Raw genomic sequence first — 57421 nt, 5'->3', positions numbered from 1 at the left:
GCAAAGGAAACCACGAGCGTGGGATCCTCGGCGCGCAGGAAGTCGCGCGGAGCGCTCACGATGTCGGTCGTGGCGATGGGCTTAAAGTCGTAGAGATCAGTGTTGCCAGCGTGACGCAGGTACGGGGCGCAGGTATCGCCAACGTAGTCGGACGTACCGGCACCGGTGAAGACAACGGACAGACGGCCCTCGCCCATAGCGCGAGCCTCGGCCAGGAAGGCCTCGATGGCCTCCTTGTTCTCGCGATAGATGTTGAGCGTATCACGCCAAAGCTCGGGCTGCTGAGCAATCTCGGCCGTGGTGATCTGGGCGCCGAGCTCGGTGAGCTCCTCGACACTCTTCTCGAACATTTCTAATACCTCTCTCCAGAAGTAATCCTCTGACGTGCAATTATACACTTCGGTTGGTTATCTGGTAGTAACCAGTTAAATGCAAAGAATCATCATATGGAAACGATGCGGACACTAGTTGCTACGCTGGTGGTAAACCTTGTATTTAAACTGATCGGCACGAGCAACCGAGAGTGTATACTCCACAACCTCGTTTGACTCGTTATACGTAGTCCTGACCAAATCGAGCACAGGCGAGCCCTCGACAATTCCCAAAAGGTGGGCGTCGGTGGGACGGGCTATGCTCGCATAGAACTCCTCTTCGGCCACGCGAATCTTTTGCTGAAAGTCTTGCTCAATCACATCGTAAAGCGGCTTACGCTCCAGCAGTGGTCGCTTTAGGGACAGAAATTGACGAACTGGTAGATAGCTGCGTTCGACCATCATGGGCATATTGTCGGCAGAACGAAGGCGCTTAAGCTTAAAAATGCGATCACCGATACGCAATCCCATATGCTCGGCCAGATTCTTATCGGCCTCCATCTCGCAAAACTCGAGAATCGTGGTCTCGGGGTCGCGACCCATCGCGCGCATCTGCTCGGTAAAGCTGTAGGACTGCATAAGATTGGTTGCCTTTGCCGAACGGTCGGTCACAAAGGTACCGCGACCGTGCTGCCGAACCACCAGTCCTAAACGCTCTAGTTCCTGCAGAGCCAGGCGTACCGTAGTGCGCGAGAGACCATAGCGCTCCGAAAGTTCGCGCTCGGAAGGAATCATGTCACCGGCGCGATATTCATGGTCGATCTTTTCGGTCAGAATATCGACCAGCTGATCGTAAAGGGGCTGTTTGCGCGCTCCGATCGCCATTCTATCCTCCCTTTTGCTCGAATTCGGCTAACTACCTAGGGTGTTAAGCATTATCAGTCTGCAACACCCGAATCATCAAGAAAACAAAAGCCGCGCACTCTTTCGAGCACGCGGCTTTTAACATACACATGGCTTAAGGGGTCGGGGTGTGAGCCGCGTAGGGACACACCCCTCAAGCTAGAGCCTTACCAGATGCTCGGCCAGAGACCAAGCGGGCCAGCGCCCAGGATGCCAAGGACGAAGAGCAGGAGAATGCCCTTGGTCGGGGTCCAGCTGTGCTTAGCGAACATGTAGTAAAGCAGCAGCGTAAGCATAAGCGGGACGAGCTTCGGGACGATGGTGTTGAGGGTGTCGGCAACAGAGAAGTTGACCGGATCCTCGGTAACGGTGCCGTAGGTAACGGACTCCATGCCGTTGCCCAGATCGGTGACGCCGCACTCGACAGCGTTGCCGTCGGCATCGGAAGCGGTGAGGGCGTTGCCGTCCTCATCGGTCATGGCGATGGTACCGGCCTCAGCGGTCTCGGTATCGATGCCCTCCATACCGGTGAAGTTCTCGGCCTCCTTCTCGGAGACGATCACGGTAGTAGCGGAGAGGCCACGGGTGGTGCCGTTGGGGATCTGGAGGTTGATCTGGGTGCCACCCATGGTGACGACCAGGCAACCGACGACGAAGACGCCCATGATGGAAGCGGCACGCGTGAAGGCCTGCATGTTGGCAGTCAGAGCGTCAATAGCGCTGGTGCCAAGCTTGTAGGACCAGTTCATGAGCCAGAAGCGCAGAGCGAACTGGACGACGTTGAAGATCACCAGGAAGATGATCGGTGCAGCGGCGTTGCCGTTGATGGCCATGTTGGAGGTGATGCCGGCCGTGATAGGCACGAGCGTCAGCCAGAACAGAGCGTCACCGATACCACCGAGCGGGCCCATTGCGGCGACGCGGACGGCGCGGATCGTGGGGATGTCAACCTTGTTCTGCTCGAGCGAAAGCACGATACCCATAACAAAGGTGACGAGGAACGGGTGGGTGTTGAAGAACTCCAGGTTGTGGCTCATGGAAGCCGCGAGATCGTTCTTGTTGGTGTGGATCTTCTCCAGACCGGGGATGATGGAGTAGAGCCAGCCAGCGGCCTGCATACGCTCGTAGTTGAACGAGGCCTGCAGGAAGCAGGAGCGCCAAGCCATCTTGTTGAGGGTCTTCTGGTCGAGCTGCGGAGCAGGAGTGAGATCCTCATAGTGCTCCGGGATCACATACTCATTAGATGCCATCTTCGAAGTCACCTCCGTCAGAAACAGCTGCACCCTTCAGCTCGGTCTGCTGCTGGAAGTCCCAGAAAGCGATGCCGAAGCCGATGAGAGCGAGGATGAGCAGAGCAGGGGTTGCCAGCGAATCGTTGGCAACGGTGATGAGCGCGAGGCCAAAGCCCATGAGGAAGAAGCCCCACATATCGCGGTTCATCATAACCTTGAGCAGGACGGCAAAGCCGACGAAGCGCATCATGCCGCCTGCAGCGGACAGACCGGTCTGCAGCCAAGTCGGGATGGCAGAAGCGATGGTCTGACCGATGGTAGCGCCAGCGATGAAGAACAGGGTGACGACGACAGCGAAGATCAGGCCGAGCAGAGCCATGGCGAAGTAGTTCAGGCGCTCGATGCCCTTGGTGTCCGCGTTGTGAGCCATGTTATCGGCCGTGGACATAAGCGGGGACATAAGCGTGAAGACCAGGGTAACGCCAAGCTGGCCAAGCAGAGCGAACGGAATGGCGAGGCCGACTGCCGCGTTGGGCTCGAGGCCCGTGGCGATAGCGAGAATGGCTGCCATGATGCCGCCGATGACGGCGTTAGGCGGCTGAGCGCCTCCGATCGGCATGTTGCCGATCGTCATGAGCTGATAGGTACCACCCACGAGAAGACCGGTGTTGAGGTCGCCAAGGATAAGACCGATGACGGCGCCGGTGACGATGGGCTGATAGAGAGACTCGAGGAAGTCAAACTGGTCGATTGCCGCGATGAACGTAACAACGAAGACCAGAGCGATCTGGATGATCGAGTATTCCATCTTGCTCCTCCTTTCAAAATGTATGTACGCACTTTGGATTTCACGTACAGAATGTCAGGTTTTCATTCCTGACAACGTTGATCATGAGGATTACGAGAAGAGCTTGCTCGTGTCCTCAACAGGCGTGCTCGGAACGCGCCTGATCTCCAACTCCACCCCCAATTCCTGCAGCTCTTTAAACGCAGCGACATCCTCGTCGTTAACTGCGACGGAGGTGGCGACTTGGCGCTTTCCTTCCGACATGTGCATGTTGCCGATGTTTACCTTCTTTATAGGCACACCGCCCTTGACGAGCGTAAGCACGTCTTCCGGTGTTTCGGCCACGATGAAGATCTTCTGGCGCGGGCTCGCCTTGCCAATGACGTCGATGGTCTTCTGCAGAGAGAAGAAACGCGTAGCGACGCCGGCGGGAGCGGCCATCTTCATGAGGTTCTGGCGCATGGTGTTGGTCGCCACGTCATCGTTGGCGACGAGGATGAGGTTGGAGCCCAGAGTGGAGTTCCACTGGGTGGCAACCTGACCATGAACCAGTCGGTTATCGATGCGGGTAAGAAGAATGTTGGGTTCTGCCATGTTGATCAGCTTCCTTTCGATATTTGCTGACGACAGTTACTTGATCTCCTGAATCGCGTAACGCGAAACGTCTACGACGGCTCCGGATCGGACTTTAATCTGGACCTTTTCGCCTTCGATGCCTTTTACGGTTCCGTAGATACCGCCGGCGAAAAGAACCTCCTGACCCGGCTTGAGCTCGGTGTGCAGCTCCTTGAAGTACTTCTGCTTCTTCTTCATGTTGATTTGCGACCAGATGGTGTAAATCAAGCCCATGATGACAAGCAGGCCTAAAAGGGCGACCGAGGAGCTCAAGACGCTGGCTCCGAAATCGGCCATTAGATGCCGTCCTCGTCGCCGAAGATATCCTCTTCCTCGGCACCAGCAACAGAAGCGACCGTCTGGGCGGTGATGCCCGTCTGGCCAACGGTCACTGCCTGCTCGCCAAGCTCGGCGAGCGTGGCATTGCCGCGGAGGAACAGAAGCTCAATAACCATGGGAAGGTTGGTGCCAGTCAGAACCTCGACGTTGTCGACATCCTGGGCAATCATCATCGACTGGTTGAACGGGGTGCCGCCAAGCAGGTCGGTAAAGACGAGCACGCCATCGCACTCCTCGCGCATGGCGGTAATAGCGGCGCGGAGATCCTCACCGTAGGATGCGGCCTGGTCGCCCTCAAAAGGAACGACGGTAAAAGCAGGCTGGTCGCCGGCAACCATAGCGATAGCGCTTGCAAGGCCGGGTGCGAACTGTCCATGACCGGTAAGAATAAAGCCAACCATTCAAATTTCCCTTCCGAAGGTGTGTACGATCTGAGTCCGATGATTTTCGAAAGCCAGCGGGCAATCGCCCTTAAAGCTTCTTGGAAAGCGTTCTTTGAAGACCAGTGGTTTCTAAACTGGTAGTAACCACGTGACGTGTTGTTGTCACTATATCACCCCAGAAGAGGCCGCTTTCGTTGATTCATACGGTATAACGTTTTTGCACCGCTCGTGATATTTCGACCGTTTACCGCTCGTTAACACTTCTACCTGCGGTTTTGAAACCGTTTCGAAATGCTTTGGCAAAAAATCGGATCTTTTCCCGTGTCTAAACAACGCAGGGCGGCAAAAAATAGCGTGTAGAAAAATTGCAGGTCATTGTGAAGATATGTGAATTGGTCTTTTTGACTTAATACCAGTTAGAACCAGTTTTGAGATTATCGGTGAACGGTAGTTTTCGACCGTTCACCGGTTACTTGCAATCGTTTGCAGTTGTTTTCCCAGATGAATTAGGGAAGCCCGATGAAGCACTTGTGCAATCACGGGAAGTTTTGGCATTTGTCCTCATCCCCCGCGCGCCAAACTCCAGCATCCAAAATGAGCTAATAGCTCACGCTAATCGTTTTCAATCATTACTTACTCATATCCGTAATTATTTATCGTTTATCGTTAATTCTGATATGATACAGGTATCATCCAAAACGCCGATTGGAGGGGTTATGGTCCATCGAAACGCATCTATATCGAATGAAACCATCAGCCGCGAACAGACGATAGCCAAACTGAGGAAGCTCGCTCGCATCTGCAAATGGGCCACGATCTGCATTACCACCGCGCTCGCTCTGGGACTCCTCGCAGTCATTGCGATTGACCTTCTACTCATATTGCCTGGCCTCTCCCAAGGGTCGTGCCTCCAATCCGTAGAACTTCAAGCCGGCGAAGGGCCGTGCCTTGCTATCGTCGGTACTGATGCGCAGGCTCCACTTATGCTCGTCGCACACGATGGCCACACTGCCATAGGGAGCATTTTGATGACATGCCTCGCGCTTACCATCGCGATAAGCGTGCGCAGGCTTTTCTTCAACATTGAAAAGGAAGGCAGGCCCTTTGACCTTGAATGTAACCAGACACTTCGTCGAGTAGGACATATATTCCTTATCGGCGGCGTTGCCGTGAGGCTTCTTGGCGCCGCAATCACGGGGATGATACTCTCAGGATTTGGCGGCAGCTTTACGGATGCGTTCGCCGGCCAGTTATTCGAGCCCTCCATGCTCTTTGCAGGCCTGATTATTTGCCTGATTGCCAGCATCTTCCGCTACGGGTATATCCTGCAAAAACAAGATGACGAGTTGCTCTAGGGGGAATCCATGATTATCCTGCGGCTTGACCGCATGCTCGCCGAACGCAAGATCTCATCCAAAGAGCTTGCGGAACGTGTGGGCATCTCCCAGGTCAATATGTCACGCATTAAGACGGGCAAGGTTTCTGCCATACGTTTTTCAACTCTTGACGCGATATGCCGGGCACTCGACTGCCAACCGGGCGATGTACTGGAATATATGCCTGACGATGAAGCCGATAACCTTTTTGGACTTAAAGATGAATAGCCATAATTAAGCCGCCAATCACGCACTCAACGCAAATTGCCCGCCAGAACGACTTCCGTACTGGCGGGCAATTTGCTTTCTATCAGCTAGATGCTCGATGAGCCGTGCAACTCTTTACGCAAACAGGCCGTAGATGCTGATGTTGGCCTTGGCGTAGAGGCCGTTAGCATACTCGGTCCACTTGGAGCTGGCGCTCGAAGCCTGCGAGGAGTACTGCTGATAAGCAGTGTAGTAGGCGGTCATGGCCTGCTTGTAGGTGGCGCTATCGGCCGTAAAGGCATCATCGGCAAAGGCCTTGGCATAGGTGCTGTCGGCATCCTTCCAAGTGCCCTTTGAGCTATCCCACTCGTCGCCGGCAAGGTTGATGATGTAGTCGGCGTAGTCCTTGCTCGCGGTCTCCTCGTTGCCGTCAGCAGGCTCGGTCGGGGCGGTCGGCATGCTTGCGGAGCTATCGCCCACCTTCTTCTTGTAGAGCTTCTGCAGCGTCGCAGACTGGCGGACGATCTGCTTGGCCTGGTCCTTGGACACGCCATACTGCGTGGCCATGGTCTTGTAGTCGGAGGTGCCGATGGAATCCTCGGCGTACTGCTTCATTTCCTTGGAAGAGACGGTAATGCCCTCGTCCTCGGCAGCGTCCAGCAGAATCTGGTTGCGCACGTAGGACAGGATAACGTCGGCAGACGGAGCGGTGTAGTTGCCGTCGTCGTTCTTGACGGTGTCGAGGCTATACTGGCTCTCGATGGCCTCACGCGCGGTGATGTCGCTCTTCTTGCCGTTGTAGCTATAGCTTGCCACGGTCGAATCGAGCTGGTCCTCGGTGAGGGTCGCCGAGCCGACGCCCTTGCCGCCAAAACCACCGTTGCCGATAAAGAAGCCAATCACGGCAGCAATCACGATAGCGACCACAAAGGCGACAATCATCGTCTTCTTGTGCTTCGATGCATGGCCGTCCGCGTCGGAGTCGTCGTCCTCGTCCTGCTCCTCGGGCATGAGGTTCTCGTCGGCGGCGTCCGCGGCGATCTTTGCCTCCAGGCGAGCGTCCTCCTCCTCGGCCGTCGTACCGGCAGCAATGTGCTCGGCAGACGTACCGGCGACCAGATCGATCTTCTCCTCCTCATCACCGTCGGGGCCTTCGCCGCGCTCGATAATCTGGATGCCGTCGATCTCGTCCTTCTCGTCCTTCTTTTGAATCAGACCCATATCAGTTACTCCTTGTTAGGAAACATAGTCCGCAATAGAATACGCCCGACAGAGCGCCGGGCGTATTGATTCTTAGGTTATACGCAAACACTTAAGTACTATTTAGGCGTTTGCAGTCTGCATGCCTTAGGCCAGGTGCGCGATAACGGCATCGGCAAAGGCCTGCGTGCCCACAGCGCCCTCAACGGAGCCGGTCTGGGCACGACGAACGTCGCCGGTAACCTGCTCACCCTCGTCGAGCGTGGCAGAAACGGCGGCGCGAATGCGATTGGCCGCGTCGTTCTCGCCCAGGTGATCGAGCATCATAGCCGCAGACAGGATCTCGGCCGTGGGGTTGGCGATATCCTGGCCAGCGATATCGGGCGCGGAGCCGTGCGTTGCCTCAAAGATTGCGCAGTCGGCACCGATGTTGGAACCCGGAGCCATACCCAGGCCACCCACCAGGCCGGCGCACAGGTCGCTCACGATGTCGCCGTACAGGTTGGGCAGCACCAGGACATCGAAGTCGTTGGGGTTCTGGACCAGGCCCATGCAGGTGGCGTCGACGATCTTGTCGTTGAACTCGATATCGGGATAGTTGGCGGCCACCTCGCGCGCCACGCGCAGGAACAGGCCGTCGGTCGCCTTCATGATGTTGGCCTTGTGCACGGCCGTCACCTTTTTGCGGCCGCAGCGGCGGGCATACTCAAAGGCATACTCCACAATGCGGCGGCTCTTGGCGATGGAGATTGGCTTGATCGAGATCGCGGAATCGGCGGCGAAGGTCTTTTGGCCCGAACGCTCGACAAGCTGCGAGAGCTCCTCGACCTCGGCAGCGCCCTCATCGAACTCGATGCCGGCGTAGAGGTCCTCGGTGTTCTCGCGCACGATAACCAGGTCGACGTCGCGGAAGCGCGAGCCGTCACCCGGCTGCGACAGGCAGGGGCGCACGCAGGCATACAGGTCGAAGTGCTTGCGCAGGGCCACGTTGACGCTGCGGAAACCCGTGCCGACCGGCGTGGTGATGGGGCCCTTGATGGCAACCTTGGTCTCGGCGACCGCATCGAGCACGTGCTGGGGCAGCGGCGTGCCAAACTCGTCCATGACGCCGGCACCGGCCTCCTGGACGTTCCAATTGATCTGGACACCGGCAGCCTCGACCACGCGGCGCATGGCCTGCGTAATCTCGGGACCGATACCGTCACCGGGAATCAGGACTACATCGTGCGCCATAATCTGTTACTCCTCGTCTTCGGCGTCGTCAGATTTTTTAACGCTAGCACGCTTCTTCTTTTTGGAGAGATCCAGGCCAAAACGTTTAACAAGCATTTCGCAAATCTCGCTCGAACGGGCCTTGAGATAGCTGCCCTTACCGTTCTCGGCATCGAACTTAAGGCGCAGCGCAAGCTTCTCGGCAACCTCGGCGTCGATCTCGCCCTGGCAAAACTCGTACAGGCAACCGAGCATGTCGCGATACTCAAGGTCGCCGTGGTAGCACTGGATGGCCTCGTCCAGGATGGGCCAAGCCTCGCGCGAACGCTCGACACTCGTGGCACCCCACACGCACAGCAGGCGGAAGGCGGCATAGCGCAGCGTGGAGGAGATCTCGTCGAACAGTGCAGTCTCGGCGCCCTCAAAGGCATCGCCCAGCTGCTCGGGGCAGGTGGTAGCGAGCGCCGTCAGGGCATCGAGGGCCTCCCAGCGGGTCTGCGCCTCGGGGCGGTCGAGCGCCTCGATCAGCGCGGGCACGCAGGGCACGACGCGCTGCGGATCGCGCTCGGCAAGCAGGTGAAGCACGCGGGCGGCAAACTGGCGGATGCGGCGCGTGGGGCAGCCGAGCTCCTTGACCAGACGGTCGACGGCGTTCTCGTTCTCCTCTGCCAGCTGAAGCTGTGCCAGCTCCTCGTCGGTGAGCTGTTCGTCTTTGTTTTCTGCCATAGTTACCTCTTCTTACTATTTCTTAGCGTGCTTGCCAGCACCCTTGCTGTCATCGGTGACCGAGATGAGCTGTCGGTCGGCCGCTCCATTGCGACGCGCACGGCGGCGTTCCTCAGCGTCGCCCGCGTCGGCGGCGGCGCGATGAGCCTTGTTGACGTTAAAGACCTCGTCGTGCTTGCGCCACGGACCGACGGACTCGCCAAAGCTCATCTTAAGACCGGCGATAAAGCCGCCGAGCCAGCCGATCGGCGCAAACTGCACCAGCGGGAACAGCGAGAACACCCAGGTCAGTAGGACGACTGCCGCCGCTCCTGCAAAATTGGCAATCCAGTAGTCGCGCTTGGTGATCACGCGCTTTTCGCACGCCCACTGGCCGCACAAAAAGCCAATGTAGATCGCAAAGAGAAAGAGCACCAGCGCTAGTACCACGAACGTCCAGCTCATGGGCGCTACTCCCCGTGATGGTGGCCGCAGCAGCACTCATGGCCGTCGTCATGGCCGTGGCCGCCGCAGCACTCGTGGTCCTCGCCGTGATGGTGACCGCAACCGCACTCGTGATCGTCGCCATGCTCGCCGCAACCACAGCCCTCCTCGTGAGCACCGTGCTCCTCGGGACGATACTGCGACCAGTCCAGACCGGCGGCGATGGCGTCGGCCTCCTCCTTGTAGAGGACCGTGATGGCCTGGGTGCCCAGCTTGGCGCCACCGATGGCGTCGAGCATGTCGTAGAGCGTAAAGGCGACGTCGGCGCCGGGCAGCGCGAGCTCGCGGTCATCGGCGTAGGCGAGCGCCAGGCGCAGGTCCTTGATGAAGTGCTCGACCATAAAGCCGGGCTTGTAGTCGCCGTCGAGCGCCTTGGGCGCCAGGCTCTCCATGGCGCCGGACTTACCGGTGCCGCCCAGGATCATCTGGCGGGTCTTCTCCAGGTCAAGGCCGCTCAGCTCGGCAAATGCCATGGCGTCTGCCATGCCGACCATGCAGGCGCCCAGCGACACCTGGTTGGCGAGCTTGGCAGCCTGGCCCTTGCCGGCGCCGTCGAAGCAGCAGATGGTTGCCGCAAAGGTAGAAAGGATGTCGCGGACCGACGCGATGTCGTTCTCGGTAGCGCCCACGATAGCCGTAAGCGTGCCGGCGATAGCACCCGACTCGCCGCCGGTAACGGGGCAGTCAAACGCCATGCGACCGGAAACCTGGGCGGCCTCGGCAATGTCGCGCGCCAGCTCGGGCGAGCTCGTGGTGAGGTCGATCAGGACCGCGCCGGGCTTAGTGCACGCGAGCAGGCCGTCGCCCGCCAGGTAGAGCTCCTCGACCTCGGAGGGATAGCCCACCATGGTAAAGACGACATCGGCGTTAGCCACGGCATCGGCCGGCGTATCGGCCCAAGCGGCACCGCGCTCGATAAGCGCGGCAGCCTTGGACTTGGTGCGGTTGTTGACCGTGACGGGATAGCCAGCATCCAGGATGTGACCGGCGATGGGGGCACCCATGATTCCGGTGCCGATAAATGCGACAGAGAGCTTGTTTGCCATGAAACCTTTCCTTTTGGGTTGGGTGTTATTACTAGGTTGAATACTCGATGCCAGCGTTTGGGCAGTGAGCTGGGATCGATTACGGCCGCGTTACTTGCCTACTGACCGCGCACGCGACGGGCGATGCGGTCGGAAAGCGACGCCTTGTCGGCGCGGTTCTTACCCCAAAACGCGCAGGCCACCATGCCGGGGCCCACGTGCGAGCCGATGGTGGGACCCACGGAGCCGCGAATGATCGTAACGTCGGCGCAGCCCTCCTCCTTGCGGATGGCGGCTTCGAGCCAGTCGCCGTCCTTTTCGGCATCGGCCGTCATGATGGCGATGGGCATGGTGCGGTCGGGCACGTAGTTCTCGCGGAACGACTTGAGGATGGACTTGAGTGCCTTCTTGCGGCCGCGGTTGACGCCGATCAGCGACAGCGAGCCGGCCAGGTCGTAGGAGAGCTCGGGCTTGACATCGAGCTTTGCCGTGAGCTGCGCTGCCGCGGGCGGAATGCGGCCGCCGGCAGCCAGTGCGTCGAAGCTCTCGAGCGTAAAGTAGCCGTGGACGTAGGTCTTTGCCTCGTTTGCCCAATCGACCAGCTGCTTGGCGGTCAGTCCCGCCGAACGCTGGCGCACGGCCTCGAGCGCCAAGAGCGCGCCGGTCGCACAGGGCAGAGCGTTGTCGACCACGTACAGCTCAAAATCGGGATACTCGGCGCGCACGGCATCTGCCGCCTGGCACGCGGAGTTGTAGCTCGACGACAGCGCCGAGGTAAAGCACAGGTAGACCGTGGGCGTGCCCTCTTTGGCGCACTCGGTAAAGAACTCGATATAGCGACCGAGCGACACAGCCGAGGTGGACACGCGGGCACCGGCGCGCATGCGGTCGTAAAACTCCTTGGGCGTGATGCTCGACCAGATGTCATCCGTGCGCTCCTCGCCATCGATAATGAAGGGGAAACCCAGGATATCGACATCGAGGTTCGCGGCGACCTCGGGGCTAAAGTCGCAGCAGGTATCGACGACGATGCGGCAACGGTCCGAATGACCGGTAGATGCGGCCTTGTCCATCAAAGCGACTCCTTACGTAAAAAGGCGGCCACCCGCATGGGATGGCCGCCAACCGTTAACTCATGCAAGTTAACGTATTTTACTCGTCAAGTGTTTCGATGCGGGGCTTGATGATGCCATATCCACCATTCTTACGGTGATACACCACATTGATGAGACCGGTCGTCGCGTTCTCGAACACGTAGAAGTCGTGGCCCAGCAGATCGGTCTGCACCAGCGCCTGCTCCTCAGTCATCGGGGTGACGTCGATAACTTTCTCGCGGACGAGCAGGTCGTCCTCTTCCTCGGGCAGCAGCAGGTCGGCCAGATCCTCGACGCGCTCGACCGGCGCGACATCCGCGGCGCTGGCACCGCCCTGGCGGTTGTCCACGACCTTGGTCTTGAACTTGCGCAGCTGGCGGGTGACCTTATCGGCGGAGAGGTCGATGGCGGCGTACATATCTGCACCGTGCTCGGCAACGCGAATCACCGAACCGCGGGCACGAACCGTGACCTCGACGATTGCCGGGTTGGGGTTCGAGGGGTTCTTCTCATAGCGAAGTACAACGTCGACCGTCATGGGCTCGATATCGAAAACCTTGAGCGCCTCGCCGATCTTCTCATCCACATGCGCACGCAGAGCATCGGTTACCGTCGTCTTGCGTCCAGAAACCTTGATATCCATACGTGGCTCCAATCTGCCTCGGGGACTTACTGTACTGGCTATGTACCCATTGCCGTGCATTTAATCACGCGGATTCCCAAAGACCCGAATAACGATTGCTTGATACCGCATACCGAAGTCTCGCACTTTTCTGTGGCAAAGTGCGCTATAGGAGGGAGCTGGCGGCTTTATATTTGGTCCCAAAAATTGGCTTTGACCTGCTGGTTTTATAGGGATGAAAAAGCCGGGCTCCCCTATTGGGGAAGTCCGGCAGTGCGTGTTGAAACCGTGAAGAGGTGTCCTTTCCAACGTATAGGAGACACCACCCCTAGCAATAACTAGCTATTGAGTTTGTTAATGTCGTCGTCGGTGATGGTGGCTTCCTGGCTGGACGATTTGTCCTCGGAGGATGCGGTCTCATTGTTGGAATCGGAGGACTCGCTGCCGGAGGACGTGGTCTCACTGGACTCAGAGTCGCCCGGCTGCACGTTAGCGCCCGAAACCGTCTTAGTGGTGAGGTCGTAGGGCATCGTGCCATACCATACGCAGTGGACTGCCTCGAGCGTACCGTCGACCGTGATGCCGTCGAGGGCATCGCTCACGGCACGGCACAGTTCGTCATTGGACGAGAGGCCCGCAACACCAAGCGTCGAGGGCGCCTCGAGCGCACCGACATAGGAGACCTCGCTCATCAGGCGTGCAAGGTAGCCGCCGGCCGTGGAGTCGCAGACCACATAGTCGACCTCGCCGGACTCGAGCGCCTCAAAGCACTCGTTGATGTTGGAGTAGGTCTTTTGGTTGGCGGTGATGCTCTGCTTGGCGAGTGCCTCCTGCGAGGCCGAGGACATCTGAACGCCCAGGGTGGACGTGTTAAGGGTATCGGTGGAAACGCTTAGCGACCCACCATCGCTGGTTTTACCGAACACAGAAGCGGCATCGTACAGGCAGGTGCCGAGCGAGCTAACGTCCCCGTCCGTGGAGTTGATCTCGCCGATAAAGATATCGGCCTTTTTGTCGCCGAGCGCGGAACCTGCCGAGGATGCATCGACAAAGGCGACCTTAAGGCCCATGCGGCTTGCGAGGGCGCGGGCGGCGTCAACCGCATACCCCGTGAGCTCGCCGTCGGCGTCCTGCATTGCCTGCGGCGCATCGGAAGTATCGAGGGCGACCGTCAGGGTTCCGGGAGTGACCAGGGCATCGTCCGACACCGCCGGCGTGACCGTCTCGTACTCGATCTGGTCAATCGTGGGAGTCGCGAACGTAGACAGAGGGTTGAACGCGCATCCGCTCAGGCCCAAAACGGCAATGACCGCTGCGGTCCCAGCACCTAACCGAGCCGCGTGCATCAAGCTGCCCCTCACCATGTCCACTACCCTGCCTTCTGTGTCGTATACAATCCGTGCGTTGCGCGGAATATCAGGTTGTTCCCACCAGCTGACCTGGTATTTGACCCCACACTTGCGCACCGGGGTGTTTGCTCGGGAGGCCGCAGCCACCTTCACGACTGACCCGCTCGCCCGCGAGGCGGTATTGCCCCAAAGAAAGTAGAACGGACGGTGCGGCTTACATCTAGGACGCGCCATGATCGCGCCGCGCGCACGCGGTCGCTTACGTGGATCCCTTTGACCGCGTCTGTCTTGGACTAGGACGGGCATTTCGTCCGTCCGCAACCACAGCCTGGTAGGAACGTAGCGCATTATAGCTAAGTTCAAGCTAAAGTTTAAGGTTAAGGGCGTCATTCGCATCGCGAGTACAGATTTCGCAGGTCGGAGCGGGCTATTCGTGCCCCTATGAAGCCCGGAGCTCCCCTACGGGGAGCTCCGGGGCGCCCTTCTTAGGGTGCCCCGGCCAAAATATGGCAAATATGAGTACTGCCACCAATTTAGTAACAGGCACTTTTGGCCTCTCGGACAGATTTTGCGCTCAGTGTCGCCAACCTGATGCTTAGTTATTCTACATTTGTTTATTATCTTCTTACTTTACGCCGCCTCCGAGTCCTAAATTCCTTGATTTTGCTGTTACTGATTTAGTGACAGTACTCATATTTGCCATATTATGGCCAGGGCATATGATTAACCCTCTATTTTCGACGCGAATTAGACCGGCTTAAGCCCAAAACACGCCCGCAGCGTGTTAAGCAACGCCTCTTGCTTCTTCCTGCGGGCATCGACACGATTCCGGTACCGCTTTCGCATACGCTGGTGCATGCGCCATGCGAGTGCTTCCATCGCTTCCATGTCACAGAGCATTTCGTTGTTGACCGTCGCGACCTCGATTCCCATAGTAATCAAGCCCGTGTTGCGCTTTTCATCATGGATACGTCCCCTCCGAGAGGAATGGCCCAGCTCACCGTTGTATTCCAGGTCAAACCGGGCTGCTTCCTGGTACGCATCGCAAACTGCATGCGGCATCCCCGAGATTGCCTGCGCACGGTCATCGAACTCAATCTTATAGTCGGTCTTAAAAGGTCCGCAGGCAAACCCGCCATAGGAAAACGGAAGTGAAAACAGGGCGAGCATGATGCACTCCATGGGTGAGCGCAGGTTTTCCGAAAGATAGGGACACAGACGCTGCAGCTGCTTGGCTGCGTTCCCCTTGCATACCGCGAGGTAATCTGCCAGACGATTGGGCGTCAGCACCGGCTCGACTTCAAAGTAGCCCACATCTGCTGGCTGGTCCTTGTCCTTTGCAAGTTTATTCGTAACAGGCGAGGTGTAGGGAGGCAGATACTTCCCGCGGTCACTCAGCGAAATCTTAGAGCAAAGCTCCTGAGCCAGGGCAAATGCCTGGATGCAGCCGACCTCGCGCGCAACGGCAACACAAAGGGCCTCGGGAGATAGACTGTACACCCCCGGTTCCACCTCTAGAATCGAGCCGGCGGGCAACCCGGAGCATACGGACCAGCTCACGCCAAGAATGCGGCGGCGCTGCGCTGCAGACCCTACCAGCAAGCACAAATCCTCTTGCACCTCGCTGCTTGCGGCCCCAATCCGCACCAAGTCGGGAAGATAGATGTCCTCGGTCGAGGGCGACGACGTGCGCAGCACACGGCGCTCTTCATCGGGATCGAGGTCCCTCCAGCTGATATAACCCATTTGTCGGCGCTCGGCGCGCATCATGCGTAGCGCCGAGGCGCCTGTTAGGATTACGGAAGCCGCTAGCTGCTCTTTTGTCGGTTTGTTGCACCGCCTGATTGTTACCGCCACATGAATCACCCCTACCAAACGCGTGCGATAGCAAGGCCATCGACTGCCGCAGCGCCGGCGCGCTTGAGTTCCGCCGAAGCCGCTGCCATCGTCGCACCCGTGGTGATAACGTCGTCGATAAGCAGCAAGCGGCGGCCGTGCACGTCCTCAACCGTCTCGTACATGCCTTGGGCACGCTCGCGGCGCTCCTCACGACCGAGTTCGCGCTGGTCGCCATGCCCGTACTTGACGAGAGCATCGAGCAAGGGAACACCCGACAGCTCGCAAAATGGGCGCGCAATGGCCTCCATATGATCAAAACCACGCCGCCGAAACGCTGCCGCCGTCGCAGGCACAAACACCACCGCATCCGCACCGGACAGCACACCTCCGTAGCGATCGGGCGCTACGACCTGGGCATGCAGGGCGGTGTCGTAGACCAGCTCCGCCAGATACGGAGCCAGACGTCGCTCGCCCGCATCCTTGTACGCTTTAATGATGCGCGGCAGCGGATGCGCATAGACGGTGCACGCCAGGCAGCGGTCGAGCGCCTCCGCCATTGCCGAGGACGTGCCCTCGACTGAACACTCAGTGCATAGCAAATCCCCAAACGGGGCGCCGCATCGGGTGCAGCTATGACGTGGGTCGATGAGCGTGAGCGTGGCCAGGCAGTCTTGGCAAATAAGCGCACCGGCGCGCTCGCAGCCAGCACATCGTGTTGGCGACAATGCCTCGAGCGCCTCGCGTGCCGCCCACTCGGCAAACGGTAGCAATTCGTCCGCAAACGGTAGGGCACCGGCACCCTGCAGACGGCTCAATATGTTCAGATGGCTCTTCAAGACACAACCCTCCCTACGTTCGGTCGCAGGGAGGGTTGTTGATTCGGCGCTATGATACCCCGATGCGCTCGGGGCAAGGCGGGCTAAATCCGCTCGCGGGCGTTATTCGCCGGCGGGCGGTTGTGGTGCGGACGAAGACGGGGTCGAGCCCTCGCCACCATCCTGGCGCGGCTTGCGGGAACGGCGACGACGACGGCGCTTTTGACCCTGGTCGGCCGAGCCCTCGCCACCGCGATCCTCGCGCGGCTCGCGCTCGTCGCGAGCGGCGCCACGCGAAGCCTTGGCAGCCGCTCCCCCGCCATCTCCGGGACGACGGCGCGTGACCTTGACCTCGCCATCCGAGACCTGATCGGCCACGGAGGGCACTGAGGGCTTCTGTTGCGCGCCCGAGGAATGGCGACGGCGCGGACGCGGCGCGCGCTCCTCCTCGCCACGTGATTTGCCGCCCTTGTCGGCAGACGCGTCGGAGGCCGAGGCGCCCTTGGAAGCGGCACCGGCCTCGCGAGCAGCTGCGGCGCGGAAGGCGTCCTCGCGCTCCTCGCTCGACAGATGACGGCGGCGGCGACGTGTGGGGTTCATGCCGCCGCCGCGATTCTGCTGCTGGGGCTGCTGAACCTCGCGCTCGCGAGAGGCGTTCTTGCCCGCGGCTGCAACCTCGGTAGCATCGCCCGAGCCCGCGCGCTTGCGACGGCGACGGCCATCGGCCGCCCCCTCGGCCTCGGGTGTCTCGGCCTTACCGCGGCCCTTTCCGCGGCCACGGCCCTCGCCCTGACCCTGACCGGCGCGAGCATCGGATTCGGCATCGCGACGACGGCGCTTGGGCATCGACGTGCCGGCCAGACGGTCGGCACTCGACAGGCCATCGCCCACATCGACGCCGTTTTCGCGATCGAGCTCCATGAGCGCCAGACGCATCTCGGGCGACTCGATGCGCTCGAGCACATCGCGCGTCACACAATCGGGGCGGCAATTGCAGCCCTGCTCGGCAGCCTTCTTCTTGCAGCCCTCCGAGCAGGTCATATCGGCCAGGTTGACCTTAAAGACTTTGCCGTTCTCCAGGCGCAGCACCAGCTGCTCACGCGGCGTGTCATACTCCTGGATACGCGCCTTGCCAAGCGGCGTATCGATGAGCGTTTTCTTTTTGGGCGCACGGCTCTTAAAGTCCTTGTACGCCTCGAACTCATAGCGCAGACAGCACATCAGGCGGCCGCACACGCCGCTGATCTTGGACGAGTTGAGCGGTAGGTCCTGCTCTTTTGCCATGCGGATCGAGACGGGCTCGAGCTGTCCGCCAAAGCGCGTGCAACAGAGCTCCTGTCCGCACTGGGCGTAGCCACCCACCAGGCGGGTCTCGTCACGCACGCCGATCTGGCGCATATCGACGCGAATGTGCAGCGTCGAGGACAGGTCCTTGACGAGCTGGCGAAAATCGACGCGCTCCTCGGCTGCAAAGTAGAACACGGCCTTCTCGCCGCCAAACAGGTACTCGACGCCCACCGGCTTCATCTCGAGGTCGAGCTCCTTGACCAGGCGGCGGAAGTCGACCATGGCCTCGTCGCCCTGGATGGCCAGGTCGTCGGCAAGCTGCAGGTCGATGTCGCTCGCCACACGAAGCACGGGCTTGAGCGGCTGGCCAATCTCGTCTTGCGGCACCTCAAAGGGATCGGCCGTGACCAGGCCGATCTCGGTTCCGCGCTCGGTGGAGCAAATGGCATAATCGGCCTCGAGGATATCCAAATCCTGCGGATCGAACCACAGGTCGCGCGAGGCGTAGGTAAACTTAACGGGTACGACTAACGGCATTTCAGTGCCTTCCTGATATCGAACAGCATGACCTCGATGGCCAGCTGGGGAGTAACGTTTCTGGCGATGTTGCGCTCGGCGGTCGCGACTGCCTCGAGCGCCCGGGTGGCACCCGCAACATTGGTCGCGGCGGCAAGCCGCCCGATCGTGTCGCGCACGTCCTCGTTCACAACGTCTGCCGCCTCGTCCTGAAGCGTCAGCAGCACGTCGCGCATGAGCGTCCGCGCGCTCGCCAGCGCTTCCATAATACCCGAACGCTCGCGCGCGTTGAGTTCGCGCTTGTTGCGGTCCTCAAGCTGCTTCAATGCTCCACGCGACAGGTAGTCGGCGTTTTGCTCGAGCACCTTTTCCTGTGTGGACTTGACCTCGGCGAGCGGCGCCTTAACGGCGACGATGAGTGACTTGGCGCGGCTGAGCACGTCGGCCTCGTCGGCGGCGATAAGCGAATCGATGGCGCGAACCATCTGACGGCGGGCGTCCTGGCGCTCGGCGCTCTTGAGGAACTCGATGCCACGCGTGGGACTCCCCGCCACGGCGACGGCCATGCGACAACGCGCAATATCCTGACCGGTGGCGCGGCTCACGGCCTGCGCGGCGACGGCGGGCGACACCAGCCGAAACGGCACGCACTGGCAGCGGCTCACGATGGTGGGCAACATCACGTCTGCCGAGGTGCCCAGCAAGATAAACATAACGCCCTCGGGCGGCTCCTCGAGTGTTTTGAGCAGTGCGTTGGCGGTGTTGGCGCGCAGTTGCTCGGCACGGTCGATGATGTAGACCTTGGCCTTGGCACGGATGGGCGCCAGAGGCACGTCATCGAGCAGCTCGCGGGTCTGGGCGATGAGGTAGCCCGTGGCGCTCTCGGGCGTGTAATAGTGCACGTCGGGGTGCGTATGGCGAGCAACGCGCACACAACTGTCGCATGAGCCGCAGCCATCCTGCTCGCACAGGAAGGCTTGGGCGAGCGCCCACGCGGCGTCGAGCTTGCCCGCGCCGGGCGCGCCCAAAAACAGGTAGGCGTGCGATGCGCGACCGCTGGCAACGGCATTGGTCAAAAAGTCGCGCACGCGCTCTTGGGTGTCAAGCTTGGCCAGCAGGCTTGCCTGAGCGGGGGCCATGTTACTCGGCCTCCTTAGCAAGCGCGCCGACGACGGCGTCTTGCGGAATGTCGAGACCGTACGCGCGAATCTGCTCGACCGTCTTCTCGAAAACTTCCTCGATGGTCGCGGTAGCGTCGATGAGCTTTACGCGGGCGGGTTCCTCGGCAGCAATGGCACTAAAGCCCTGGTAGACACGCTCCTGGAATGCCATGCCTTTGGCCTCCATGCGATCTGCCGCGCCACGGGCTGCCATGCGCAGCGCCGCCTGCTCGGGCGTGATGTGATAGACGAGCGTGAGCGCCGGGTGCGTTCCCGCAACGGCCAGGTTGTTGGCATCGCGCACCATCTGGCGATCAAGGCCGTCGGCAAATGCCTGATAGCAGGTTGTGGAATCGTAGAAGCGGTCACACAGGACCACCTTGCCGGCCGCGAGGGCGGGAGCTATGACCTCGTGCACCAACTGAGCGCGTGCCGCCTCGTAGAGCAACAACTCGCAGGTGTCGCCCATCGCTGTATTGGCGGGGTCGAGCAGCAGAGCACGGATCTTTTCGCTGATGGCGGTACCGCCCGGCTCGCGCAGGCTCACAACCTGGTAGCCAGCGAGTTCAAGCGCGCGGGCAAGCAGACGCGCCTGCGTGGACTTGCCGGCGCCATCGACGCCCTCGAGCGTGATAAAGCTATGTTGAGCGGGCTCAAAAGCCATGGGCGCAGCCCCTTCCTACAAGGCGCGTAAATGCAGATATATCAACCAAGCCATGATACCCCAGTGCTCGGTGCGTCCCCAATGGCTAAAGGTGCCTTTCCAAAGTTGCGGTGAAATAGGGACTGATTGAAGCTCTGAGACCGCCAAACAGTCCCTATTTCACCGCAACTTATGAAGGGGAATTTGGGGTGCTGGGTATAATCGTCGTATTGCATTGAAATGTGGCGAAAGGAGTGGCAATGTCTCGGTATTGCGCCTCGTGCGGCAAGCTTCTTGCAGATAATGCCAAGTTCTGCACCTCGTGCGGTGCACCCGTTGAGCAAACAACCGCGAGCGATAGCCAGCCCGCTTTTGAGCAGACCGGCTCCCTTGATACGCCGCAAGCCAAGGCGGACGACCCCCTCGCCTATCGCCCCGACCCCGCCGCAAGCCCCGCGGCCGTCGAGACCACGCAGCGCATACCCGTCGCGAGCGGCTCGCCCCAACAGCAGCCGGCTCCCGCATACGCGCCCGCTTCGCCACAGACCCCCGCTCCCAAAAAGAGCGGCACCGGGCCGCTTATCGCCGTTATTGTTGTGCTGGTGGCGATCATCATCGCCCTGGTCGTTTTCTTTGTGATCAAGCCTTTCGACAACGCCGCCACGCAGACGACTGCCGAGGTAGCTAAGCTGCACCATGACGTCGACGACGATGACCTAAAGCCTCTCGGCGATCCCAACAGCCTGTACGACGATGACGACGATGACGACGAGGATGGCAGCGAAGCAACGCTCTCCGAGCAGAACCTCTACCGCCGACTGAGCGAATACTACGACTTGCTCGAAGACCTCGACAACTACGTCCGTGGCTGCGCGCAGAACTTCAACGGCAGCTATCTGGAAGAGGATCGAACCACCCGTCAAAATCTCGCCGACGTCGCCGAGCGCACGGAGGACACCATCGAGCAGTATTACGACATCGTCGAGGACCTAGACGTCCCGACGAGCTCCAAGAACTACAGCTCCTGGAAGGACATCATCGCCCTGTACGACGACCTGGATCACCGCATTGACGCAATCTGTGATGCCTGGGAGATCAGCCTGAAATACGCCAAGCCTGCGGACCACAAGAACGAGATCGTGGCGCCGCTGTCACGCGACAACGTGGCGGGCACCAATGACAATAAGTACCGCCTAGATTTTGAGAAGCGCTATCCCGGCGCCAAGCCTGTCGAGGTGAAGTAATCCCAACAACTGATCAAATCTTGCGGTGAAATAGGGATTAATTAGGCCTTTTGCCAGCAAAAACAGTCCCTATTTCACCGCAACTTAGAAGTGGGGCCGGGCGCGCATTTGCATTTGCGCGCCCGGCCCCGCCGCGTCTATATGTGCTCGGTTACTTGTCGGCGGCCTTCTTGGTGGTCGTCTTTTTTGCGGTCGTCTTCTTGGCGGCAGTGGCTTTCTTAGCCGTGGTCTTCTTTGTCGCCGTGGTCTTCTTTGCCGTGCTCGCCTTGGTTGTGGTCTTGCGGCCGCGGGCGGGCTTCTTCTCCTTGGTCGGGCAGTCCATGTTCACGCAGATGCGCCACGGGCCGCGCGCGGTGTTGACCACCACGATGGGAGCGCCGCACTCGGGGCAGGTCTCACCCGTCGCCTCGAGCTTGCCGCGCGCCGGCAGCGGATAGCTCACGCCGCAGTCATCGTAGTTGGTGCAGCGGATAAAGCGCTTGCCGCTCTTTTCGCTCTTGTGCGCGATCAGGTCGCCATGGCGTCCTGCCTCGGCGCACACCTTGCACTCGCCCACCTTAAGGTCGGGCTCGTAGTTGGTGGGGCACGTCGGGTTCACGCAGATCTCGAAAGCCTTCTGACGGAACGGCTGACACTTAATGCGCGGCGCGCCGCACTCGGGGCACACGGCTGCCTCGCCCTCGAGCGGGCTCACCTTGACGCCGCTCGGCACCGGATAGGTCACATCGCAGTCGGGCCAGCCCATGCAGCCAATGAAGCTGCCACGGGTCTTGGCGCTCGTCTTCATAACCAAGTCCTTGCCGCACTTGGGGCAAGCGCCCACGCGCGCATCGGCCGTGACGGCGTCGCTGATGGCGTCGCCCAGCTCCTGCGTGTGCTTGAGCAGCTCGTCGAGCACGCCAGTCAGCAGCGCGCGCGAGTGCGTCACGACATGTTCTTCGGTGTCCTCGCCGCGCTCGACGCGGGTCATGTCGCCGTCGAGCTCACTGGTCATATCGGGGCTCGTGATGCGCGGGGCAAACTGTGACAGCGCATCGATGATGGCAATGCCCAGCTGGCTCGGCTCAACGGGATCGTTTTTGAGATAACGCACGGCGTACAGGCGCTCGATGATGCTCGCGCGCGTGGACTTGGTGCCCAGGCCGCGCTTTTCCATCTCCTGCACGAGCTTGCCCTGGCTATAGCGCGCGGGCGGCTCGGTCTGCTTGGCCTCGAGCTTAATGTCGAACACGTCGACCGTATCGCCCTGCTCCAGCGGCGGCATCTGCTCATCGCGCTTAAGGCCGTACGGATAGGCCTCGCGAAAGCCAGGGGTCACGAGCACGTCGCCCGAGGCCACGAACGGCTCGCCGTTGACGTCGAGCTCGAGCTTGGTGTTCTCGATGGTCGCGGGACCCATAAGCGTTGCCAGGAAGCGACGGGCGATGAGGTCGTAGAGCTTGCGCTGGCCGCCGTCGAGCGTGGATGGGTCGCCCTCGCCCGTGGGATAGATAGGCGGGTGGTCGGTGGTCTCGACCTTGCCGCGCGTGGGCTTCATAGGACCGGCAAGCACCTTTTTGCACACGGGCGCCAGCGCCGGGTTGATCTTTGCCAGGTCGCTCACCACGGCGCCCAGATCGAGCGTCGCAGGGTACACGGTATTGTCGACACGCGGGTAGCTGATGAGACCGGCCATGTAGAGGGACTCGGCGATGCGCATCGTACGCGCAGGCGAGATGCCCTCGGCCGCGGCGGCAGCCTGCAGCGAGGTGGTCGCAAACGGCGTGGGCGGCTGCTGCTTGCGCGAGCGTTTGGTCACCGCGGCGACGGTTGCCGTCGTAACGCCGTCGACATGGCCGTACGCCGTCTCGGCAGCATCCTTGTCGGTAAAACGCGCCGTCTTGTGCGCGATCTTAAAGCGGTCGTCCTCGGCAGCGCCCTGCGCGGCACCCATGCCGCGAATCTGCCAATAGTCCTCGGGCACAAACGCCATGCGCTCGCGCTCGCGCTCGACCACCAGGGCGAGCGTCGGCGTCTGCACGCGGCCGGCGGAGCGCACGTTACCAAAGCCGCCAAACTTGGCGAGCGTCAGGTAACGCGTGAGCACCGCGCCCCAAATGAGGTCGATGTGTTGGCGACTCTCGCCGGCGTCGGCCAGATTCTGGTCGAGCGAGACGAGATTATCGAAGGCGTGCGTAATCTCGGCCTTGGTAAACGAAGAGTATTGGGCGCGGGCAACCGGCAAGTCCGGCGCAACCTCGCGCACCTTGTTGAGAGCGTCCGAGCCGATCAGCTCGCCCTCGCGGTCGAAGTCCGTGGCAATAATGACGCTGTCGGACTTTTTAGCGAGGTTCTTGAGCGAGCGAATGAGCTCCTTCTCGGCCGGCAGCTTAATGACGGGCGCCCAGGTGAGGTAAGGCAGGCTCTCGAGCTTCCAACCCTTGATGGAGATGCCATCGGCAAGGAACGGCTTACGCTTGGTGTCATAGGGCGGACGCGCCAGGCCATCGGGCATATCGGCCGGCAACATCTCACCGTCCTCGGTCACCGAATACCAACCTAGCTTTTTATCGAACAGCACGCTGTCGCAAAAATCGGGCGCAAGGATGTGACCGGCAAGGCCGATGGTCACGCACTCCTCGCCCTTCCACTCAAAACGGTAGATGGCGGTGTTGTACACCTTGTCCTTTTTAGGCTTACCCGTGGACAGCCGCTCGGCGATCTGACGCGCGGCGTCGTTTTTCTCGGCGATGATGAGCTTCAAAAGAGGCTCCTATCTCATGTCTCTGCGGCTACGCCCGCCCGTATGGCGGCCGACTTACGCCCTTGCTTGCTCAATCTGCCCGATGAGCCAATCGCACCAGGCATCCATGCCCTCGCCCTTGCGCGCGCTCACGGCAAACCGCGGCGCCTGCGGATTGAGGTCATCGAGTGTCTTAGTATACCTATCCATGTCAAAATCGAAAGCCGGAGCCACGTCGACCTTGTTGAGCAGCTGTGCGCCGGCGTGTTGGAAGATGCCCGGGTACTTGATGGGTTTGTCGTCGCCCTCGGGCACCGAGAGGATCATGATGGACAGGTTCTCGCCCAGGTCAAAGTCGACCGGGCAGACCAGGTTACCCACGTTTTCGATAAAGATGACGTCAATGTTTTCCAGACCTACAGCCTGGTCGAAGGCGTCAACGGCCTCCATGATCATGTTGCCCTCGAGGTGGCACAGGCCGCCCGTGTTGATCTGGATGGCGGGCATACCGGCTTCCTTCATGGTAATGGCGTCGACGTCCGAGGCGATATCGCCCTCGATGACGGCGCAGCGCAAGCCGGCCTTATCTCGCAGGCGCTCGTTGGTGCCCAAAATCGTGGTGGTCTTGCCCGAACCGGGGCTCGACAGCACATTGATCACATAGGTGCCCGTCTCTTTAAATCGCTGACGCAGCTGATCTGCCAGGCGCTCGTTGCGCGACAGAATCGGCGACGCGATATCAATCGTTTTCTCGGCCATATTCGGCACTCCTTACTTCTGCCCCTTTATACCCCGTCCCCAGATGGCTGATGGGCTAATCGTCGGGGGTCTCGATTTCGATACTTGCGATGTCGAGCTCGCGGCCGTGCAGCAGGCGCACATTGGCGCCGCCACATTGGGGGCAGCGGCAATGGAAACGGTCGTGCTCAAAGACCTCACCACAGTCCAGACACTCGCTTTGTGGATGGACCTCCTCCACGGCAAGCTCGCAGCCGCGCGTGAGCGGGTCCTCGTCGCGAAATGTCTCCCACGCAAAGTCGAGCGCCTCGCGCACAACTTCGGTCATATCCCCGATACGCAGCGTTACCAAAACGGCGCGCGAGGCCCCCGCCCCACGCGCCGCGCGAATCACTGTATCGAGTATGCCGTTGACAATGCCAACCTCGTGCATACCGATTTACTCCTCGTCGTCCTCATCGTCCGAGAACAGGTCCAGACGGCTCACAAACAAGCCCTCCTTGCCCTCGCGCGCGGTAATGACCACGCGAGCGATGGCGAGCGAAATCTCGTAGAGCGAGAGCAGGGCGCCATACATGAGGCCCAGCGTAACGGGCGAGCCGTCGGGCGTAATCACAGCCGAGCCCGCAAGCAGGCCAACGTATACGTAACGCCAGGCACTGCGGAAGGCCGCATAGGACACAATATGGAAGACGGACAAGTAGAAGATGATGAGCGGCAGCTCAAACGCCACACCAAAGCCGATCATAAAGAGCAGCTCCATGTTGATGTAGTCCTCCAAATTGGGCAGCGCCGTGGCGACGGCCGAGGTCTCGCCGATGAGCCACTCAAAGCCCGCAGGAATGATGATGAAGTAGCAGAAGATGGCGCCCAGGAAGAACAGCACCGTCGAGGCGAGCACCGTGGGCACGACCCACTTGCGCTCGTTGGGGCGAAGCGCCGGCAGGAAAAACGCCAGAATCTGCCAGATGATCATGGGCGTGCACATGACCACGGCCATCTTGATGGCCAGTGAGAAGCGCAGGCCAAAGCCGCCGAGCGTGGTGGTGATGTAGAACTTACCGTCCGGCACAAAGGAGCGGATGGGATCTTTCAGGATGTCGAGCACCACAGGCGTGGCGAAATACAGCACGATAGCGGCTGCAAAGACTGACACGACCACGATGGTCAGGCGGCGACGGAGCTCTCCCAGGTGATCGAAGAGCGGCATACGCGCAGGTCCGATAGGCATTACTCATCGCCTCCCTTCGGGGCAGCGGCGTCGTCCTCGGCCTCGAGCTCGCGAGCGAGCTGGTCGACGACGGCTTTGCGCTTGCGGGGACGACGAGCATAGAGGTCGGCCGTCGTGGGCTCTGCCGGCTCGGGCTCGGGCTCCGGCTCTGCAGCAGGCTCGGGCTCGACGACAAGCTCGGCGGCAGCGGCAGGCTCGGCACCCTCGGCCTCCTCAGCAGCACCCTCGCCCTCGGCGGCAGCCTCGCTCGCGGCCTTCTCGGCAGCAAGGCGGGCACGGCGCTCGGCAAAGGTCTCCTTCTTGGCGGGCGCTGCCGTCTCGGCGGCATCCTTGTCCGCATCGGAATCGTCATCGACGGCAGTCTTCTTGGGCTTGACCGGTGCCGAAGCGGCCTCACTTACCGGATCGATAATCTCAGACTGAACAACGGCCGTCATCTTTTCCTGCGTCTCGCGGAACTGACGGATGGCACGGCCGATCGTGCGGCCCATCTGTGGGAGCTTATCCGGGCCAAACAGCAAAAAGCCGAAGACCACGATGATCGCGAGCTCACCCTCTCCAATACCAAACACACATACCTCCAAGGCTCGATGTGAGTCGAGCCCGCACCGCGCCATTCGGCCGGAACTCGTCTATTCATTCGGTCAAGTATAGCGCCCGGACGCCAAAACGTCCGAGCGCATCACAAACATATGCCAAACGGCACGCCCTTTTGAGGGCAAAGGTTATGCAGCGGTGATCGAAATCTCCTGGTCGACACCCAACAGCTGAACCACGCGCATCACCGGGGGCTGCACATTGGTGCAGCTAAAGCGCTTGTCGTGGTCGGCCGCGTGGTGCGCGGCGCCCACGAGCACACCAATGCCCGTCGAATCGATGTAGCTCACCTGGGCAAAATCGAGCTCAACGGCCTCAGTGGGCTGCTCGAGCGCCAGGTCGATGGCATTGCGCAGGCTATCGGCGTTAGAGATATCGATCTCGCCGGTTACCTTAATGGTGTAGAGCTCTGGCGTGGGGTTGGTGGAAATACCCAAATCCATGTATACGCTCCTTTACGTATCGAAAGTGCGGATAGTACGGGAAGCCGCGCGTTAGGCGCGCTCGGCACGCGCAAGCTCGGCAGCGACAAGCTTGACGGCCAGCACCAGCACATCGAGCGCGGCCTCCAGGTCCTCGACCGTGGGATAGCTCGGCGCGATGCGGATGTTGGTGTCGCGCGGGTCCTTGCCATAAGGCCAGGTGGCACCAGCCGGCGTGAGCTTGACGCCCAGGTCGGCGCAGAGCGCGGCGACCTTCTGGGCTGAACCCTCGGGACCATCGAAGCTTACAAAGTAGCCGCCGCGGGGGTGCGTCCAGGTGGCGCAGCCCGTGTCGCCCAAGCCCTCGGTGAGCTTGCGCTCGACAGCCTCAAAGCGCGGGCGCAAGAACTCGGCATGCTTTTTCATGTGGTCCTTGACCGCCTCGATGGTGGGAAGGAAGCGCACGTGACGCAGCTGGTTGAGCTTGTCGGCACTGATGAGGCCGGCCTTCAGGCGCTTGGAGAACTCCGCGATAACCGCGGGGCTCGCACCGATAAAGCCGATACCGGCACCCGGGAAGGTGATCTTGGACGTCGAGGCGAATGCCACCACGCGGTCCTCGGTGCCCGCCGCGCGGGCAAGATCAAAGATGTTGGCGAGCTCGTCGGTCTCGTCGTACAGGTCGTGCACGCAGTAGGCGTTGTCCCAGAAGATGCGGAAATCGGGCGCGGCCGTGTGCATCTCGACCAGGCGGCGCACGGTGTCCTCGCTAAAGGTGATACCCGTGGGGTTGGAATACTTGGGCACGCACCAGATGCCCTTGATGGAATCGTCGGCGGCAACGAGGCGCTCGATCTCGTCCATATCGGGGCCGTTGTCGGTCATCGCGACGGGAACGTTCTCGATACCCAAGTCGGCGGTAATGCCAAAGTGGCGATCGTAGCCGGGAACCGGGCACAGGAACTTGACCTTCTTGCCGTCGTGCGCTGCCTCGTAAGCCTCCCAAGGATCGCTACCACACGAGCCGCAACGCCAGAACATACCGGCGATATCGTGCTCGATCAGCAAGCTCGACGAACCCAGCACGAGCGTCTGCTCGGCGGGGCAACCCAGGAACTCCCCCGCCAGCTTGCGTGCCGAGGGAATGCCCTCAAAGCAACCGTAGTTGGAGCAGTCGACATTGCCGTCGTGCAGATCGGCATCGGCATTGAGGATATCGAGCATGGGTCGAGAGATGTCCACCTGGGAGGGCGACGGCTTGCCGCGGGCCATGTCGAGCGCCAGGCCTTTGGCCTTGACCTCGGCGACCTCGGCCTTGAGCGCCTCGATGGCGGCATCGAGTTCGGTGGTTTCCATCTTCTGGTAGATCGTCTGCATGGGATGCGACCTTTCGCGAAGCGGTACGTTGCAGTTCGTCTAAGTATAGACCGCCACCGTCACAACGTTATGAAGCCGTGATAGATTAAGTCCATCGCAATGAATTACGAATCGCCGCGCATGCCGGCGTGGGGCGCCCAAGGAGGCACTATGGAGTACGGATCGTTCCAGGCCGAGGAATTCGGCGACCTTCAGCGCCTGGTCGACGGACTGTTTTACGACCGCCACGCCATCGACCGCCTGGATCTGATCGTACAGGCCGAAATCTTGGACCTGGCGCCCGATCTCATGGAAATCGTGAACCTGCTACCGCCCGGCTATTACGACCGCCAGTCACTTTGCGACCAGCTCAACTCCGCCTTGGCCGCCCACGGCTGGGGCGCCATCTACGGCACCGTGGAATAAGCCTCGAGGCCGGCGATTTGGCCCGTTTCCCGACCTTGGCGAGGCTTGTTTTAGGGCTTGTGGCCAAAAAAGGGCGAATATGAGTACTGTTACCCTTTTAGTAGCAGCGATTCTTGGTCGAAATCGGCAAAACTCGACTTGAAACTCCCCAATCACCGTCAGCTAGCGCCAAATTGGAAGTCGATGGTCACTCATTAACGTACAGTTCTTATAACTTTGTTCATTATTTTCCGCACCTAAAATGAAACGCCGTTTGTGACAGTACTCACAAACGGCGTTTTTTGACCACTGGCGTGTCTGGCAGGCGGCAAGCACCACCCGAATCCGCATTTTGAACGCGCCCGAATCGGTTCTGGAGCCGGTTTTCGCGCTCTTACTCGTCCTTGGGCGCGGGATGCTTGCAGATCACACTCATGTAGATCATGCCAAGTACGGCCGCAGTGACAGAGCCGGCGAGAATAGCGGCCTTGGCGGCCAGAACCTCAAACTGGGCCGTCGGGAAGGCAAGGCCGCTGATGAGGATCGACATGGTAAAGCCGATGCCACCCAGAATGCCCACACCGGCAATCATGTGCCAGTTGACATTGCGCGGTAGCTCGCAGGCCCTAAGCTTAACCAGGGCAAACGTCATGCCAAAGATGCCGATCGGCTTGCCCAGCAGCATGCCAAAGTACACGCCGAGCGTCACCGGGTCGGTGAGCAGCGTGCTCATGTCCACACCCACTAGGCGAACCTGTGCGTTCACGAACGCAAAGATCGGCAGAATCACAAAGTTGACCGGCGTGGAGATCAGACGCTCCATGCGGATGAGCGGCGGGGTCACGCGGTGCATGACGCGCTCGACCTTGGTGGTCGAGACGGTAAAGTCATGCTGGCCCAGGATGTGTGCCTCGTCATCGTAGCGATCATCGAGCAGCGGCAGGCACTCGCCCAACCAATCGGTGAGGCTATCGAGCTTGACGCCGCACTTGGCCGGGATGGTAAAGGCCAAGATGACGCCGGCGAGCGTAGCGTGCACGCCGCTCTTGAACATGCAGAACCACAGCAGCAGGCCCAGCACCGAGTACGGGGCAAGGCGGTAATGCTGCGTCTTGTTGAGCCACACGAGCGCGCAGGTCACAAGCGCGGCGGCGCCCAACCAAAACGGATTGGGGCTCTGACCGTAGAAGATGGCGATGGCGGCGATGGAAATGAGGTCGTCGGCGATGGCGAGCGTCGAGAAGAACACGCGCACGCCGTTGGGCACGCGATTGCCCAAAAGCGACAGCACGCCCAGCGCAAAGGCAATATCGGTTGCCATGGGAATGGCCCAGCCGTTGTGCGCGCCGGCATGGTTAAAGATCAGATAGATGCAGGCGGGAACGACGACGCCGCCCACGGCCGCCAGCATGGGAAGCATGGCCTGACGCGGGTTCTTGAGCTCGCCAACTGTCATCTCGTACTTAAGCTCAATGCCCACCAGCAAAAAGAAAATTGCCATGAGGAAGTCGTTGACGAAAAGCTCAACGGTGAGACCGGCCGTAAGGTTGCCCAGGCCCACATACAGTGGGGTCTCCAAAAAGTGATGGATGGCCTCGTAGACATCGGTATTGGCGCAGATAACGGCGGCGATGGCAGCGAGGACCATGACGGCGGCGGAAATCGTGCCGTTCTCGGCGATGCGCTCCCAGATGTCGTGGCGCTCAAAACGCTTGCGCTCACGAACGTTGAACAGCTGCTCAGTTGCTGCCATGGGCGGCTCCTTTCACGGGAAAGCTCCCGTCTTAAAAAAGCACGGCCCGCCCAAGTGGCGGCGCCGCGCTCTAACGTATTACGCTTGCATCTAGCCTACCCTGCACGACAAGCACGCAGGCATGGCCGAAAAGCGGAACCACAGGTTGAACATTATTTGTTCAACGGCACGGGCACGCCTGTCCAAGAGACGACGCGGCACCGTGCACAAAAAACGACCGGAGCGCGGGGCGTCCGCGATCCGGTCGTAGCGTTTGGCCAACTAAACCTAGCAGGCGGCCATGATGGGGGCAGCGACCTGCTTCTTACGGGAGAGGACGCCCGGCATCCAGACGCCGTCGTGCTCGTCGGCAATGCCCAGGCCCTTCTGAGCAGCCTCGGTCTCGCCCTCGAGCAGGACCTGCGAGCCCTCCTCCATGATGTCAGTGATGCACAGGACGATGCCGTCGGCACCCTTCTCGGCGGCGTAGGCGCGCATGGCCTCGCGAATCTCGTCGATCATGCCGAGTGCGCGGGTCTTGTCGACAGTCTCGTACTGGCCGATGAGCAGCTTCTTGCCAGCAGGCTCGAACATCTTGATGTCGTTGCCGACCATCTCGGCTGCGGTGAAGGAGCCAGACGGACGGGTGAGGAAGACCTCCATGCCAAACTTGACCGGATCGACGCCCACCTGCTCGCCGAGCTTGGCGGCAACGGCGCGGTCGACATCGGTGGTGGTGGGGCTCTTGAGCATGAGCGTGTCGGTCATCATGGCCGAGAGCAGCAGCTTGGCCTGAACGTCGGAAAGCTCAACGCCGAGCACGCCGGCGAGCTTGGTGACGATGGTGCAGCTGGAGCCCCAGGGCAGGCAGATGTAGTGCAGCGGGCCGGCGGTCTCGAAGTCGCCGATGCGGTGATGATCGACAACGCCAAAGACCGTGGCGTCCTTAAGGCCGGCGACGGACTGGGCGGACTCGTTGTGGTCGGTGAGGACGACGAGCTGGCCGGCCTCGACGGACTCGATCACGCGGGGCTCGACGATGCCGGCGTCGGCGAGCAGCTTGGCGGACTCGGCCGGAAGCTGACCAAGGGCGCAGGCCTCGTAGGTGTTGCCGGCATACTCAACCTGGTTGAGCAGCTGGGACAGGACGACGGCGCTCATGATGGCGTCGTTATCGGGGTTCTGGTGACCAAAGACAAGAACGTTTGCCATGGATATCCTCCACTTGATATGTGTACTTGGACGTAGCTATGGTAGCACGCCGATGCCGAGCCTTCGCAGACGGAAGGGCTACGGCATATTTTGGGGCAGGCACTGGGCCAAGGTTGTCCCTTTTGCACCATATTGGTGCAAAGTAACCTGTCCCCCTTGCACCAGCTATTTGCCGGCGGCGCGCAGGGCTACGTAGGCGGCACCGATGATGCCGGCGTCGTTGCCGAGCGAAGCGACCTTAATGGGCGTCTCGCGCGAGGCGGAAAGCGCGTAGCGCTGGAAGTACTCGCGAGCCTTGTCGAGGTAGACATCGGCCGAGGCGGATGCGCCGCCGCCGATAAGAAACATCTCGGGATCGACCACATTGGCAATAAGCGCCAGTGCGCGACCGAGATAGTCGGCCATGGTATCGGCCGCGGCCAGCGCAAGCTTGTCGCCCTCGCGGCAGGCTTGGAACACGTCCTTGGAATCGGAGGGACCGGTGAGCTCGATGGGCTCGACGCCCGCCTTCTTGCACTCGGCAAGGTAGTTGCTCACCACGCCGGTGGCGCTGGAATACTGCTCCAGGTGGCCATGGCCGCCGCAGCCGCAAGTGCGCTCCTCAGCCGGATTCAGGCACATGTGGCCAATCTCGCCGCCAGCACCCACAACGCCCGACACCACGTCGCCGTTGACGATAACGCCGCCGCCCACGCCGGTACCGATGGTGACCATCACCACGTTCTGCACGCCCTTGGCAGAGCCTAGCCAGGCCTCGCCCATGGCGGCGGCGTTGGCATCGTTCTCGTACTTAACGACCGCGTCGGGACAGTGCTTTTGAATGGCGATCCTCAGCTCGGGCAGGTTAATGGCAATGTTGGCCTTGACCTTGGCATCGCCCGACGCCGGGATGGGGCACGGAACGGCCAGGCCAATGCCTGCCACAAAGGCACGCGGAATCTGAGCCTTGGCGACCACCTGATCGATAGCCTCGGTCACCGCGGCAAAGCCCGCGGCGTCAATGATGGGAGGCGTGGGCACGCTGGCCTTGGCAAGCAGGTTGCCGTCTTCGTCGAACAGACCCTCCTTAACCGAAGTGCCGCCGACGTCGATGCCGATGTAGTACTGCTTAGGTTCCATGGGAGCCCACCTTTCTCGTTTAAACATTGCCTGTATGGTACCGCTCCCAAGGCAAAAACCTACCAAAAAGGGACAGGTTTGTTTTGGCAGGTTTTATCTGGGGTAACGCAATTGGCCGCTCAACAGACCGCGCAAGACCATCCCCAAAAATAAAGGCGCCGGGAGGCGGAGACTCCCGGCGCCTGTCAAAGGGACTATGTTGTCTGTTGGAGCGCGCGGTCCATCGCGGCGATAACGCCGACTAGGCCTTAAGTGCCCGCAGCTGCTTGTGGATCTCGATGAGCTCCGTCGCCATGACGCGCATGGTCTCGGTACCGGCCATCTGGTCCTCGGCATGCAGCAGAATCAACGGGGCCTCGCCGTTACGCTCGCCGTTGGCCTCTTTCTTCAGAAGCCCCATGTGAACATCGTGGCCACCGTTATAGGCCTCGTCGCCCTGCTTGATAAGCTCCTCGGCGGCGTCAAAATCGCCCTCCTTGGCCTTTTGCACGGCATTGATGTACATGCTCTTGGCGGTACCGACGTAGCTGATGATCTCGAAACAGGTCATCTGCAACTCGTTCATATCCTCCATGCGGAGCACCTAGCCCATCACGCTGACGCAGTGGTCGATGATGCCGGCGGCGTTCATGCGGCCGTAGTCGACCATGTTGATGACCTCGACCGGAAAACGACCGGCGGCCTCCTTCTCAAAGTCACCCTTGGTGTAGCCGATCTGCGGGCCAAGCAGCAACATGTCGCACTCGTCCAGGTGATCGTGGGCCTCGTTCATGGGACGAGCCTCGACCTCGATATCCAGACCACGGTTTGCAACCTCGGCCTGCATCTTCTGGACCAACAGGCTCGTGGACATACCGGCATTGCAGCAGAGCATGATCTTCTTCATGGTTTCCTCCTTATAACTGCGCGGCGCGCAGACGACAACTGGTTTTATTCCTTGCGGCTATTGTGCCCACTCCCCTGTATCTTTACGCAAGGGAGAGAGCCGCGGGCACCGGCACCGCGTACCGGCGCCCGCAAAGGTGAAAGGGACGAACGTTAGGCGTTCTACTCGGCGAGAGCCTCCTGCTTGGCGATTGCCTTCTCGGAAATCTTCATAAAGGGCAGGTAGACGGCCATGCCAATGACAATCTCGAGAGCCTGCCACACACCGGCGCGCCAGTCAAAGCCCGTAGCGAGCAGAGCATTGATGACGGGAGGCATAGTCCAGGGCACCTGGGCGATGCAGGGGCTGATGATGCCTGCGCAGGTAAGGCCATAGGTGACGCCGATGAACAGATCGGGAAGGAGGACAAACGGGATCATGAGCGGCAGGTTGTACACGATGGGGTAACCGTAGATAACCGGCTCGTTGATGTTGAACAGACCAGGCAGGATAGCCATCTTGGAAACGGTCTCGGAAGCCTTGTTCTTGGAGAACAGGAGCGTGTCGAGCAGGAGCATGAGAGTGCAGCCCGAGCCGCCGATGAGGGCGAAGCTGTTAACGATCTGCATGTTCATGTAGTGATCGGGCTGGATGGTGCCACCGGCGGCAAAGGTAGCCATGTTGTCGACGATGAGCATGGTCAGGATCGGTTCGACGGTAGCGCCAGAGATGGTGGACTGGTGAATACCGACGCAGAACAGCAGGTTGGCAAGGGTGTAGATGAGGATAACAGCCCACGGACCGGCGTTCATGATGCTCTTGAGCGGGCTGGAGATGCACGTGGAGATGATGGTGCACAGATCGGTGCCAGCGCACACGGCGAGCAGGGCCGCGGCAAGAGCGAAGATCGCGAGGTTGAGCAGCATCGGGATCATGACGTTGAAGGAGTTGGAGACCGCGGGGGGCACGCCCTCGCCCAGCTTAACCTTAAGCTTCTCGACGCCAGAAATCTTGATGAAGAGCGAGACGGAAAGCAGGGCGATGATAATAGCCGAGAACAGACCGTTGGTGCCGGTGTTGGCAGTCGAAAGGGCGCCCGTGACCTCGGCGGAGGTGATCTTGTCGGTGAGCAGCGGGCTCGTGGCGGCAAGCGTGGCGGTGACCTGCTGCGGCATCATGATGACGAAAGCAGAGATAGCGACGACCACGCAAGCGAGCGGGTTATCGAAACGCTTGTTCTTAGCGAGGCTGTAGCCAATCAATCCGGCCAAGATAATGGCAGAGACGTTGAGGGTGCCCAGCGTAATTGCCGAACCCCAGGTCTGAAGGTTGGCAAGGCCCGCCGCATCGAGCGGGAACAGGGGGAACACGACGTTGTTAATAAGAACCGCGATACCCGCAAGGATATAGAGCGGCGTGATGGTCGCGAAGGCGTCACGCAGGGAACGCAGGTGAACCTGGTTTCCCACCTTCGCAGAGACCTCGGCAAACTTGTCGAGGAAGCTCTTTCCGTTGTCACTGGCCATGATTGCTCCTAACTTTCAAATCCGGCCTTTTCCTATGCGCACGGTGGTCTGTCGCCCTCTGCCACCAGATGTGCCATGTGTTGCGCGCGGCGGCGCGCGGTCTGGGCGTTCGCCCGGTCGCTAATCAACCACGTGGGTCGTGGCAACCTGTTTGAGCCAGGCTGCCGACTTCTTAAGGCGGCGCTTATAGCCATCCATCAGATCGACCTCGACAAAGCCGTAACGGTTCTTAAAGGCATTGGCCCAAGACCAGTTATCGATGACGGCCCAGTAGTGATAGCCCCGGCATTTGGCGCCCTCGGCGATTGCCTTGGCAACCCACTCCAGGTGCTGGCGTACAAAGTCGACGCGGTAGTCATCCTGGATGGTTCCTTCGGCGTCACGGTTCTTGTATTCGTCCATGATGCCGATGCCGTTCTCGGAAACGAACCACTCAAGATCGGGGTAGTTCTTAGCGCAGTCCATGCCAAAGTCGTAGAGGCCCTGCGGATAGATCTCCCAGCCGCGGCTCTCGTTCATAACGGCGTCGGGCCATACGTACTCGTCGGCAAAGTGCGGCAGGCCGTACTGGTCGACCTTGCTCGCCGGTGCCTGAACACGCGTGGGGTGGTAGTAGTTGCAGCCGAGCCAGTCGACAACACCCTGCTTGAGAATCTCTTGGTCGCCGGCACGGAACGGGAGCTTAACGCCGCCCTCGGCCAGGCTGTCGAGCACGTCGGCAGGAAGCTCGCCCTTGGTAATAAGGTCGAGCCACCAGCGATTGTTAATGCCGCTGGTCATACGCACGGCCTCGAGGTCTGCCTCGCTGGGGTTCTCCTTGGTGTAGACCGGAGTGAAGCAGTTAATCATGCCGATCTTAGCATCGCTGCGAACGGCGCCCTCGTCATAGGCACGGCGGTAGTTGGCCACAGCCAGCGAATGCGCCAGCGAAATGTGATACTGCACGGTGCGGGCGCGGCTAAAGTCGTGGAGTTGCGGGAACCACACGCCCTCCTGATAGCGCTGCTCGGGCTCGACGATGGGCTCGTTAAAGGTGAACCAGTACTTGATCTCCTGGCCAAACTCGTGGAAGGCGACGTCGGCGTAATGCGCGTAAGCCTCGACGACCTCACGGCTCTCCCAGCCGCCACGGTTAAAGAGGTAGGTGGGCATGTCAAAGTGGTACAGGTTGACGAACGGCTCCAGGCCGGCCTCGCGAGAAGCGCGGAACAGCTCGTGATACCACGCAGCGCCCTCCTCATTTAGGTTGCCGTCGGCATCGAGCAGACGGCTCCACTGGATGGAAGTGCGAAAGGTATTCAGGCCCAAGTCCTTCAAAATGCGAAAGTCTTCCTGGTACTTGGCCATAAAGTCATTGCCGGCATAAGAGCCAACGCAGTTGTAGAACGAACCCAGATCCTGGATGGACCAGGTGTCCCACAGGTTCTCGAGCTTGCCGCCCTGGTTCCACTGACCCTCAGTCTGCGGGCCGGACATAGCAGCGCCAAAGAAGAAGTCGTTGGGCAGCTGATACTGCGTCATCAAAGTCCTCGCTTTCGTGTTCTAGAGCTTCCGGTTGGAGACGGGTTTGCTTTGGCAGGTTATCCGGCGCGGGCGCGCACCGGTCATACCGATATCCAACCTGCCAAAACAAAACCGTCCCCAAACAGCACAAGCAAACGCCAATGCATCTCGCTTGTTGTCTATAACTATAGCGCTCTAATTTATTGTGTAAAGCGTCTTTTTAACTTTTCTTTATCGAACTTCTTTCATGAAAGCCATATGGATGCTTTTTAAGTAGGTATACTTTCTTAATATTCAACGCAAATATGAAGGGAGGATTGCATGATTCCCAAATACGAGGCGATAGCTGCAGATATCCGTCGAAGCATCGAGGACGGCGCCCTTAAGCCGGGCGATAAGTTACCCACCGTCGTAGAGTTTTGCGAGCTCTATAGCGTTTCTAAGATCACCGTCAAACGTGCGATTGAGCAGATTACCGAGGAGGGCTTGATCACCAGTCGGCGAGGATCGGGCACCTACGTCAAGGACACAGCGGGGCTTCCCGGCCAGGTGTTTTTCCAAGGCAAGAACGACCGCGCCCAAGGCTTTTCGTACGAGCATCGCGGGGAGAAAGTGACCTCGGTGGTCTACGATTTCTCGATCGTCAATCCGCCGGCAGAGGTTGCGACCCAGCTGGGAATGGCCGAGGATGACTTCGCCTATCACATCGTGCGCGTGCGCCAGGTCGACGAGAAGCCCATCGTCATCGAGTACACCTATATGCCGCTCGAACTGATCCCGGGCCTTAAAAAGAAGGACCTGTACGGATCGGTCTACGGCTTTATCCGCGAGCAATGCGGGCTGAAGATTTCGAGCTTCCATCGCACCATCCGCGCCGTCGCGGCAACTGAGGAAGAGGCTGAGCGCCTGGATACCAAACCCGGCTCTCCCTTGCTCGAACTCAACCAGATTGGCTTCTTGGATAGCGGCACCGCGTTTGAATATTCTATCTCGCACAACGTAGGCGACCGCTTTGAGCTGCACAACGTAACGCTGGCCTAGCTTTGTTATCCGGTGGGTGCTCGTTTTGAGTCGTCTTACGCGGCGCCCGCACAACCTTATGGGAGTATGCACATGTCCGATTTGATTAAACTCACGCCGATCTTCCACGAGAAGATCTGGGGCGGCCGCCAGCTGGAGACCGTGTTTGGCTACGACATTCCCGAGGGCCCCATCGGTGAGTGCTGGGCCATCTCGGCACACCCCAACGGCGACTGCCAGATCGCTGAGGGTCCGTACGCCGGTCACACGCTGTTATGGCTGTGGGCCGAGCACCGCGAGCTCTTTGGCAATTGCGAGGGCAAGGAGTTCCCGCTGCTCATTAAGATTCTGGACGCCAAGGACGACCTTTCGATCCAGATTCATCCCAACGACGAGTACGCTGCCGAGCACGAGAACGGTAGCCTGGGCAAAACCGAGTGTTGGTATGTGCTGGACTGCGAGCCCGACGCCACGATCATCGTCGGCCAGCGTGCCAAGGACCGCGCCGAGGCCGCACAAATGATCGAGGAAGGACGTTGGGACGACATGCTCAACGTGTTGCCGATTCACAAGGGCGACTTTTTCCAGATTGATTCCGGTACCGTTCACGCCATCAAGGCCGGCACGCTCATTTTGGAAACGCAGCAGTCGTGCGACGTGACGTATCGCCTGTACGATTACGACCGCCCCGGCACCGACGGCAAACTGCGTCCCCTGCACATTGAGCAGAGCCTCGACTGCATAAACTTTGATGCTCAGGCTCCGACCGACGGCACGGTGACCGCGCCCGAGGTGGATGGCGTGACCGAGCTCGTGTCTTGCCCCTGCTACACCGTCGATCGCGTGCGCGTCGACGGCAGCAAGACCCTCGACCAGCGCTGGCCCTTCATGTGCCTGTCGGTCATCGACGGCGAAGGCACCGTCTGCGGCGACCCCGTCCACAAGGGAAGCCACCTGCTGGCCCCGAGCACCGTGGACCAGATCGAGCTCGAGGGCAAGATGGAACTGATCGTCTCGCATCTGTAGATCGCACCAACAACCCAAACGCAACAAGGGGCTCTCCCGTCCATGTACGGGAGAGCCCCTACTCACATTTATTTACCTATCAGCCCACCCGGCTCTCCAGATCAAAAAGCGGACGAGCAAAGCGACGTTCGCAAGCTGCAGACCAAAACGCCACAAGGAAGAGGGCGCGCCGGGGGCTTTGGTCGATCGCGAGTTCCGCACGAGCCGGAGAGCACTTAATGTGCTCTCCGTGCGAGCAGGACTGTCCGAGCAGGCGACCAAAGCCCCCGGCGCGCCCGGTCAACCTCGAAGTTAGGCATTCAGCTTGACGATTGGCGCAAAGCCCTTCATAAGCTTTTTGGTCTGGCCGGTCTTTTCGAATTGAACCTCGATCATGTCTCCGGCGACCGAGATCACGGTGCCCGTGCCAAAGGTCTTATGACTCACGGTATCGCCCGCGGCAAAGTCCTGCGATGCGCTGGCGCGATCGACCTTGCGCTCCACCGTCGGGGATACCTTGGATGACGGCTTTTTGGCTCGCGGCGCGCCCGAGCCAAAGGTCGAGGCAACACGGCCGGCGTCGGGCGAAACCCCACGATGGCGCTCGGTGCCATAAGTGCTGCCGCCAAAGAAGTCATCGAAGCTCGATCCGCTGCGCGATCCAGAGCCGCCGGTCGAGCGCGTATGCGAGCCAAACACCTTGCCGCCATACATGTCCGAGCCCATACCCGAGCCAAACGTGCCGTGACGGTCGCCGCGCTTCTCCCAGCCCGTGCCCTCAAAACCGGCAGAACCGATACCGCTAAACTCGATGTCCTCAAACGGAATCTCGTTGAGGAAGCGCGAGCGCGGATTGGCAGAGGTCGAGCCGTAGGTGCGACGCGTGGCCGCATAGGTCAGGAACAGGCGCTTGCGAGCACGCGTGATGGCGACGTAGGCCAAGCGGCGCTCCTCCTCGAGCTTACCCGGATCGTCACTACCGCCAAAATCGTGCACGTGCGGGAAGATACCCTCCTCCATGCCGGCCACGAACACCGCCGGGAACTCCAGGCCCTTGGCGGAGTGGATGGTCATCATGGTAATGGCATGCGTCTCGCCGGCCAGGGAATCCAAGTCGGAGCGCAGAGCCAGCCACTCCATGAGTGCCGGCAGCGCCTTGCAGGTGAGCGGGCCGTAGGTGCGCTCGATCTCGTCGGCATGCACGGCACCCGCCGGCATCTCCGTCGGCGCGGCATACGCGTTGCCCGCGATGGCGGCGGCCAGAGCATCCTGCGGAGACAGCGCCGGAGCGGCCAAGCTATCGAGCGGATTAGAGCCCGCGGCGTCACGGGCGCCGACGAGCGCCTCAAACGAGGATGCCGAGGCGGACGGCCCCGGTTCGGGCGCGGGCGCGCTCACCACAACGGGCTCGGGCTCAACGTCGGCGGGCACATCGGCAACACCAGCAGCGCGCAGCTCTTCCAAGCTCTCGAGCGTGCCTTCGATATCCTCGTGCGTCTCCTCAAATTCGGCAGCGACGCCCAGGAATTCCTGGATGTTCTCGGCGCGACTCTCGGACTCCATGGTGCCCTCGGCGCGGAAAGCCTGCAGCAGGCCCGTCTTATCGACAATCATCTCGACGACGTCCTTGAGCTCGCCGTCCATGCGGCGACCCTCGCGCACCAGCGACACAAAGCTCGACAGGCCATTGCGCACCTTGGCGCTAAACATGCCGGTTTCGGCGCACGCGATCTCGCAAGCCTGGAAGAACGAGCAACGGTTGTCGCGCGCCAGCTGCTCAATCTTTTGGATCGAGGTGGAGCCGATGCCGCGGCGCGGCGTGTTGATGACGCGCTTGACGCTCATCTCGTCTGCCGGGTTCACGATCATCTTGAGGTAGGCCATGACGTCGCGGATCTCGGCACGGTCGAAGAATCGCGTGCCGCCCACAATCTTGTAGGGCACGCCCGCGCGCAGGAACATATCTTCGAGGATACGCGACTGGGCGTTGGTGCGGTAGAACACGGCGATATCGTCGTAACTCGTGCCCTTGGAGTGCAGCTTTTCGATCTCGCCGGCAATCCAGCGGCCCTCGTCGCGCTCGTCGCTTGCCTGGAAGGCCTGGATCTTCTCGCCGTCGCCCTCGGCCGTAAACAGGCGCTTGTCCTTGCGCTGCGAGTTGTGACGCACCACGGCGTTGGCGGCGCTCAGGATATGGCCCGTGGAGCGGTAGTTCTGCTCCAGCTTAACGGTCTTGCAGTTTTTAAAGTCCTTCTCAAAGTCCAGGATGTTGGTGATGTCGGCGCCGCGCCAGCTATAAATGGACTGGTCATCGTCGCCTACGACCATGAGGTTTTGGTACTTGGCGGCCAGCAGGTTGGCGATCTCGTACTGGACGTGGTTGGTGTCCTGATACTCGTCGACGCTAATGTAGCGGAAACGCTCTTGGTACTTATCGAGCACCTCGGGGCGGGTGCGCAGCAGCTCGAGCGTGCGCACGAGCAGGTCGTCGAAGTCCATCGCGTTGGCGGCGCGCAGGCGGCGTTCCAGCTCCAGGTAGACCTGCGCGGCCTTTTTGTCGTTGGGGCTGTCGGCGGATTTGAGCATGTCCTCGGGGCCGATCATGGCGTTTTTGGCCGAACTGATCTTGCTGCGGATCATATTGATGGGGAATTGCTTTTGCTCGATACCGAGCGCCTGCATAATATCGCGCACCATGCGCTTGGAATCGTCGTCATCGTAGATGGTGAACTGACCGGTGTAGCCCAGCAGGTCAGCGTCCTCGCGCAGCATGCGCACGCACATAGCATGGAAGGTGCACACCCACATGCCGCGGGTACCGCTGGGGATGAGTGCCGCCAGACGCTCGCGCATCTCGGCCGCGGCCTTGTTGGTAAACGTGATGGCAAGGATCTGCCAGGGCTTAACGCCCAGGTCGCCGAGCATATGTGCGATGCGGAAGGTCAGGACGCGGGTCTTACCCGAGCCAGCAGCGGCAAGGACCAGCAGCGGACCCTCGGTGGTCAGGACGGCCTCGCGCTGGGCGGGATTAAGGCTGTCGATGTCGACGAGCGGCTTGGCGAGTTTGGGTGCCGGCGCGGGAGCGTCGTAAATGTCGAGCGGGACGAGCTCGGGCTCCGGCGCAGCGGGGGCGGTGTATGCATCGAGCGGCACGGGTTCCGGCGCGGGCGGCACGGGTACCGCGGCGTTCTTTTCCCAGGGCAAGGGCTGGGTCATGGGCGACTCCTCATCTGACGGACGGCGCGCCTGCGGGCAGCGCCATAGTTTGAGCCGTACCAGTATACCGAGCCGCGCGGACACCGACGCAAATCACACCACGACTCCGTGCGCCGCCGTCAGGCCCGCCCCAGCGGATTTGGCGCAATGGGGTCAGGTTAGTCTGCACCAATCTATTGACAATCACGAAACCGCCGATGTCATGGCAGCAGCAGCGAGCGACGGTCAGGGCGAACAAATTGGCATGAAAAGGGGCGGCATAGACCTTTTGGTCATGCCGCCCTCTTTGAATGACAAGTTGTCGTTCTGGCCGCCGCGCAGCGTCAACCAAGTTACAGGCCGAGCATAGGCTCCAGGACGAAGAAGTACGCGAGCACCACGATACCCAGAATGATGCGGTAGACGCCGAAGCACTTGAAGTCGTGACGGCGGACGAAGCCCATGAGCCACTTAATGGCGATGAGCGAAACCACAAAGGCCACAACGCAGCCCACGCCCAGGATGGCGATCTCGTTGGCGCCAAAGGTACCGCCCTTGATGAAGTACTTGACCAGCTTGAGCGCACTCGCGCCAAACATGACGGGAATGGCCAGGAAGAACGTAAACTTGGACGCCACCGAACGCGTGCAGCCCAAAAGCAGGCCGCCGATGATGGTAGAACCAGAGCGCGACGTGCCCGGAATCAGCGAGAGCACCTGGAAGCATCCGATGCCCAGTGCGGTCTTCCAACTTAGGTCCTCGAGCGTGGTGATGGAACCAAAGTCCAGATCCTCGTCATCGTCCTCGTCCTCGGCAACATCTGCCGCGGGCGCCGCAAAGTGTGCACCGGCGGGACGTCCACCCGACACCACAGCACGCGAACCAAACGAACCGGCAACGGCCATTTCCTCGCGCTTGCTCGCGCGCCAGTTCTCGATCACGATGAACAGCACGCCGTACACAATGAGCGCCAGCGCCACGACGGGAGCATTGTAGAAATGCTCCTCCATCCAGTCGTTGAGCGGCAGGCCGATCGCCGCGGCGGGAATACAGCCGAGAACGATCTTGCCCCACAGCACCCAGGTGTCGCGACGGCCCTCCTTGCCCTTGCTGGGCGAGAACGGATTGAGCTCATGGAAGAACAGCACACAGACGGCCAGAATGGCGCCGAGCTGGATCACGACCAGGAACATATTCCAGAACGTCTCGCTCACGTTCATCTTGACGAACTCGTCCACCAAGATCATGTGACCGGTCGACGAAACGGGCAGCCATTCGGTGATGCCCTCGACCAGGCCCATGAAGGCAGATTTTAGAAGCTCGATAATATCCAAAGGGACCCCCTCGTTAGACACCCGCCGATATTGTTCTGCGGACGGTGCGGGCGATGTCCCATTATCAACCGTTGGCGGCGCGCCTGCGCCTACCCTTACCAAAAAACTCGCCCGTTCACAGAATTGCGAGCGGTCAAACCCAAATCCTTGGGTATAACTGCAACAAGATAAAGTGTCCGGCGGCCAACGCGCCCGCGCCCGCCCGATGCACGAGCCCCGCGCCCGTGCGATAGACCAAGGAGGAAACCATGAACGAGGGCTACACCAAGGTATTTGTTTCACTCGACGGTACTGAGCAGCAGGATTTTGTGCTCGCACGCGCCATCAAGGTCGCCGCGAACAACGGCGCCAAGCTAATCATCGGCCACGTCATCGATTCCACGGCGCTCGAGAGCGCCGGTTCCTATCCGGTCGATCTGGTCAACGGCCTAGAGGAGGCATTTAAGAACTCCATCGCCAAGCAGCTCGAAGAGGCCAAGGCCAATCCCGACATTCCCGAGGTCGAGGTCATGATTCGCGCCGGCCGCATTCGCGAGACGCTCAAGGACGAGATGCTCGACGTGGTTAAGCCCGACCTGGTGCTCTGCGGCGCCCGTGGCCTGTCCTCGATCAAGTACGCGCTCCTGGGTTCAATTTCGACGTTCCTGCTGCGCAACACGGACTGCGACATTCTGGTCGTGAAGTAGGTTCCTTCCCGCCGGCGCAAGGCCTGCGGGGTTATCACGCCGACGTCCTCGCCGCTTCGCGGCTGCGGGATGTCGGCTTAGATAGCCCCTCCCGGCCTTGCGCCTTCGTCACCGTACTTCAGCGAGTTGGCTGATAAAAGATGGCGTGCCGCCCCGTTTGGGGCGGCACGTTTTGTTTGGGGCGGCACGTTTTTGTTTGGGCGGGCGTCTGCCGTGTGCGTTACTCAAAGTATTGGAACTTGTTCGTTGAAAAAGCGAATGTTACGACGAAGCCTTCGCCGGGCTCGGATGCTGCGGTGACGTCGATGCCCATCTTGGAGCACAGGCGCGCCACCAGATAGAGACCGATGCCCGTTGCGCGCTTGGTGGTGCGGCCGTTGTCGCCGGTAAAGCCCTTCTCGAACACGCGCGGCAGGTCTGCCGCACACACGCCGCAGCCGTTGTCCGCGACGGTAAGCTCGATGCGCTCGCTTGCCAGACCCTCGTCCAGCAACGCACCCGAAAACACGATCTTTGCGCCGTCCTCACGCGCATATTTAATGCTGTTCTGAATGAGCTGGCCCAGAATAAACTCGAGCCACTTCTCGTCGGTAAAGACCTCGAAGTCGAGGTTCTCGCACACCGGGGCCACATGCGCCGCAATGAGCTCGCGCGCGTTGGCTTTAATCGCGCCCGTCACCAAGGTTTTGAGATCCCAGCGGCGAATCAGGTAGTCGCGCTCCACGACTTCCGAGCGCGCGTAGTACAGCGCCTGGTCGATATAGCGCTCCACGCGGGCAAGTTCGCGTGCCAGGTCGTCCACGCGCGACAGGTCGTCTTCGCTGCTGTCCAGGTTTTCCAAAATCAGGTGAGCCGCCGCCAGGGGCAGCTTGGCCTCGTGGACCCAGCTCTCGATATAGTCGCGATAGTCATCGGTCTGACGCCTGCCTTCGGCAACCTCGTCGCAGGCGGCTTTGCCCACCCGGCGCAAGACCTCGTATTCGAGCTCGCCCTCGGCATAGGTCGGGCATTGCACCATCTCCTGCACCCATGCGGGACTCTCGAGCTCCTCGGCCGCACGCTCCAGCTGGCGCAGAAAACGACGACGGCGCGCGTATTCGATCACGATGCCGAGCATACCAAAGATATAGGACACGCCGACCGCCACGACCACGATAGAAACGGGTGCGCCGGCGACCGTCAGCACAAAGCAGCTCAGCAGCACGCCGCACGTCCACACGGCGACGGGAAGCAGCGCGTCTTTAAAGAACTTGGCAAACGACATAGCCGGCCCCTAGACCGAATAGCCCTGGCCGCGGTGCGTGGTCAAATACCCCTTGATGCCGATTTTTTCGAGCGTGGTGCGCAGGCGGTTGATGTTAACGGTGAGCGTATTGTCGTCCACGAAGGCGTCGGAGTCCCACAGGTCCTGCATGATGGCCGAACGCGAAACGATCTTGCCCGCGCGGCTCAGAAGCAGCGAGAGGATACGCAGCTCGTTTTTGGTGAGCTCGGTACTGGTGCCGGTTAGCGTGTTGGTGACCATGGAGCGTGCAAGGTCGAGCTCCAGTCCCTTGTGTACGAGCGTGCTGCGCTCGCCCGCCGCCGCGGTGCGACGCAGCAAGGCATTGATGCGCGCCACGAGCACACGGGCGCTATAGGGCTTGGGAACAAAGTCGTCCGCACCGAGCGTCATGGCCATGACCTCGTCGATCTCGGTCGTGCGCGACGTGAGGACGATGATGGGAACCTCGGATTCGCGGCGAACCTCATGGCAGATATGCTGGCCGTCCTTGACGGGAAGCGTCAGGTCGAGCAGCACCAGGTCGGGCGCGGCGGCGAGAATATCGCGCGAAACATGCTCGAACGATTCGCAGGCCTCGACCTCAAAACCGGCACGGGCAAGGATGTCGGCAAGCTCGCGACGAATGGGCTCGTCGTCCTCAACGATATAGATCAGCGCCATGTGTCCTCCCATTTCGCGTAACTTGCACCTTCCACACCATTATGCCCACGGCGTCGCAACGATACGACCCCGTGGGCACCTAATATGACAAAAGTGTTCGATAGCCTTAAGAGAAAATAGGGGCCGACCGGTCCTAAACCGATCGGCCCCATCACTTCGACCTCGAGCCTCTACTCGAGCGTACGCATGTATGCAGAGATGGCATCCAGGCCCTTCTGCAGGTCGTCGGTGTTATCGGAGTATGCATAGCCGATGCGCATGCTCTTGGGCTCCTCGAAGCAATCGCCCGGGGTGACGAGCGCGCCGGACTTCTTAATCATGTCGATGCAGAACGTCCTGGAGTCGATGTCGTAGTCGTAATACACGAGCGCAGTGGTACCCGCCTCGGGCTTGACGAACGACAGGTGCGGCTCGCTCTCGACCCACTTCTCCAGAACAGCAAGGTTCTGACGGACGATGCGACGGCTGCGCTCAAGGATCACGGAAGCGTTGCCCAGAATCAGCTCCGCCACCGACTCGCTGAATATGCCGGCGGAAATCAGGTTGTAGTCGCGATGCGAGAGCAGCGCGCGACGGAGCTCCGGGCTCTTGGTGACCGCCCAGCCCAGACGCAGGCCGGCGAACGACCAGACCTTGGACATGGATGCGGTGACGACGGCCTTGTCGTACAGGTCGATCACGGACTCGGAGTACTCATCCGTCTGAGTAAGCAGACGATAGACCTCGTCGCAGAGCACCCACGCGTCGTGTTTGCGTGCAACCTCGACAATCGCCTTGAGCGTATCGGTGTCGAGCAGGGCGCCCGTGGGGTTGTCCGGGTTATTGATGCAGATGAGCTTGGTATCGTCGGTCACCAGGGTATCGAGCGCGTCGACGTCGACGTGATAGCCGTTCTTGCGGTCGAGCTGAAGGATATCGACCTTTGCACCGCACATCTCGGGAATCGAGTAAAGCTGCTGGTAGGTAGGCTTGACGGAGACTACGTGATCGCCCGGTTCGACGAGCGTGGAAATAACCAGGGAGTTGGCACCAGTCGCGCCGTGCGTGGGCACGATATGCCCGGGTTCGACCGTCTTATAGAGACGCGCGACCCCCTCGAGGAAGCCGGGCTGTCCCTCGATGTCTCCGTAGGTGAATCGGCGCGAGCACAGGTTATCGAGCCACGCCTTCTTGTCGGTATTCGTAAGCTCGAACAGCTGGTCGAGCGTGAGGGAGTAGACGCACGTCTCTGCAACGTTGTGGGTGCACTTGGTCTCCCACTCGTTCATCCACTGCTCGACGGCGAAATCCTTGATCTGCACTGTCGTTTCCTTTCCTTGACTTTCTTACAGTTCCACCACGGTGCCCAGCCCCGCCTCGACGGCGCGGTCGTAGGCGATTTTCGATGCCGAAAGGTCCTGAACGGCGATGCCCGACGTATCGAACACCGTCACTTGCTCGTCATCCGAACGCCCCGTAGCCGTGCCAGCGATGACTTCGCCGAGCTCCGCTCTGATGTCCTCGGGCGTGATGGTACCCTCGGCAACCGGAATCTCCAGCTCACCGGACGCGACCGATTGCTCGCGGTCGTCGACGTAAACAGCGGCACGGGTGACAAGCGCCGAGGCGAGCTCCTGCTTGCCGGGCATGTCGGCACCGACGCAGGAGACATGCGTACCGGGGCGCACCCATGCATCGGGGATGATGGGCTTGGTCGCCGGCGTGATCGTCACGATGATGTCGGCCTCCGCCGCGGCACCCTGGCCGTCGGCCGTCGCCTCGATGGAATAGGTGGATGCCTCGCGAGCATGCTCGCAGGCGCCCAAGATATGGGCGACCTCGTCTCGCATGCGCTCGACGCGAGCCTCGGGCGCGGCATCGGAAACCGGCTCCCACACCTTGACCTCGCTCACTTTGGGACAGGCGGCGAGCACGCCCGCCACCATATAGGTGCTCATATGGCCGGCACCCGCAACAAGCAGTTTGGACGCATCCGCCCGAGCCAGCCACTTGGCACCGAGCGCAGCGGCGGCACCGGTGCGAAGTCCAGTGACGGCGGAGGCATTGAGCAGCGCCAACGGCTCTCCCGTCGCGTTGTCGCACAGCAGCGTGGTGCCAAAGATCTCGGGCAGCCCCTTTTTGGGATTCTGAGAGAACCAAGCAGTGAGCTTGAGACCGAAGAGGCCGCTTCCCGCCAACTCACCCGAGCGGATATCCATATCGGCCACGCCGGGTTCGAACTGCTCATATACCATCGGCCACGCAACACCCTTGCCCGTTGCCTTCTGGCGATATGCCTCCTCCACGGCAGCGATTGCATCCTCGATCGTCAGTACCTTGGAAACTTCCTCGGCCGAAAGCACCACCATCTGCCCCATCATCGCTCCTCTCAGCGAAAGCTTTACGTTGCTTCACTGTACGGTTTAGTAACGATGCCGCCAAGGATCATTTCTTGTTGGAATCTACAACGATTCTCAATCTGATTTTTCGTTCTATCAGCAGATATTTGAACTATTTCTCGCATCAAAGGCATACGGATGTGCGATTATCCTATTTATACCTGTACTTATTGTAGTAATTTACAAGGTGATGTTGATGCTATACACCATCTCGGACTTCTCGCGGGAATATGAGGGGTCGGTCCGCCTAATCGCTGGCAGCGATGGCGTCTCGTGTGCCGTCTCTGGCGTCGGGATCCTCGATTATGAACTCATGCCCGGCCTCAAGAACAAGTACCAGCGCGCCAACTTCAGCTCAGACGAAATCGTCCTCAGCACCTTCCTCTATGCGAAGGACGACCCATACCTCATCACTGAAGCCGTGAAATACCTCGTCGCCAAGGGAACGAGCGGTCTCATCATCAAAAACGTCCTGCACATCCCGATTCCCGACCAAGCCATCCGCTACGCCAACGCGCGGCACTACCCGGTCTTTCTCACGACCGACGACTCACTGTTCTTTGACAGCGTCATCTATGAGGTCAAACGGCATATCGAGCAGCTCGCGTCCATCGACTTCGCACAGCGCGAGATCGATGCCCTGAGGACAGACGTATCGCCCGAGTCCATCTGCCGACGCATTCGAGGCCTCAACCCGTCATTTCTGGACGAAGCGGTCGCCCTGTTCGCATCGTTTGCAGAGCCCCTCGACCCGCGTACGTTTTTGCAAATCGAACGTCTCTGTGCAAAATCGACCCTCGCCGGATGCCACAACATGCTGGCACCCTATGACGGAGGTTTATTATTCGTAGCGACAAGCGACTCGGAGCAGACGCTCGATGTGGAGCGAATCGTGCAGGCACTCACGGAGCTCATCGAGGCTAGCGGCATCGATGGCGGAGCGGAGGGGCTCGGCATCAGCGATATTCTGTTTGGAGACGAGGCGGTGGCGCAGGCGATCTCGCAGGCGATTTACGCACAGCGCCTATCTTGTCAACGAGCCGAGGGTCCCGTGCGCTATACGCAGCTCGGCATCCTGAGAACCGTGATGCCTTTTGTGGAAACCACGGAGATGCGATCGTTCTCGGAGGCGATCCTCTCGCCGATACGCGAGCACGACAGTGAGCATGGCAGCGAGCTGGAATCCACGCTCGCCGCATTCATTGAGAACGACCGACGTATCGAGCGAACCGCCAAGCAAACTAGCCAGCACCCGAACACGATTCGATATCGCCTCGATAAGGTGACAGCTCTCACCGGACTGAGCTACAAATGCGCCCCGGAGATGGAGCAGCTGTCGCTCGCCTACGCCATCGAACGCGCTCGCTCGCTTCAGTAAGCCCACCCCGCCTTGAGGTTAGGAGCGGCGGGCGCGGAGCTTTTCGTAGCCTTCGGCGAAGAAGGCGACCGTAGCGGCGTCGGCCTCGGCGGCGTCCGTCTCGGTTGCGGGGACCACACCGTGCTCGTCGCTCACCAGGAACAAGGCGCCCTTGAGCTGTGCGGGAATATCTACGCGCGCGACCGGAATGCCCTTGGTCTGGGCCAGCTGCTCAATGAGCGTCGCCGTGCCGCACAGGCACTCGTCCGCTGGCGCCACAAAGGCAAGCTCGCCGTTATCGACGGCGGCGAGCAGCTCGGGCGCCACGCCGGTCTCGTCGGCCTCGGAGCGGGCCTCGGCGGAGCGGGCACGCAGCGCCTTGGCCGACGTATCGGCGAGCGGCTCGTACTCCCCCACCGTCATGGCGGCGTTGCCGTTAACGTCGATCACCAGCATGAGCACGCCGTCGCGTGCGGTGTAATCGCCCTCGGCAAGCGACCACTCAACGTGCTGCTTGGCCCAGCTGAGCATGTTATGGGTAAGCGGCTCGCCCTGCACCAAGCGCTCGGACAGTGCGCGAATGTGGCGGTTGAGCATGGGCACCTTTTTATTGGACATGCGCCAACGGCAGACAAGCGCGGGCTTGTCGAGCGTAAACTTCTCGACCGCCTCCTGATTGGCGCAAAAGTCCTCGTACGCACGCTGATCCTCGGCATTGCCAAACAGCTCGGCATCATCAATCTGGGGCATGGTTGTACCTTTCGTGTTAGTCATTCCGTCCTCTTATACCAAAAAGACGGCCCTCCAAACGGAGCGACCGTCTTTTGCAGAGATTATTTTGTCCCAGGGCGGAACTTAGTGGCGGAAATGCCTGACGCCGGTAAAGACCATCGCAATACCATGCTCGTTGCAAGCCTGAATGCTCTCGTCGTCGCGCTTGGAGCCGCCGGGCTGGATGATGCAGGTCACGCCGTGTGCAGCAAGCACGTCGACATTGTCGCGGAACGGGAAGAACGCGTCGCTTGCACAGGCAAAGCCGCCCTTCTCCACGCCCTCGCGCTCGCAGAAGTCCTCGGCGCGCTCGCAGGCAAGCAGCGCAGAGTCAACGCGGTTAGGCTGACCCGGACCCATGCCAATGCCGGCCTTGCCCTTGGAAACCAGGATGGCGTTGGACTTAACGCCCTTGCAGACCTTCCAGGCAAACTCGAGCTCGGCCATCTCGGCGTCGGTGGGCTTGCGGTCGGTGGGGAACGTAAAGGTCGCGGGATCATCGGTCACGTGGTCGACTTCCTGCACCAGCATGCCGCCGTCGATGGAGCGCAGCTCCACCTGGGCGCCGTGGTCCACGCCGCCGGTGGCCAGCACGCGCAGGTTGGGGCGCTTGGCCATGCGCTCGAGCGCCTCGGCAGTGTAGCTCGGGGCGATGATGACCTCGACGAACTGCTTGTTCTGATCGGCAAAGTGTTCGACCAGCTCATAGGGAACCTCGCGGTTGCAGGCGATGATGCCGCCAAAGGCACTCTTGGGATCGCAGGCAAAAGCTCGGTCGTAGGCAGCCGTGATGTCCTCGGCAACGGCGGAACCGCAGGGGTTCTGGTGCTTGAGGATCACGCAGGCCGGCTCGTCGAACTCGCGGACCAGGTTCCAAGCGGCATCGGCATCCAGATAGTTGTTGTAGCTGAGCGGCTTGCCCTGGATCTGCTCGGAGCCAACGAGCGGGAACTGCGAGCTCGCGGTGTTCTCGCAGCCCTCGGCAAAGCGGTAGACCGTAGCCTTCTGCTGAGGATTCTCGCCATAGCGCAGGTCGTCGACCTTCTCCAACGAGATCTCGAGCTTGGCAGAGGTATCCGCCACGTCGCTTGCCTGGGCGGCAAGCCAACGGGAGATAGCCGTGTCGTAGGCGGCGGTGGTCTGGTAGACCTTCACCTGCAGGCGACGACGGGTGGAAAGCGTGGTGCAGCCACCGGTCTCGTGCATCTCGGCCAGGACGGCATCATAGTCGGCAGGGTCGGAAATGACGGTAACGCTTGTGGCGTTCTTGGCGGCAGAGCGCAGCATGGAGGGGCCACCGATGTCGATGTGCTCGATGGCATCCGCGAAGGTGACCTCGGGGTTGGCGACGGTCTTCTCGAACTCGTACAGGTTGACGACGACCAGGTCGATCAGCTTAATGCCGTGCTGAGCGGCCTCCTGCATGTGCTGCTCGGAATCGCGGCGGGCCAGCAGCGCGCCGTGAACCTTGGGATGCAGGGTCTTAACGCGGCCGTCCATCATCTCGGGATAGCCCGTGAACTCCTCGATGGGGGTTACGGGAACGCCCGCGTCCTCGATGGCACGAGCCGTGCCGCCCGTAGAGATGATCTCGACGCCAAAGTCGTCAACCAGCGTCCGTGCGAAATCGACGACGCCCGTCTTATCGGTAACCGAGATCAACGCGCGTGCGATCTTCACATCAGATCCCATGCAGTCCTCCTGTCTGGTACGCCGCCGTGCTCTGTGAGTCGGTGATACGTCGATCTGCAGCGCTCGCGCAGCGGCATTGAAAATACTGATTCAATGTAGCGCATCGAGCGCATCGATGCACCCCGCAACGGGCGCATGTGCAGAAAAAGTTTGCGAGCGGAGGGGATGGGCACGGCGCTGGGCACGGTGAGTTCATGGAACACAGGGGCACCATAATTTGATGCCAATGGCGTGGTAGAACTGTGCTCGATATGCATCCGCAAAAGAAAGAGGCACCATGGTCTCGCGGGTTCTCTACCGACCGTTTGATACCGAAGACTTCGACGCCATCGCGCTGATTCTGCAGCAGCTTTGGCATAATAATTCGGATAACGATGAGTACAACCGCCTCGAGGCCGCGTGCGACCTCGCCTATTGCCTTTCGTCATCGACGTTTTCGCAGGTTGCGGTGATTGACGGCGAGGCGCGCGGCATTGCGCTTGCACGCGCAGGACAGAACTCCGGCGTCACTATCAACGAGCATTGGATGGATACCGAACGCGCGCTGCTATCGCAGATGCGTGAGCTGGAGTCTGATGCCTACGCCGAGTATCTCTCGTTTGTGCGCGCAACCATCCGAACCAACAACCGCCTGCTCGAGAGCAGCCCGTTGCCGCACGACAACGAGGTCACGCTGCTTGCCGTGGATCACGATGTCCATGGCCTGGGCGTTGGCACGGTTCTGCTCGATGCCGCGGTCTCGCACCTGTCCTCGCTTGGAGCGACGAGGGCGCACCTGTACACCGACTCCAACTGCTCGTGGAAGTTCTACGAGCTGCACGGCTTTAAGCGCACGGCCACGCACCGCGCCAACCGCGAAGAGCGCCGCCACGACATGCCGCGCGAAAGCTTCCTCTACGAACTCGATCTAACAGCCTAAATCTGGCAGTTAGGGACGCTCCTTTTATGCCGGCACCCCGGGACACTCCTTGGCAGCAACCACACCTAGTCATTGGGGACGTTCTTAAATGACTAGTCGCTGGGGACAGTCTTGATCAAAACGGCCGCCGAAGCCCTCGTTGGCATCGCCCTATAGGGGGTCTGCAAATAGCTGTGGTCAAAAAACATCAAAAATGAGTACTGTTACCTTTTTAGTAGCAGCGCAATTCGGCTTTTTCGGGTCTCTTAGGCGTCTCGGCGCGTCGGATGAACTAACGTATCTCCCCAAATGTACAATAAAATGGACTCCTAACGAGAAATAATATCGTTAGGAGTCCATTATTTAGTACAAACAAATGTGACAACCTAGGCAACAGTACTCATATTTGGCATTTTTTGCCCACTGCCCCTTGCGCGAAGGTCCGCAGCGGAAAGTATGGCCCGTTTCGATGCACAAAAATGGGATGAATCTTCCCTGGCAACCGCCCAGAAAGATCCACCCCAAAGCAAGCGCTCGCTAGAACGTTCCGCCGCCGCCTCCGCCGACGCCGCCGCCACCGCCACCAGAGAAGCCGCCGCCGCTGCCGCCGCTCGAGCTATCGGAGCTCGAAGCCAGCTCGCGGATGGTCTCGTGGTACACATCATTGAACGAATCGAGCGGAGACTCGTTGCCGTAGTGATGGTAATACCACCAGTAGCAGGGGTAATTATCGTAGAAATCGTCGCTGTTGCGCAGGTCCGCAGGCACGGCCTCGGCCAGCTGTCGCAACACTTCTTTCGAAACGCCCAGGGCAACGCCCATCACCAGCAGCTTGTTCCACAAGATCAGGTCGCTGGGGATGGCCTCCTTCAAGCGCGTAAAGTCCTCGAGCCAATGCTTGAGCGCCTTGCAGCGAGCCGCCACCTCGGCGCCCTCCGGCGTAAAGCGGCGGAACGTAAGGCCCACGCCGATACCCACCAGCACAATCGGCACCGAGATAACCGCGGCGGTAATGTTCGCCTGCGCGCCATCGGTAAAGAAGATGGATCCCACGGGAACAAAGGCAATCAGGATACCAAGAACCAGGCAAAACACCATTGCAACAATGCCGTCCGAGGCAACGTACTCGCTATCGGCCAGCTTGCCCTTAACGGTGTTCTGATAGTCCTCGAGCTTGTCGCCCACGGGTGTAGCGTGCTGCTTGACGTAGTGCTGCAGCTCGTCGAACGTGCGCGAGCGATCGCCGTTCTCGTCAGGCTTAGCACCGGCAAAGAAGACCTTGAGCACCATGTGGTCAATGCCCTTGGCCGACTTCCAGCCCGCATCGCTCACCGTCACGCGATACGTCTGCTCTTCTTTTTCACGCCCCAACAGACCCTTCTTGGCCTTGGTCACGGTCGCCTGCTCCAGCTTGATCACACGGTCGTCAGTGAGCTTCATGAGCGTGGCGATATATGCCTGATCGGGCACCTCGTTCCAGCTCATAAGGGCCGAAAGCACGGCGGGATGGTCGGCCGAGGGCACATCGCGGAAATATTCGTCCTGGAAAAGCGGCTTGGGCTTGCGCTTGCGCAGCTTGAGCATAACGATTGTGCCGGTAAAGGCCACCGCCGCAACAACACTTAGCACGGCAAGTGCATTGGCAATCATGCGAGCGTGAGCGCGGCGGGCGTTAGCTTCGTCGGCCCATTCCTTCTCTTCGCTCAGGATCGTTGACATGCGCTCTTCGCCCGAGGCGGCAAGCTGCGGCACCCAGTCGCTGGGGAAGGCGATGCGTGCCTCGGCGAATTCGCCCTGATGCACGCAGGGAATGGTATAGGTGACCATGGGCTCGTCCTCATCGAGCGACACGTCGCCCGTCAGCGGACCGTGGCCCCATGCGCGGAAGTTATCGCCTTTGACGGCCGCCGTCCCGGCAGCGGCATTTGCGAAGCGCACTTCCATCTCGACATCGTCGGAATCCGCAGACCAACCGTCGCCCACGAACTTCCAGTAGAGCTCGGCGGTATCGGCCCAGTTCATAACCGCACCGGTCATGGTGTAGCTCACGTAATAGATCGCGCTGTCGCCGCTCTCGTGGGGGCTGAACACCTTAATCCTTACGCCGTCACCGGCCTGCTCGACCGTGTAGACGCCAGAATCGCCCTTGTTCGCGCTATCGACTTTGTTAAACGCGGTGTCCTCTTCCTCGACACTCAGCACGTCAACGCCCGCCGTGCCGCCCTGCTGGTTGGTGCCCGTATTGATCTCCCAAAACACGCCGTTGATGTCGTCGTCGAAATCAAACTGGCGTCCCTCGACAACGGTCAGCGATCCATCGGCCTCGACCGTGGCACTGATGTAGGTTTGGGTCATGGAATACCCGTCGGCACGTGCAACGGCGGGCAACAGCAGCAGCGCGCACGCGACGAGCGCGCAAATGGAAGCAAATCGCGCAAACGGGCAGCGCTGCCGACAGGTCTTGGCAACGGGGGCGTTCATAGGCACATCCTTTGTCTGTGATACCAGTAGCGTCATTGTCCCACGTTTGCGGGTTCATGTGACGAACATCTAGGTCAGCGGAGTATCAAACGGGACGAAAGTCACGCCCGCGGCCGGCACCTGGGGACGTTCCTTATCTGCCGGCAATCTGGGACACTCCTTGGCATAGCCCGCTCCGGCAATAGATACCACTTCATAGCTCCGTCACAGGTGTAGCGGCTTTGTGTGGGCGCGGCGTGAGCCGATTAAGCCGGCGAGCGAGGGGCATAAAGCAGTTGAGCGAAAACGGTTTGCCCCTTTGCCGTTCGCTTGAGGATCATGTCCCCCTTTTCCGCGGAAACCCCGGCAGTTGCGAAGAGCTGCCGGGGTTTCTGTCGTTTGAGGGGTTGAAGGGGCTGAGCTTGGGACGGTAATCGAGGTGTTGAGTCGGTGCCCGCCGCACACAACACGCAGCCTCGGCAACTCGCGAGCATCGACGACGCCCCCCACCTCACCCCGCGCTATACTCGTCCGCATGGATATCAAAACACGCAACATAGCAACGCCCGCCGCGGACGCGCCAGCGACGCCACCCGCCTCCGCCCCCGCGCCCGTCGTGGGCCGTTTCGCCCCGTCGCCCTCGGGCCGCATGCACCTGGGCAACGTGTTCAGCTGCCTGTGCTCGTGGCTTTCGGCCCGCAGCCAGGGCGGCAGCATCGTGCTGCGCATCGAGGACCTGGACGATCGCTGCAAGCGCCCGGAACTTGCCGCTCAACTGATTGACGATCTGACCTGGCTAGGGCTCGAGTGGGACGAAGGCCCCTACTACCAGCACGATCGCCTGGATCTGTACGAGGACGCCCTGCGCCAGCTACAAGACGCCGGCCTCACCTATCCCTGTTTTTGCACGCGTGCCGAACTCCACGCCGCGAGCGCGCCGCACGCCAGCGACGGCACGCCCATCTACCGCGGCGCCTGCCGAAACCTTTCTGCCGAGGAGGTTGCCCGCCGCAGCGCCCTGCGCGCTCCGGCCACGCGCCTGCGCGTGCCCGCCGTCGACGACCTCGCCGGCGACGTGATCGAATTCGTGGACCGCACGTACGGAGCCCAATGCGAGGCACTCGCCACCGAGTGCGGCGACTTTTTGGTCCGCCGCAGCGACGGCGTGTTTGCCTATCAGCTAGCCGTGGTGGTCGACGACGCCGCCATGGGCGTCACCGAGATCGTACGCGGATGCGACCTGCTTGGTTCCACGCCGCGCCAGATCTATCTGCAACATCTGCTGGGACTGCCCACACCGCGCTACGCGCACATTCCGCTGCTCATGTCGCCGGACGGCCGCCGCCTTTCCAAGCGCGATCGCGATCTGGACCTGGGCGAGCTCCGCACCCGCTTTGGCACACCCGAGGCACTGTTGGGATGGCTCGCCGGGCAAACAGGCATCGCGCCGGACACCACGCCGCGTACCGCCGAGCAACTGGTCGAGCACTTTAGCTGGAACGTCATCCGTGCGCACCGGGAAAACATCACCATAACGGCCGAGTAACCAAACGCCTTGCCGCTACGCAACATCCCAGGGCTGGAGCTCGTCGCCCAGGCGAACGATGCAGTCGTAGAGCACGGTGTGACGCTCGGCCGGGTTGGCGTCGCGATGAAAATGCCCGTAGTACCAGCGCTTGTAATCCAAGCGGTCTTCCAGCTCATCGAAAAATGCCGTGAGCCGATCGACGTCGGGACAATTCCAACCGGGTGCCGGATAGAGCGTGGGCGAAAGCATGCGCGTAGAGCAGGTGTGGGTGATTACGTAGTCGACCTTCCAACCCACGCTGCCGAGCTTTGCCCGCGCCTCCTCAAAGTTGCGCTCGTCCGGAAGCTCCTGCGGCC

The 57421-nt window shown here is 60.5% G+C and carries 54 protein-coding genes and 1 pseudogene (1 of these 55 cut by a window edge); 11 read left to right on the top strand and 44 right to left on the bottom strand.

Going from position 1 to position 57421, the window contains the following annotated elements; genetic code table 11:
• From AAAX34_RS05700 to AAAX34_RS05670, 7 genes are all read right to left on the bottom strand, one after another.
• Positions 1-350, bottom strand: the start of a protein-coding gene (locus AAAX34_RS05700; RefSeq protein ID WP_316365479.1) for an SIS domain-containing protein. Its footprint begins 817 nt before the window's first position; the window shows 350 of its 1167 coding nt (coding positions 1-350); its start codon is at positions 348-350; its stop codon lies off the left edge, out of view.
• Positions 351-464: 114 nt separating this feature from the next.
• The gene (locus AAAX34_RS05695) at positions 465-1196 is read right to left on the bottom strand and encodes a GntR family transcriptional regulator (protein WP_117806791.1); all 732 of its coding nucleotides are present in this window, start codon (positions 1194-1196) and stop codon (positions 465-467) included.
• Between the two features lie 185 nt (positions 1197-1381).
• Positions 1382-2464 (bottom strand): PTS system mannose/fructose/sorbose family transporter subunit IID, encoded by a 1083-nt coding sequence (locus AAAX34_RS05690; protein ID WP_022094609.1) that lies wholly within the window; start codon positions 2462-2464, stop codon positions 1382-1384.
• Positions 2454-3254, bottom strand: a complete 801-nt coding sequence (locus AAAX34_RS05685) for a PTS sugar transporter subunit IIC (protein ID WP_022094610.1) — start codon at positions 3252-3254, stop codon at positions 2454-2456. The genes AAAX34_RS05690 and AAAX34_RS05685 overlap by 11 nt, the downstream gene beginning before the upstream one ends.
• A 90-nt stretch (positions 3255-3344) precedes the next feature.
• The gene (gene agaV, locus AAAX34_RS05680; RefSeq protein ID WP_117716286.1) at positions 3345-3827 is read right to left on the bottom strand and encodes a PTS N-acetylgalactosamine transporter subunit IIB; all 483 of its coding nucleotides are present in this window, start codon (positions 3825-3827) and stop codon (positions 3345-3347) included.
• Between the two features lie 36 nt (positions 3828-3863).
• Positions 3864-4145, bottom strand: coding sequence for a preprotein translocase subunit YajC (yajC, locus tag AAAX34_RS05675; protein ID WP_117583566.1), 282 nt, complete (start codon positions 4143-4145; stop codon positions 3864-3866).
• Positions 4145-4588: a PTS fructose transporter subunit IIA gene (locus AAAX34_RS05670; protein ID WP_195535136.1), complete on the bottom strand. Its 444-nt coding sequence runs from the start codon at positions 4586-4588 to the stop codon at positions 4145-4147. The genes yajC and AAAX34_RS05670 overlap by 1 nt, the downstream gene beginning before the upstream one ends.
• A gap of 422 nt (positions 4589-5010) precedes the next feature.
• On the opposite strand from AAAX34_RS05670, the gene AAAX34_RS05665 reads away from it, so the two are divergent.
• On the top strand, positions 5011-5925 hold the full coding sequence (locus tag AAAX34_RS05665) for a hypothetical protein (RefSeq protein WP_349110374.1): 915 nt from the start codon (positions 5011-5013) through the stop codon (positions 5923-5925).
• 33 nt (positions 5926-5958) lie between these two features.
• Complete coding sequence (locus AAAX34_RS05660) at positions 5959-6174, top strand: helix-turn-helix transcriptional regulator (protein WP_349110407.1); 216 nt, start codon at positions 5959-5961, stop codon at positions 6172-6174.
• Positions 6175-6288: 114 nt separating this feature from the next.
• Here AAAX34_RS05660 and AAAX34_RS05655 read toward each other — a convergent pair whose 3' ends face one another.
• From AAAX34_RS05655 to tmk, 13 genes are all read right to left on the bottom strand, one after another.
• Positions 6289-7374: a hypothetical protein gene (locus tag AAAX34_RS05655; RefSeq protein ID WP_349110373.1), complete on the bottom strand. Its 1086-nt coding sequence runs from the start codon at positions 7372-7374 to the stop codon at positions 6289-6291.
• 126 nt (positions 7375-7500) lie between these two features.
• Positions 7501-8586 carry an isocitrate/isopropylmalate family dehydrogenase gene (locus tag AAAX34_RS05650; RefSeq protein ID WP_195192147.1) on the bottom strand — a complete coding sequence of 362 codons (1086 nt, stop codon included), beginning with the start codon at positions 8584-8586 and terminating at the stop codon, positions 7501-7503.
• A gap of 6 nt (positions 8587-8592) precedes the next feature.
• Positions 8593-9291: a hypothetical protein gene (locus AAAX34_RS05645; RefSeq protein ID WP_117820896.1), complete on the bottom strand. Its 699-nt coding sequence runs from the start codon at positions 9289-9291 to the stop codon at positions 8593-8595.
• Positions 9292-9306: 15 nt separating this feature from the next.
• Complete coding sequence (locus AAAX34_RS05640) at positions 9307-9735, bottom strand: hypothetical protein (RefSeq protein WP_055310425.1); 429 nt, start codon at positions 9733-9735, stop codon at positions 9307-9309.
• A 5-nt stretch (positions 9736-9740) separates the two neighbouring features.
• On the bottom strand, positions 9741-10820 hold the full coding sequence (locus AAAX34_RS05635) for an NAD(P)-binding domain-containing protein (RefSeq protein ID WP_349110372.1): 1080 nt from the start codon (positions 10818-10820) through the stop codon (positions 9741-9743).
• Between the two features lie 98 nt (positions 10821-10918).
• Positions 10919-11872, bottom strand: coding sequence for a DegV family protein (locus tag AAAX34_RS05630; protein WP_349110371.1), 954 nt, complete (start codon positions 11870-11872; stop codon positions 10919-10921).
• A gap of 79 nt (positions 11873-11951) precedes the next feature.
• Positions 11952-12536 (bottom strand): ribosome-associated translation inhibitor RaiA, encoded by a 585-nt coding sequence (gene raiA, locus AAAX34_RS05625; RefSeq protein WP_035137685.1) that lies wholly within the window; start codon positions 12534-12536, stop codon positions 11952-11954.
• Between the two features lie 317 nt (positions 12537-12853).
• Positions 12854-13879, bottom strand: coding sequence for a transporter substrate-binding domain-containing protein (locus tag AAAX34_RS05620; protein ID WP_349110406.1), 1026 nt, complete (start codon positions 13877-13879; stop codon positions 12854-12856).
• Between the two features lie 732 nt (positions 13880-14611).
• Positions 14612-15610, bottom strand: coding sequence for a hypothetical protein (locus AAAX34_RS05615; RefSeq protein WP_349110370.1), 999 nt, complete (start codon positions 15608-15610; stop codon positions 14612-14614).
• A 122-nt stretch (positions 15611-15732) separates the two neighbouring features.
• Entirely contained in the window at positions 15733-16539 is an 807-nt protein-coding gene (locus AAAX34_RS05610; RefSeq protein ID WP_349110369.1) for a double zinc ribbon domain-containing protein, read from the bottom strand.
• A 102-nt stretch (positions 16540-16641) separates the two neighbouring features.
• Entirely contained in the window at positions 16642-18342 is a 1701-nt protein-coding gene (gene ricT / locus AAAX34_RS05605) for a regulatory iron-sulfur-containing complex subunit RicT (RefSeq protein WP_349110368.1), read from the bottom strand.
• Positions 18333-19460 (bottom strand): DNA polymerase III subunit, encoded by a 1128-nt coding sequence (locus AAAX34_RS05600; protein ID WP_342996079.1) that lies wholly within the window; start codon positions 19458-19460, stop codon positions 18333-18335. Before AAAX34_RS05600 ends, ricT begins: the two co-directional genes overlap by 10 nt.
• 1 nt (position 19461) lies before the next feature.
• Positions 19462-20145 (bottom strand): dTMP kinase, encoded by a 684-nt coding sequence (gene tmk, locus AAAX34_RS05595; RefSeq protein WP_349110366.1) that lies wholly within the window; start codon positions 20143-20145, stop codon positions 19462-19464.
• 239 nt (positions 20146-20384) lie between these two features.
• On the opposite strand from tmk, the gene AAAX34_RS05590 reads away from it, so the two are divergent.
• A complete protein-coding gene (locus tag AAAX34_RS05590; protein WP_349110365.1) occupies positions 20385-21368 on the top strand; it encodes a zinc ribbon domain-containing protein in 984 nt (327 codons plus the stop codon).
• A 151-nt stretch (positions 21369-21519) separates the two neighbouring features.
• On the opposite strand, the gene AAAX34_RS05585 is transcribed toward AAAX34_RS05590, so the two are convergent.
• The 7 genes from AAAX34_RS05585 to AAAX34_RS05555 all read right to left on the bottom strand — a co-directional run bounded on the left by AAAX34_RS05585 (position 21520) and on the right by AAAX34_RS05555 (position 28455).
• The gene (locus AAAX34_RS05585; RefSeq protein ID WP_349110364.1) at positions 21520-24111 is read right to left on the bottom strand and encodes a DNA topoisomerase I; all 2592 of its coding nucleotides are present in this window, start codon (positions 24109-24111) and stop codon (positions 21520-21522) included.
• Positions 24112-24165: 54 nt separating this feature from the next.
• The gene (gene hypB / locus AAAX34_RS05580; RefSeq protein WP_035137692.1) at positions 24166-24849 is read right to left on the bottom strand and encodes a hydrogenase nickel incorporation protein HypB; all 684 of its coding nucleotides are present in this window, start codon (positions 24847-24849) and stop codon (positions 24166-24168) included.
• Between the two features lie 55 nt (positions 24850-24904).
• Complete coding sequence (hypA, locus tag AAAX34_RS05575; RefSeq protein ID WP_117565013.1) at positions 24905-25261, bottom strand: hydrogenase maturation nickel metallochaperone HypA; 357 nt, start codon at positions 25259-25261, stop codon at positions 24905-24907.
• 6 nt (positions 25262-25267) lie between these two features.
• Positions 25268-26059 (bottom strand): twin-arginine translocase subunit TatC, encoded by a 792-nt coding sequence (gene tatC / locus AAAX34_RS05570; protein ID WP_349110363.1) that lies wholly within the window; start codon positions 26057-26059, stop codon positions 25268-25270.
• Positions 26059-26631: a twin-arginine translocase TatA/TatE family subunit gene (locus tag AAAX34_RS05565; protein ID WP_349110362.1), complete on the bottom strand. Its 573-nt coding sequence runs from the start codon at positions 26629-26631 to the stop codon at positions 26059-26061. The genes tatC and AAAX34_RS05565 overlap by 1 nt, the downstream gene beginning before the upstream one ends.
• Positions 26632-26784: 153 nt before the next feature.
• On the bottom strand, positions 26785-27099 hold the full coding sequence (locus tag AAAX34_RS05560; RefSeq protein WP_320677937.1) for an STAS domain-containing protein: 315 nt from the start codon (positions 27097-27099) through the stop codon (positions 26785-26787).
• A 51-nt stretch (positions 27100-27150) separates the two neighbouring features.
• On the bottom strand, positions 27151-28455 hold the full coding sequence (locus AAAX34_RS05555) for an aminotransferase class I/II-fold pyridoxal phosphate-dependent enzyme (RefSeq protein ID WP_349110360.1): 1305 nt from the start codon (positions 28453-28455) through the stop codon (positions 27151-27153).
• Between the two features lie 150 nt (positions 28456-28605).
• Here AAAX34_RS05555 and AAAX34_RS05550 point away from each other — a divergent pair, with 150 nt between their 5' ends.
• Positions 28606-28860, top strand: a complete 255-nt coding sequence (locus AAAX34_RS05550; RefSeq protein ID WP_055285533.1) for a hypothetical protein — start codon at positions 28606-28608, stop codon at positions 28858-28860.
• Positions 28861-29233: 373 nt separating this feature from the next.
• Here AAAX34_RS05550 and nhaA read toward each other — a convergent pair whose 3' ends face one another.
• The 7 genes from nhaA to AAAX34_RS05515 all read right to left on the bottom strand — a co-directional run bounded on the left by nhaA (position 29234) and on the right by AAAX34_RS05515 (position 36814).
• Complete coding sequence (gene nhaA / locus AAAX34_RS05545; RefSeq protein WP_349110359.1) at positions 29234-30592, bottom strand: Na+/H+ antiporter NhaA; 1359 nt, start codon at positions 30590-30592, stop codon at positions 29234-29236.
• 267 nt (positions 30593-30859) lie between these two features.
• Entirely contained in the window at positions 30860-31783 is a 924-nt protein-coding gene (locus AAAX34_RS05540; protein ID WP_349110358.1) for a manganese-dependent inorganic pyrophosphatase, read from the bottom strand.
• Between the two features lie 165 nt (positions 31784-31948).
• The gene (locus AAAX34_RS05535) at positions 31949-32902 is read right to left on the bottom strand and encodes an ROK family protein (RefSeq protein ID WP_349110357.1); all 954 of its coding nucleotides are present in this window, start codon (positions 32900-32902) and stop codon (positions 31949-31951) included.
• 241 nt (positions 32903-33143) lie between these two features.
• Entirely contained in the window at positions 33144-33476 is a 333-nt protein-coding gene (locus AAAX34_RS05530; RefSeq protein WP_349110355.1) for a PTS lactose/cellobiose transporter subunit IIA, read from the bottom strand.
• A gap of 9 nt (positions 33477-33485) precedes the next feature.
• Positions 33486-33788, bottom strand: a complete 303-nt coding sequence (locus AAAX34_RS05525; RefSeq protein ID WP_035137700.1) for a PTS sugar transporter subunit IIB — start codon at positions 33786-33788, stop codon at positions 33486-33488.
• Positions 33789-33949: 161 nt separating this feature from the next.
• On the bottom strand, positions 33950-35293 hold the full coding sequence (locus AAAX34_RS05520) for a PTS transporter subunit EIIC (RefSeq protein ID WP_349110354.1): 1344 nt from the start codon (positions 35291-35293) through the stop codon (positions 33950-33952).
• Positions 35294-35413: 120 nt separating this feature from the next.
• On the bottom strand, positions 35414-36814 hold the full coding sequence (locus AAAX34_RS05515; RefSeq protein WP_349110353.1) for a glycoside hydrolase family 1 protein: 1401 nt from the start codon (positions 36812-36814) through the stop codon (positions 35414-35416).
• 303 nt (positions 36815-37117) lie between these two features.
• Between AAAX34_RS05515 and AAAX34_RS05510 the strand changes: the two genes are divergently transcribed.
• Positions 37118-37837 carry a GntR family transcriptional regulator gene (locus tag AAAX34_RS05510; protein ID WP_118934139.1) on the top strand — a complete coding sequence of 240 codons (720 nt, stop codon included), beginning with the start codon at positions 37118-37120 and terminating at the stop codon, positions 37835-37837.
• A gap of 66 nt (positions 37838-37903) precedes the next feature.
• Positions 37904-38842 (top strand): type I phosphomannose isomerase catalytic subunit, encoded by a 939-nt coding sequence (locus AAAX34_RS05505; protein ID WP_349110352.1) that lies wholly within the window; start codon positions 37904-37906, stop codon positions 38840-38842.
• Positions 38843-39133: 291 nt separating this feature from the next.
• Here the strand turns inward: AAAX34_RS05505 and AAAX34_RS05500 are convergent, their stop codons facing one another.
• A complete protein-coding gene (locus AAAX34_RS05500; RefSeq protein ID WP_349110351.1) occupies positions 39134-42037 on the bottom strand; it encodes a UvrD-helicase domain-containing protein in 2904 nt (967 codons plus the stop codon).
• A gap of 202 nt (positions 42038-42239) precedes the next feature.
• Here AAAX34_RS05500 and AAAX34_RS05495 point away from each other — a divergent pair, with 202 nt between their 5' ends.
• Entirely contained in the window at positions 42240-42386 is a 147-nt protein-coding gene (locus tag AAAX34_RS05495; RefSeq protein WP_349110350.1) for a hypothetical protein, read from the top strand.
• Here AAAX34_RS05495 and AAAX34_RS05490 read toward each other — a convergent pair.
• The gene (locus AAAX34_RS05490) at positions 42370-43350 is read right to left on the bottom strand and encodes an undecaprenyl-diphosphate phosphatase (RefSeq protein ID WP_349110349.1); all 981 of its coding nucleotides are present in this window, start codon (positions 43348-43350) and stop codon (positions 42370-42372) included. The genes AAAX34_RS05495 and AAAX34_RS05490 overlap by 17 nt on opposite strands.
• 248 nt (positions 43351-43598) lie before the next feature.
• Between AAAX34_RS05490 and AAAX34_RS05485 the strand changes: the two genes are divergently transcribed.
• Complete coding sequence (locus AAAX34_RS05485) at positions 43599-44036, top strand: universal stress protein (RefSeq protein WP_006235921.1); 438 nt, start codon at positions 43599-43601, stop codon at positions 44034-44036.
• A 220-nt stretch (positions 44037-44256) separates the two neighbouring features.
• On the opposite strand, the gene AAAX34_RS05480 is transcribed toward AAAX34_RS05485, so the two are convergent.
• From AAAX34_RS05480 to AAAX34_RS05465, 4 genes are all read right to left on the bottom strand, one after another.
• Complete coding sequence (locus tag AAAX34_RS05480) at positions 44257-45300, bottom strand: sensor histidine kinase (RefSeq protein ID WP_349110348.1); 1044 nt, start codon at positions 45298-45300, stop codon at positions 44257-44259.
• Positions 45301-45309: 9 nt separating this feature from the next.
• Positions 45310-45981 carry a response regulator transcription factor gene (locus tag AAAX34_RS05475; RefSeq protein WP_349110347.1) on the bottom strand — a complete coding sequence of 224 codons (672 nt, stop codon included), beginning with the start codon at positions 45979-45981 and terminating at the stop codon, positions 45310-45312.
• Between the two features lie 170 nt (positions 45982-46151).
• Entirely contained in the window at positions 46152-47282 is a 1131-nt protein-coding gene (locus tag AAAX34_RS05470) for an aminotransferase (RefSeq protein WP_349110346.1), read from the bottom strand.
• A gap of 24 nt (positions 47283-47306) precedes the next feature.
• Positions 47307-48338, bottom strand: a complete 1032-nt coding sequence (locus tag AAAX34_RS05465) for an ornithine cyclodeaminase family protein (RefSeq protein ID WP_349110344.1) — start codon at positions 48336-48338, stop codon at positions 47307-47309.
• A gap of 217 nt (positions 48339-48555) precedes the next feature.
• Between AAAX34_RS05465 and AAAX34_RS05460 the strand changes: the two genes are divergently transcribed.
• Entirely contained in the window at positions 48556-49737 is a 1182-nt protein-coding gene (locus AAAX34_RS05460) for a PucR family transcriptional regulator (RefSeq protein WP_349110342.1), read from the top strand.
• A gap of 18 nt (positions 49738-49755) precedes the next feature.
• Here the strand turns inward: AAAX34_RS05460 and AAAX34_RS05455 are convergent, their stop codons facing one another.
• Both AAAX34_RS05455 and purH read right to left on the bottom strand, forming a co-directional pair.
• On the bottom strand, positions 49756-50466 hold the full coding sequence (locus AAAX34_RS05455) for a hypothetical protein (RefSeq protein ID WP_349110340.1): 711 nt from the start codon (positions 50464-50466) through the stop codon (positions 49756-49758).
• A gap of 105 nt (positions 50467-50571) precedes the next feature.
• Complete coding sequence (gene purH / locus AAAX34_RS05450; RefSeq protein ID WP_349110339.1) at positions 50572-52179, bottom strand: bifunctional phosphoribosylaminoimidazolecarboxamide formyltransferase/IMP cyclohydrolase; 1608 nt, start codon at positions 52177-52179, stop codon at positions 50572-50574.
• A gap of 277 nt (positions 52180-52456) precedes the next feature.
• Between purH and AAAX34_RS05445 the strand changes: the two genes are divergently transcribed.
• Positions 52457-53098, top strand: a complete 642-nt coding sequence (locus AAAX34_RS05445) for a GNAT family N-acetyltransferase (protein ID WP_349110338.1) — start codon at positions 52457-52459, stop codon at positions 53096-53098.
• A gap of 516 nt (positions 53099-53614) precedes the next feature.
• Here the strand turns inward: AAAX34_RS05445 and AAAX34_RS05440 are convergent.
• Complete coding sequence (locus tag AAAX34_RS05440) at positions 53615-55558, bottom strand: DUF2207 domain-containing protein (protein ID WP_349110336.1); 1944 nt, start codon at positions 55556-55558, stop codon at positions 53615-53617.
• A 514-nt stretch (positions 55559-56072) separates the two neighbouring features.
• Between AAAX34_RS05440 and gluQRS the strand changes: the two genes are divergently transcribed.
• Entirely contained in the window at positions 56073-57083 is a 1011-nt protein-coding gene (gene gluQRS / locus AAAX34_RS05435) for a tRNA glutamyl-Q(34) synthetase GluQRS (RefSeq protein ID WP_349110335.1), read from the top strand.
• 15 nt (positions 57084-57098) lie between these two features.
• On the opposite strand, the pseudogene AAAX34_RS05430 reads toward gluQRS, so the two are convergent.
• Positions 57099-57421 (bottom strand): annotated as a pseudogene (locus AAAX34_RS05430) (metallophosphatase); the annotation flags it as partial.

This window comes from Collinsella sp. CLA-ER-H4, from assembly GCF_040092395.1.
Taxonomy (GTDB): domain Bacteria; phylum Actinomycetota; class Coriobacteriia; order Coriobacteriales; family Coriobacteriaceae; genus Collinsella.
This window is presented reverse-complemented; position numbering and strand designations above follow the sequence as displayed.

Coding starts and splice junctions, on each gene's coding strand:
- AAAX34_RS05695 (WP_117806791.1), bottom strand. CDS start 1,196: ATGGCGATCGGAGCGCGCAAACAGCCCCTTTACGATCAGCTGGTCGAT.
- AAAX34_RS05690 (WP_022094609.1), bottom strand. CDS start 2,464: ATGGCATCTAATGAGTATGTGATCCCGGAGCACTATGAGGATCTCACT.
- AAAX34_RS05685 (WP_022094610.1), bottom strand. CDS start 3,254: ATGGAATACTCGATCATCCAGATCGCTCTGGTCTTCGTTGTTACGTTC.
- agaV (WP_117716286.1), bottom strand. CDS start 3,827: ATGGCAGAACCCAACATTCTTCTTACCCGCATCGATAACCGACTGGTT.
- yajC (WP_117583566.1), bottom strand. CDS start 4,145: ATGGCCGATTTCGGAGCCAGCGTCTTGAGCTCCTCGGTCGCCCTTTTA.
- AAAX34_RS05670 (WP_195535136.1), bottom strand. CDS start 4,588: ATGGTTGGCTTTATTCTTACCGGTCATGGACAGTTCGCACCCGGCCTT.
- AAAX34_RS05660 (WP_349110407.1), top strand. CDS start 5,959: ATGCTCGCCGAACGCAAGATCTCATCCAAAGAGCTTGCGGAACGTGTG.
- AAAX34_RS05655 (WP_349110373.1), bottom strand. CDS start 7,374: ATGGGTCTGATTCAAAAGAAGGACGAGAAGGACGAGATCGACGGCATC.
- AAAX34_RS05650 (WP_195192147.1), bottom strand. CDS start 8,586: ATGGCGCACGATGTAGTCCTGATTCCCGGTGACGGTATCGGTCCCGAG.
- AAAX34_RS05645 (WP_117820896.1), bottom strand. CDS start 9,291: ATGGCAGAAAACAAAGACGAACAGCTCACCGACGAGGAGCTGGCACAG.
- AAAX34_RS05640 (WP_055310425.1), bottom strand. CDS start 9,735: ATGAGCTGGACGTTCGTGGTACTAGCGCTGGTGCTCTTTCTCTTTGCG.
- AAAX34_RS05635 (WP_349110372.1), bottom strand. CDS start 10,820: ATGGCAAACAAGCTCTCTGTCGCATTTATCGGCACCGGAATCATGGGT.
- AAAX34_RS05630 (WP_349110371.1), bottom strand. CDS start 11,872: ATGGACAAGGCCGCATCTACCGGTCATTCGGACCGTTGCCGCATCGTC.
- raiA (WP_035137685.1), bottom strand. CDS start 12,536: ATGGATATCAAGGTTTCTGGACGCAAGACGACGGTAACCGATGCTCTG.
- AAAX34_RS05620 (WP_349110406.1), bottom strand. CDS start 13,879: ATGGTGAGGGGCAGCTTGATGCACGCGGCTCGGTTAGGTGCTGGGACC.
- AAAX34_RS05615 (WP_349110370.1), bottom strand. CDS start 15,610: ATGGGTTATATCAGCTGGAGGGACCTCGATCCCGATGAAGAGCGCCGT.
- ricT (WP_349110368.1), bottom strand. CDS start 18,342: ATGCCGTTAGTCGTACCCGTTAAGTTTACCTACGCCTCGCGCGACCTG.
- AAAX34_RS05600 (WP_342996079.1), bottom strand. CDS start 19,460: ATGGCCCCCGCTCAGGCAAGCCTGCTGGCCAAGCTTGACACCCAAGAG.
- tmk (WP_349110366.1), bottom strand. CDS start 20,145: ATGGCTTTTGAGCCCGCTCAACATAGCTTTATCACGCTCGAGGGCGTC.
- AAAX34_RS05590 (WP_349110365.1), top strand. CDS start 20,385: ATGTCTCGGTATTGCGCCTCGTGCGGCAAGCTTCTTGCAGATAATGCC.
- hypB (WP_035137692.1), bottom strand. CDS start 24,849: ATGGCCGAGAAAACGATTGATATCGCGTCGCCGATTCTGTCGCGCAAC.
- hypA (WP_117565013.1), bottom strand. CDS start 25,261: ATGCACGAGGTTGGCATTGTCAACGGCATACTCGATACAGTGATTCGC.
- tatC (WP_349110363.1), bottom strand. CDS start 26,059: ATGCCTATCGGACCTGCGCGTATGCCGCTCTTCGATCACCTGGGAGAG.
- AAAX34_RS05560 (WP_320677937.1), bottom strand. CDS start 27,099: ATGGATTTGGGTATTTCCACCAACCCCACGCCAGAGCTCTACACCATT.
- AAAX34_RS05555 (WP_349110360.1), bottom strand. CDS start 28,455: ATGCAGACGATCTACCAGAAGATGGAAACCACCGAACTCGATGCCGCC.
- AAAX34_RS05550 (WP_055285533.1), top strand. CDS start 28,606: ATGGAGTACGGATCGTTCCAGGCCGAGGAATTCGGCGACCTTCAGCGC.
- nhaA (WP_349110359.1), bottom strand. CDS start 30,592: ATGGCAGCAACTGAGCAGCTGTTCAACGTTCGTGAGCGCAAGCGTTTT.
- AAAX34_RS05540 (WP_349110358.1), bottom strand. CDS start 31,783: ATGGCAAACGTTCTTGTCTTTGGTCACCAGAACCCCGATAACGACGCC.
- AAAX34_RS05535 (WP_349110357.1), bottom strand. CDS start 32,902: ATGGAACCTAAGCAGTACTACATCGGCATCGACGTCGGCGGCACTTCG.
- AAAX34_RS05530 (WP_349110355.1), bottom strand. CDS start 33,476: ATGGAGGATATGAACGAGTTGCAGATGACCTGTTTCGAGATCATCAGC.
- AAAX34_RS05525 (WP_035137700.1), bottom strand. CDS start 33,788: ATGAAGAAGATCATGCTCTGCTGCAATGCCGGTATGTCCACGAGCCTG.
- AAAX34_RS05520 (WP_349110354.1), bottom strand. CDS start 35,293: ATGGCCAGTGACAACGGAAAGAGCTTCCTCGACAAGTTTGCCGAGGTC.
- AAAX34_RS05515 (WP_349110353.1), bottom strand. CDS start 36,814: ATGACGCAGTATCAGCTGCCCAACGACTTCTTCTTTGGCGCTGCTATG.
- AAAX34_RS05510 (WP_118934139.1), top strand. CDS start 37,118: ATGATTCCCAAATACGAGGCGATAGCTGCAGATATCCGTCGAAGCATC.
- AAAX34_RS05505 (WP_349110352.1), top strand. CDS start 37,904: ATGCACATGTCCGATTTGATTAAACTCACGCCGATCTTCCACGAGAAG.
- AAAX34_RS05500 (WP_349110351.1), bottom strand. CDS start 42,037: ATGACCCAGCCCTTGCCCTGGGAAAAGAACGCCGCGGTACCCGTGCCG.
- AAAX34_RS05495 (WP_349110350.1), top strand. CDS start 42,240: ATGGCAGCAGCAGCGAGCGACGGTCAGGGCGAACAAATTGGCATGAAA.
- AAAX34_RS05485 (WP_006235921.1), top strand. CDS start 43,599: ATGAACGAGGGCTACACCAAGGTATTTGTTTCACTCGACGGTACTGAG.
- AAAX34_RS05480 (WP_349110348.1), bottom strand. CDS start 45,300: ATGTCGTTTGCCAAGTTCTTTAAAGACGCGCTGCTTCCCGTCGCCGTG.
- AAAX34_RS05475 (WP_349110347.1), bottom strand. CDS start 45,981: ATGGCGCTGATCTATATCGTTGAGGACGACGAGCCCATTCGTCGCGAG.
- AAAX34_RS05465 (WP_349110344.1), bottom strand. CDS start 48,338: ATGGGGCAGATGGTGGTGCTTTCGGCCGAGGAAGTTTCCAAGGTACTG.
- AAAX34_RS05460 (WP_349110342.1), top strand. CDS start 48,556: ATGCTATACACCATCTCGGACTTCTCGCGGGAATATGAGGGGTCGGTC.
- AAAX34_RS05455 (WP_349110340.1), bottom strand. CDS start 50,466: ATGCCCCAGATTGATGATGCCGAGCTGTTTGGCAATGCCGAGGATCAG.
- purH (WP_349110339.1), bottom strand. CDS start 52,179: ATGGGATCTGATGTGAAGATCGCACGCGCGTTGATCTCGGTTACCGAT.
- AAAX34_RS05445 (WP_349110338.1), top strand. CDS start 52,457: ATGGTCTCGCGGGTTCTCTACCGACCGTTTGATACCGAAGACTTCGAC.
- AAAX34_RS05440 (WP_349110336.1), bottom strand. CDS start 55,558: ATGAACGCCCCCGTTGCCAAGACCTGTCGGCAGCGCTGCCCGTTTGCG.
- gluQRS (WP_349110335.1), top strand. CDS start 56,073: ATGGATATCAAAACACGCAACATAGCAACGCCCGCCGCGGACGCGCCA.